At 66.1% G+C, this 51,679-nt stretch carries 64 protein-coding genes and 3 tRNA genes (2 of these 67 running past the window's edge); 29 read left to right on the plus strand and 38 right to left on the minus strand.

The features are described 5' to 3' along the window. A protein-coding gene (locus tag GQ674_RS12320) for a Cache 3/Cache 2 fusion domain-containing protein (RefSeq protein ID WP_159497313.1) crosses the window boundary here: on the minus strand, nt 1-1,268 show its beginning. 1,282 nt of this gene lie to the left of the window's left edge; only the first 1,268 of its 2,550 coding nucleotides appear in the window; its start codon is at nt 1,266-1,268; the stop codon falls past the left edge of the window. A gap of 371 nt (nt 1,269-1,639) precedes the next feature. On the opposite strand from GQ674_RS12320, the gene GQ674_RS12325 reads away from it, so the two are divergent. Together GQ674_RS12325 and GQ674_RS12330 are read left to right on the plus strand one after the other, a co-directional pair. Continuing rightward, nucleotides 1,640-1,715, plus strand: a tRNA-Ala gene (locus tag GQ674_RS12325). Nucleotides 1,716-1,871: 156 nt separating this feature from the next. After that, the gene (locus tag GQ674_RS12330; protein WP_159497314.1) at nt 1,872-3,068 is read left to right on the plus strand and encodes an integrase arm-type DNA-binding domain-containing protein; all 1,197 of its coding nucleotides are present in this window, start codon (nt 1,872-1,874) and stop codon (nt 3,066-3,068) included. Here the strand turns inward: GQ674_RS12330 and GQ674_RS12335 are convergent. From GQ674_RS12335 to GQ674_RS12345, 3 genes are read right to left on the minus strand one after another with little or no spacing between them, the layout of a single operon-like run. Continuing rightward, on the minus strand, nt 3,005-3,280 hold the full coding sequence (locus tag GQ674_RS12335) for a phage tail protein (protein WP_159497315.1): 276 nt from the start codon (nt 3,278-3,280) through the stop codon (nt 3,005-3,007). The two genes, GQ674_RS12330 and GQ674_RS12335, sit on opposite strands and share 64 nt — an antisense overlap. Further along, nucleotides 3,277-3,504 (minus strand): hypothetical protein, encoded by a 228-nt coding sequence (locus GQ674_RS12340; protein WP_159497316.1) that lies wholly within the window; start codon nt 3,502-3,504, stop codon nt 3,277-3,279. The genes GQ674_RS12335 and GQ674_RS12340 overlap by 4 nt, the downstream gene beginning before the upstream one ends. Before the next feature lie 28 nt (nt 3,505-3,532). Further along, on the minus strand, nt 3,533-3,925 hold the full coding sequence (locus GQ674_RS12345; protein ID WP_159497317.1) for a hypothetical protein: 393 nt from the start codon (nt 3,923-3,925) through the stop codon (nt 3,533-3,535). Between the two features lie 119 nt (nt 3,926-4,044). Here GQ674_RS12345 and GQ674_RS12350 point away from each other — a divergent pair, with 119 nt between their 5' ends. After that, entirely contained in the window at nt 4,045-4,275 is a 231-nt protein-coding gene (locus tag GQ674_RS12350) for a hypothetical protein (protein WP_159497318.1), read from the plus strand. Nucleotides 4,276-4,323: 48 nt separating this feature from the next. Here GQ674_RS12350 and GQ674_RS12355 read toward each other — a convergent pair whose 3' ends face one another. The 5 genes from GQ674_RS12355 to GQ674_RS21620 form a co-directional block, all read right to left on the minus strand. Next, complete coding sequence (locus GQ674_RS12355) at nt 4,324-4,794, minus strand: hypothetical protein (RefSeq protein ID WP_159497319.1); 471 nt, start codon at nt 4,792-4,794, stop codon at nt 4,324-4,326. 109 nt (nt 4,795-4,903) lie between these two features. Then, nucleotides 4,904-5,155: a hypothetical protein gene (locus GQ674_RS12360; RefSeq protein ID WP_159497320.1), complete on the minus strand. Its 252-nt coding sequence runs from the start codon at nt 5,153-5,155 to the stop codon at nt 4,904-4,906. A 33-nt stretch (nt 5,156-5,188) separates the two neighbouring features. Then, nucleotides 5,189-5,431, minus strand: coding sequence for a hypothetical protein (locus GQ674_RS12365; RefSeq protein ID WP_159497321.1), 243 nt, complete (start codon nt 5,429-5,431; stop codon nt 5,189-5,191). Beyond that, entirely contained in the window at nt 5,428-5,901 is a 474-nt protein-coding gene (locus tag GQ674_RS12370; protein ID WP_159497322.1) for a hypothetical protein, read from the minus strand. The genes GQ674_RS12365 and GQ674_RS12370 overlap by 4 nt, the downstream gene beginning before the upstream one ends. Before the next feature lie 43 nt (nt 5,902-5,944). After that, complete coding sequence (locus tag GQ674_RS21620; RefSeq protein WP_236546071.1) at nt 5,945-6,568, minus strand: phage tail terminator-like protein; 624 nt, start codon at nt 6,566-6,568, stop codon at nt 5,945-5,947. 77 nt (nt 6,569-6,645) lie between these two features. On the opposite strand from GQ674_RS21620, the gene GQ674_RS12380 reads away from it, so the two are divergent. Next, complete coding sequence (locus tag GQ674_RS12380; protein WP_159497323.1) at nt 6,646-7,176, plus strand: hypothetical protein; 531 nt, start codon at nt 6,646-6,648, stop codon at nt 7,174-7,176. A gap of 8 nt (nt 7,177-7,184) precedes the next feature. Here the strand turns inward: GQ674_RS12380 and GQ674_RS12385 are convergent, their stop codons facing one another. Both GQ674_RS12385 and GQ674_RS12390 read right to left on the minus strand, forming a co-directional pair. Beyond that, nucleotides 7,185-7,739: a hypothetical protein gene (locus GQ674_RS12385; protein ID WP_159497324.1), complete on the minus strand. Its 555-nt coding sequence runs from the start codon at nt 7,737-7,739 to the stop codon at nt 7,185-7,187. After that, the gene (locus GQ674_RS12390) at nt 7,736-7,915 is read right to left on the minus strand and encodes a hypothetical protein (RefSeq protein ID WP_159497325.1); all 180 of its coding nucleotides are present in this window, start codon (nt 7,913-7,915) and stop codon (nt 7,736-7,738) included. The genes GQ674_RS12385 and GQ674_RS12390 overlap by 4 nt, the downstream gene beginning before the upstream one ends. 63 nt (nt 7,916-7,978) lie before the next feature. On the opposite strand from GQ674_RS12390, the gene GQ674_RS12395 reads away from it, so the two are divergent. Then, complete coding sequence (locus tag GQ674_RS12395; RefSeq protein WP_236546072.1) at nt 7,979-8,575, plus strand: DNA cytosine methyltransferase; 597 nt, start codon at nt 7,979-7,981, stop codon at nt 8,573-8,575. An 11-nt stretch (nt 8,576-8,586) separates the two neighbouring features. Here the strand turns inward: GQ674_RS12395 and GQ674_RS12400 are convergent, their stop codons facing one another. Next, a complete protein-coding gene (locus tag GQ674_RS12400; RefSeq protein WP_159497326.1) occupies nt 8,587-9,282 on the minus strand; it encodes a hypothetical protein in 696 nt (231 codons plus the stop codon). Nucleotides 9,283-9,311: 29 nt separating this feature from the next. Here GQ674_RS12400 and GQ674_RS12405 point away from each other — a divergent pair, with 29 nt between their 5' ends. The 3 genes from GQ674_RS12405 to GQ674_RS21625 all read left to right on the plus strand — a co-directional run bounded on the left by GQ674_RS12405 (nt 9,312) and on the right by GQ674_RS21625 (nt 10,411). Next, the gene (locus GQ674_RS12405; RefSeq protein WP_159497327.1) at nt 9,312-9,512 is read left to right on the plus strand and encodes a hypothetical protein; all 201 of its coding nucleotides are present in this window, start codon (nt 9,312-9,314) and stop codon (nt 9,510-9,512) included. Beyond that, nucleotides 9,509-10,177, plus strand: coding sequence for a hypothetical protein (locus GQ674_RS12410; RefSeq protein ID WP_159497328.1), 669 nt, complete (start codon nt 9,509-9,511; stop codon nt 10,175-10,177). The genes GQ674_RS12405 and GQ674_RS12410 overlap by 4 nt, the downstream gene beginning before the upstream one ends. A 93-nt stretch (nt 10,178-10,270) precedes the next feature. Beyond that, nucleotides 10,271-10,411 carry an AlpA family phage regulatory protein gene (locus tag GQ674_RS21625; protein WP_236546073.1) on the plus strand — a complete coding sequence of 47 codons (141 nt, stop codon included), beginning with the start codon at nt 10,271-10,273 and terminating at the stop codon, nt 10,409-10,411. A 100-nt stretch (nt 10,412-10,511) separates the two neighbouring features. Here the strand turns inward: GQ674_RS21625 and GQ674_RS12420 are convergent, their stop codons facing one another. Further along, entirely contained in the window at nt 10,512-11,279 is a 768-nt protein-coding gene (locus GQ674_RS12420; protein ID WP_159497329.1) for a hypothetical protein, read from the minus strand. A 49-nt stretch (nt 11,280-11,328) separates the two neighbouring features. On the opposite strand from GQ674_RS12420, the gene GQ674_RS12425 reads away from it, so the two are divergent. The 3 genes from GQ674_RS12425 to GQ674_RS12435 are packed head-to-tail and all read left to right on the plus strand — an operon-like array spanning nt 11,329 to nt 13,650. Beyond that, the gene (locus GQ674_RS12425) at nt 11,329-11,610 is read left to right on the plus strand and encodes a hypothetical protein (RefSeq protein WP_159497330.1); all 282 of its coding nucleotides are present in this window, start codon (nt 11,329-11,331) and stop codon (nt 11,608-11,610) included. Nucleotides 11,611-11,614: 4 nt separating this feature from the next. After that, the gene (locus GQ674_RS12430) at nt 11,615-12,889 is read left to right on the plus strand and encodes an N-acetylmuramoyl-L-alanine amidase (RefSeq protein ID WP_159497331.1); all 1,275 of its coding nucleotides are present in this window, start codon (nt 11,615-11,617) and stop codon (nt 12,887-12,889) included. 14 nt (nt 12,890-12,903) lie between these two features. Further along, nucleotides 12,904-13,650: a hypothetical protein gene (locus tag GQ674_RS12435; RefSeq protein WP_159497332.1), complete on the plus strand. Its 747-nt coding sequence runs from the start codon at nt 12,904-12,906 to the stop codon at nt 13,648-13,650. A 48-nt stretch (nt 13,651-13,698) separates the two neighbouring features. Here GQ674_RS12435 and GQ674_RS21505 read toward each other — a convergent pair whose 3' ends face one another. Together GQ674_RS21505 and GQ674_RS12440 are read right to left on the minus strand one after the other, a co-directional pair. Next, a complete protein-coding gene (locus tag GQ674_RS21505; protein WP_181393970.1) occupies nt 13,699-13,863 on the minus strand; it encodes a hypothetical protein in 165 nt (54 codons plus the stop codon). 136 nt (nt 13,864-13,999) lie between these two features. Continuing rightward, a complete protein-coding gene (locus GQ674_RS12440) occupies nt 14,000-15,022 on the minus strand; it encodes an NADP-dependent oxidoreductase (RefSeq protein WP_159497333.1) in 1,023 nt (340 codons plus the stop codon). 218 nt (nt 15,023-15,240) lie between these two features. Between GQ674_RS12440 and GQ674_RS12445 the strand changes: the two genes are divergently transcribed. Continuing rightward, nucleotides 15,241-15,636, plus strand: a complete 396-nt coding sequence (locus GQ674_RS12445; RefSeq protein WP_159497334.1) for a hypothetical protein — start codon at nt 15,241-15,243, stop codon at nt 15,634-15,636. A 25-nt stretch (nt 15,637-15,661) separates the two neighbouring features. Here GQ674_RS12445 and GQ674_RS12450 read toward each other — a convergent pair whose 3' ends face one another. Both GQ674_RS12450 and GQ674_RS12455 read right to left on the minus strand, forming a co-directional pair. After that, nucleotides 15,662-16,393, minus strand: a complete 732-nt coding sequence (locus GQ674_RS12450; RefSeq protein ID WP_159497335.1) for a hypothetical protein — start codon at nt 16,391-16,393, stop codon at nt 15,662-15,664. Between the two features lie 45 nt (nt 16,394-16,438). Then, nucleotides 16,439-17,251 carry a helix-turn-helix transcriptional regulator gene (locus tag GQ674_RS12455; RefSeq protein ID WP_159497336.1) on the minus strand — a complete coding sequence of 271 codons (813 nt, stop codon included), beginning with the start codon at nt 17,249-17,251 and terminating at the stop codon, nt 16,439-16,441. A 73-nt stretch (nt 17,252-17,324) separates the two neighbouring features. On the opposite strand from GQ674_RS12455, the gene GQ674_RS12460 reads away from it, so the two are divergent. From GQ674_RS12460 to GQ674_RS12475, 4 genes are all read left to right on the plus strand, one after another. Beyond that, complete coding sequence (locus tag GQ674_RS12460) at nt 17,325-18,500, plus strand: YbfB/YjiJ family MFS transporter (RefSeq protein ID WP_159497337.1); 1,176 nt, start codon at nt 17,325-17,327, stop codon at nt 18,498-18,500. 200 nt (nt 18,501-18,700) lie between these two features. Next, nucleotides 18,701-18,776 (plus strand) — tRNA-Phe (locus GQ674_RS12465). A gap of 90 nt (nt 18,777-18,866) precedes the next feature. After that, complete coding sequence (locus tag GQ674_RS12470; protein WP_159497338.1) at nt 18,867-19,166, plus strand: hypothetical protein; 300 nt, start codon at nt 18,867-18,869, stop codon at nt 19,164-19,166. Nucleotides 19,167-19,285: 119 nt separating this feature from the next. Then, a complete protein-coding gene (locus tag GQ674_RS12475; RefSeq protein WP_159497339.1) occupies nt 19,286-19,825 on the plus strand; it encodes a lipocalin family protein in 540 nt (179 codons plus the stop codon). Between the two features lie 16 nt (nt 19,826-19,841). Here the strand turns inward: GQ674_RS12475 and GQ674_RS12480 are convergent, their stop codons facing one another. From GQ674_RS12480 to GQ674_RS12500, 5 genes are all read right to left on the minus strand, one after another. Beyond that, entirely contained in the window at nt 19,842-21,314 is a 1,473-nt protein-coding gene (locus tag GQ674_RS12480; protein WP_201290156.1) for an amidohydrolase, read from the minus strand. Further along, on the minus strand, nt 21,298-23,106 hold the full coding sequence (locus tag GQ674_RS12485) for an amidohydrolase family protein (protein WP_159497340.1): 1,809 nt from the start codon (nt 23,104-23,106) through the stop codon (nt 21,298-21,300). The genes GQ674_RS12480 and GQ674_RS12485 overlap by 17 nt, the downstream gene beginning before the upstream one ends. Before the next feature lie 14 nt (nt 23,107-23,120). Further along, nucleotides 23,121-24,122 carry a FecR domain-containing protein gene (locus tag GQ674_RS12490; protein WP_159497341.1) on the minus strand — a complete coding sequence of 334 codons (1,002 nt, stop codon included), beginning with the start codon at nt 24,120-24,122 and terminating at the stop codon, nt 23,121-23,123. Next, nucleotides 24,106-24,690, minus strand: a complete 585-nt coding sequence (locus tag GQ674_RS12495) for an RNA polymerase sigma factor (RefSeq protein WP_159497342.1) — start codon at nt 24,688-24,690, stop codon at nt 24,106-24,108. The genes GQ674_RS12490 and GQ674_RS12495 overlap by 17 nt, the downstream gene beginning before the upstream one ends. Nucleotides 24,691-24,751: 61 nt before the next feature. Next, entirely contained in the window at nt 24,752-28,105 is a 3,354-nt protein-coding gene (locus tag GQ674_RS12500; protein WP_201290157.1) for a TonB-dependent receptor, read from the minus strand. 957 nt (nt 28,106-29,062) lie between these two features. Here GQ674_RS12500 and GQ674_RS12505 point away from each other — a divergent pair. The 4 genes from GQ674_RS12505 (at nt 29,063) to dxs (ending at nt 34,338) form a co-directional block, all read left to right on the plus strand. Further along, the gene (locus GQ674_RS12505; protein WP_159497343.1) at nt 29,063-29,551 is read left to right on the plus strand and encodes an LEA type 2 family protein; all 489 of its coding nucleotides are present in this window, start codon (nt 29,063-29,065) and stop codon (nt 29,549-29,551) included. A 45-nt stretch (nt 29,552-29,596) separates the two neighbouring features. Then, nucleotides 29,597-31,390, plus strand: coding sequence for an acyl-CoA dehydrogenase C-terminal domain-containing protein (locus GQ674_RS12510; RefSeq protein ID WP_159497344.1), 1,794 nt, complete (start codon nt 29,597-29,599; stop codon nt 31,388-31,390). A gap of 265 nt (nt 31,391-31,655) precedes the next feature. Beyond that, on the plus strand, nt 31,656-32,315 hold the full coding sequence (locus GQ674_RS12515) for an HNH endonuclease (protein WP_038687333.1): 660 nt from the start codon (nt 31,656-31,658) through the stop codon (nt 32,313-32,315). Between the two features lie 112 nt (nt 32,316-32,427). Beyond that, on the plus strand, nt 32,428-34,338 hold the full coding sequence (dxs, locus tag GQ674_RS12520) for a 1-deoxy-D-xylulose-5-phosphate synthase (RefSeq protein ID WP_159497345.1): 1,911 nt from the start codon (nt 32,428-32,430) through the stop codon (nt 34,336-34,338). Between the two features lie 297 nt (nt 34,339-34,635). On the opposite strand, the gene GQ674_RS12525 is transcribed toward dxs, so the two are convergent. The 3 genes from GQ674_RS12525 to GQ674_RS12535 all read right to left on the minus strand — a co-directional run bounded on the left by GQ674_RS12525 (nt 34,636) and on the right by GQ674_RS12535 (nt 36,784). After that, on the minus strand, nt 34,636-34,839 hold the full coding sequence (locus GQ674_RS12525; RefSeq protein ID WP_038687329.1) for a hypothetical protein: 204 nt from the start codon (nt 34,837-34,839) through the stop codon (nt 34,636-34,638). 168 nt (nt 34,840-35,007) lie between these two features. Further along, nucleotides 35,008-35,541: a DUF3011 domain-containing protein gene (locus tag GQ674_RS12530; RefSeq protein WP_236546074.1), complete on the minus strand. Its 534-nt coding sequence runs from the start codon at nt 35,539-35,541 to the stop codon at nt 35,008-35,010. A gap of 151 nt (nt 35,542-35,692) precedes the next feature. Then, a complete protein-coding gene (locus GQ674_RS12535; protein ID WP_159497346.1) occupies nt 35,693-36,784 on the minus strand; it encodes an NAD(P)/FAD-dependent oxidoreductase in 1,092 nt (363 codons plus the stop codon). An 80-nt stretch (nt 36,785-36,864) separates the two neighbouring features. Between GQ674_RS12535 and GQ674_RS12540 the strand changes: the two genes are divergently transcribed. Next, entirely contained in the window at nt 36,865-37,308 is a 444-nt protein-coding gene (locus tag GQ674_RS12540; protein ID WP_159497347.1) for a MarR family transcriptional regulator, read from the plus strand. Nucleotides 37,309-37,331: 23 nt separating this feature from the next. Here GQ674_RS12540 and GQ674_RS12545 read toward each other — a convergent pair whose 3' ends face one another. The 4 genes from GQ674_RS12545 to GQ674_RS12560 all read right to left on the minus strand — a co-directional run bounded on the left by GQ674_RS12545 (nt 37,332) and on the right by GQ674_RS12560 (nt 40,996). Beyond that, the gene (locus GQ674_RS12545) at nt 37,332-37,535 is read right to left on the minus strand and encodes a hypothetical protein (protein WP_038687322.1); all 204 of its coding nucleotides are present in this window, start codon (nt 37,533-37,535) and stop codon (nt 37,332-37,334) included. Nucleotides 37,536-37,802: 267 nt separating this feature from the next. Then, the gene (locus GQ674_RS12550) at nt 37,803-38,855 is read right to left on the minus strand and encodes a linear amide C-N hydrolase (protein ID WP_159497348.1); all 1,053 of its coding nucleotides are present in this window, start codon (nt 38,853-38,855) and stop codon (nt 37,803-37,805) included. A gap of 114 nt (nt 38,856-38,969) precedes the next feature. Next, nucleotides 38,970-40,325 carry a HAMP domain-containing sensor histidine kinase gene (locus GQ674_RS12555; RefSeq protein WP_159497349.1) on the minus strand — a complete coding sequence of 452 codons (1,356 nt, stop codon included), beginning with the start codon at nt 40,323-40,325 and terminating at the stop codon, nt 38,970-38,972. Further along, the gene (locus tag GQ674_RS12560) at nt 40,322-40,996 is read right to left on the minus strand and encodes a response regulator transcription factor (RefSeq protein WP_159497350.1); all 675 of its coding nucleotides are present in this window, start codon (nt 40,994-40,996) and stop codon (nt 40,322-40,324) included. Before GQ674_RS12560 ends, GQ674_RS12555 begins: the two co-directional genes overlap by 4 nt. Before the next feature lie 112 nt (nt 40,997-41,108). Here GQ674_RS12560 and GQ674_RS12565 point away from each other — a divergent pair, with 112 nt between their 5' ends. From GQ674_RS12565 to GQ674_RS12580, 4 genes are all read left to right on the plus strand, one after another. After that, nucleotides 41,109-41,951: a MipA/OmpV family protein gene (locus GQ674_RS12565; protein ID WP_159497351.1), complete on the plus strand. Its 843-nt coding sequence runs from the start codon at nt 41,109-41,111 to the stop codon at nt 41,949-41,951. Nucleotides 41,952-41,953: 2 nt separating this feature from the next. Next, on the plus strand, nt 41,954-42,187 hold the full coding sequence (locus GQ674_RS12570; protein ID WP_159497352.1) for an antitoxin Xre/MbcA/ParS toxin-binding domain-containing protein: 234 nt from the start codon (nt 41,954-41,956) through the stop codon (nt 42,185-42,187). Between the two features lie 43 nt (nt 42,188-42,230). Continuing rightward, complete coding sequence (locus GQ674_RS12575; RefSeq protein WP_159497353.1) at nt 42,231-42,656, plus strand: hypothetical protein; 426 nt, start codon at nt 42,231-42,233, stop codon at nt 42,654-42,656. 79 nt (nt 42,657-42,735) lie between these two features. Beyond that, nucleotides 42,736-43,503, plus strand: coding sequence for a transporter (locus tag GQ674_RS12580; RefSeq protein WP_159497354.1), 768 nt, complete (start codon nt 42,736-42,738; stop codon nt 43,501-43,503). 240 nt (nt 43,504-43,743) lie between these two features. Here the strand turns inward: GQ674_RS12580 and GQ674_RS12585 are convergent, their stop codons facing one another. Together GQ674_RS12585 and GQ674_RS12590 are read right to left on the minus strand one after the other, a co-directional pair. Then, nucleotides 43,744-43,917 (minus strand): DUF1328 domain-containing protein, encoded by a 174-nt coding sequence (locus GQ674_RS12585; protein WP_038687308.1) that lies wholly within the window; start codon nt 43,915-43,917, stop codon nt 43,744-43,746. A gap of 112 nt (nt 43,918-44,029) precedes the next feature. Then, nucleotides 44,030-44,503: a GNAT family N-acetyltransferase gene (locus tag GQ674_RS12590; protein WP_201290158.1), complete on the minus strand. Its 474-nt coding sequence runs from the start codon at nt 44,501-44,503 to the stop codon at nt 44,030-44,032. Between the two features lie 124 nt (nt 44,504-44,627). On the opposite strand from GQ674_RS12590, the gene GQ674_RS12595 reads away from it, so the two are divergent. Next, the gene (locus GQ674_RS12595) at nt 44,628-45,098 is read left to right on the plus strand and encodes a hypothetical protein (RefSeq protein WP_159497355.1); all 471 of its coding nucleotides are present in this window, start codon (nt 44,628-44,630) and stop codon (nt 45,096-45,098) included. Nucleotides 45,099-45,457: 359 nt separating this feature from the next. Here the strand turns inward: GQ674_RS12595 and panB are convergent, their stop codons facing one another. Both panB and GQ674_RS12615 read right to left on the minus strand, forming a co-directional pair. Continuing rightward, nucleotides 45,458-46,309 carry a 3-methyl-2-oxobutanoate hydroxymethyltransferase gene (gene panB, locus GQ674_RS12600; protein ID WP_159497356.1) on the minus strand — a complete coding sequence of 284 codons (852 nt, stop codon included), beginning with the start codon at nt 46,307-46,309 and terminating at the stop codon, nt 45,458-45,460. 301 nt (nt 46,310-46,610) lie between these two features. Further along, a complete protein-coding gene (locus GQ674_RS12615) occupies nt 46,611-46,922 on the minus strand; it encodes a hypothetical protein (protein ID WP_159497357.1) in 312 nt (103 codons plus the stop codon). Between the two features lie 153 nt (nt 46,923-47,075). Between GQ674_RS12615 and GQ674_RS12620 the strand changes: the two genes are divergently transcribed. Both GQ674_RS12620 and GQ674_RS12625 read left to right on the plus strand, forming a co-directional pair. Next, nucleotides 47,076-47,420, plus strand: a complete 345-nt coding sequence (locus GQ674_RS12620) for a multidrug efflux SMR transporter (protein ID WP_159497358.1) — start codon at nt 47,076-47,078, stop codon at nt 47,418-47,420. Next, nucleotides 47,420-47,998 carry a TetR family transcriptional regulator gene (locus GQ674_RS12625; RefSeq protein ID WP_159497359.1) on the plus strand — a complete coding sequence of 193 codons (579 nt, stop codon included), beginning with the start codon at nt 47,420-47,422 and terminating at the stop codon, nt 47,996-47,998. Before GQ674_RS12620 ends, GQ674_RS12625 begins: the two co-directional genes overlap by 1 nt. Nucleotides 47,999-48,261: 263 nt before the next feature. Here the strand turns inward: GQ674_RS12625 and GQ674_RS12630 are convergent. Then, nucleotides 48,262-48,332: transfer RNA gene (locus tag GQ674_RS12630), tRNA-Pro, on the minus strand. Nucleotides 48,333-48,453: 121 nt separating this feature from the next. Then, nucleotides 48,454-48,804, minus strand: a complete 351-nt coding sequence (locus GQ674_RS12635; protein ID WP_159497360.1) for a hypothetical protein — start codon at nt 48,802-48,804, stop codon at nt 48,454-48,456. Between the two features lie 269 nt (nt 48,805-49,073). Here GQ674_RS12635 and GQ674_RS12640 point away from each other — a divergent pair, with 269 nt between their 5' ends. Continuing rightward, entirely contained in the window at nt 49,074-49,739 is a 666-nt protein-coding gene (locus GQ674_RS12640) for an SOS response-associated peptidase (protein WP_159497361.1), read from the plus strand. Between the two features lie 64 nt (nt 49,740-49,803). Here GQ674_RS12640 and GQ674_RS12645 read toward each other — a convergent pair whose 3' ends face one another. The 3 genes from GQ674_RS12645 to GQ674_RS21630 all read right to left on the minus strand — a co-directional run. Then, nucleotides 49,804-50,895: a DUF2806 domain-containing protein gene (locus GQ674_RS12645; RefSeq protein WP_159497362.1), complete on the minus strand. Its 1,092-nt coding sequence runs from the start codon at nt 50,893-50,895 to the stop codon at nt 49,804-49,806. Between the two features lie 81 nt (nt 50,896-50,976). Next, on the minus strand, nt 50,977-51,210 hold the full coding sequence (locus tag GQ674_RS12650; protein WP_159497363.1) for a hypothetical protein: 234 nt from the start codon (nt 51,208-51,210) through the stop codon (nt 50,977-50,979). Next, nucleotides 51,200-51,679: the 3' portion of a hypothetical protein gene (locus GQ674_RS21630; RefSeq protein WP_236546075.1), read on the minus strand. It continues 546 nt past the right edge of the window; the window shows 480 of its 1,026 coding nt (coding positions 547-1,026); its start codon lies off the right edge, out of view; the stop codon is at nt 51,200-51,202. The genes GQ674_RS12650 and GQ674_RS21630 overlap by 11 nt, the downstream gene beginning before the upstream one ends.

Genomic DNA, 51,679 nt, shown 5'->3' on the forward strand with positions numbered 1-51,679 from the left:
CGGTGGCTGATCGCACCGTCGGCATGGCGCTGGCTCATGTCGTTCTGCGCATCGATGATCTCGCGCAGCTTGCCTTGCATCTGCGCCAGCGCGCCCATCAGCTGCCCCACCTCGTCCTGGCGCTGGACCACGATCTGCCGGTCCAGGCGACCGGCAGCCACATCACGCGCCACCTGCCCGGCCTGCGCCAGCGGCACGCTCAGCATGCGCCGCACCACCACCAGCAGCGCCACGATCACCACCAGCAGGCCGAACCCAGACACCAGCGCGATGTGCAGCATCAGCGTATGCAGCACGCTCTGCAGCACCGACACCGGCTCCAGGCCCAGTACCGCCCACTTCCAGGGGCCATACGCCTGGGCCGACACGAAGTAGGCCTGCGCCGGGCCATCGGCCGCAGTGCGCAGGTGCAACGTAGCCTGCTCGGCCTGACCCGCCAGCAGCGCCTCCAGCGCGGGCAGGTCCGTCGCGTCCACCTGCGTGGCCAATAGCTCGCCCTCGGCCGACGGTGCGGCGATCAGGCTGCCGAAGCGCTCGCCGGGCCGGGTATCCACGGCCAGGAAATGACCCTGCTTGCCCAGCTGCGCGGTACGCAGGCGCGCCTTCAATGCGGCCAGACCGTCGGAGTAGTTCTGTCCCACGAACGCGATCCCCACCACCTCACCGCCCGCGTTGGTGATCGGCGTGTAGTGGGTCATGTAGTCCACCCCGAACAGCCGCGCCGGGCCGGTATAACGCCCGCCCTTCAGCAGCGAGGCGTAGGCCGGGTTGGCGTGGTCCAGCGCGGTGCCCAGCGCGCGGGCGCCCTCGGCGTTGCGCAGCGAGGTGGACACGCGTACGAAGTCGTCGCCTTCGCGCACGAACACGGTGGCCACGCCCCCGGTGGCGGCAGCGAAGCGGTCCACCGCCGATTCCTGCAGGTTGATCGCCTGCGTGCCCAGTCGCAGCGTCGGCACCTGGCGTTCGCCAACGGTAACCGGGGCGGCCGCATCCAGGCTGGCCTCGCCGTCGGGCAACAGCGCGCGGAAGGTGCCGGCCATGCGTTCAGTGCTGTCGCTGAGGCTGCGGTCGTACAGCTCGACCGAATCCCGCATCAACGCGGTGGACGACTGCAGGCCGGCCTGCACGCGCTGTTCGTAGCTGTGCGCAACCTGGCGGTAGATCAGCGCCGCCAGCAGGACGAAGGCAACGGCAGTGATCAGACCCATCAGCAGCGCGAGGCGCGCGCCGATGGAGGAAGAGAAAACGGTGGCGGCACGGGTCGTCATCGTTGGTACTCGGAAGGGAAAAAGTGTGGGATGTTCGTCACACTTCTTATCGGCACCCTTTTTGGTCCTCTTTACCTTTTCCGGGCTAGTCCTTTCGTACTAGGGCAAAACGCCAAGTCATTGTTTTTACTTGTATTGGATCGTGACAAGTCTTCACAAACCCCGAACTGCGTTCAGAAACGGGAGCGGCGGCCGAGAACGGAGCGCCGCGCGCGGACTGAAGGTCCCGCAGGCCAAGACCGCCTTGCCTCCGTCCTCCGCCCGCGTTGCGTTGTACACCTGCCAGCGCCGCCGCCCCTTGGCAGCGGCCCATTCACGGCGCTAGACTAGGTGCATCGCGAGGCAACGCCCACGCGGTCTGCACCATCCGTGGGGCCATAGCTCAGCTGGGAGAGCGCGTCGTTCGCATCGACGAGGTCAGGAGTTCGATCCTCCTTGGCTCCACCAATATTCAGCCCGATCGGGCACTCGAAAGGCCGGAACACCTGCAAGAACGGGGCTTCCGGCCTTTTTCGTTGTACCGCCGAGGACGAGCCGGCACGTTGCAGCTGGTGAGACCGTGGGGGCATATTTTGGGGCACCTGCTCTCTGCCCCCAAAACCGATGCCCCCACTCTCCGATCTCGCGATTCGGCGCGCCAAGCCGACCGGTAAAACCCAGAAGCTGTTCGACGGCGGCGGCCTCTACCTAGAGATCTCGCCCGCCGGCGGCCGCTGGTGGCGGATGAAATACCGCTTCGGCGGCAAGGAGAAGCGCCTGGCGCTGGGGGTGTATCCCGAGGTCACGCTGGCCTTGGCGCGAAACCGCAGAGAAGATGCCCGGCGACTGCTTGCGCAAGGGACGGACCCCGGCCAGCAGAAGAAGGACGCGGCAGCGGCAAAGGCCGGGCTGAACGCCTTGACGTTTGAGTCCATCGGCCGGGAATGGATGAAGGGCCGGATCTGGGCGCCGTCGTACCGGATCAAGGTTGAGGCTTGGATGGAGAACGACGTGTTCCCGTGGATCGGTTCGCGCCAGGCCGCTGAGCTCGAGGCTCCGGACTTCCTGTCGATCGCACGGCGGATGGAGCGCCGCGGCGCCATCGAGTCTGGGCACCGAGTCATCCAGAACTGCGGCCAGATCATGCGCTATGCCATCGCCTCGGGCATCGCCAAACGCAACCCAGTCGCCGACCTGCGCGGCGCACTGCAGCCCAAGCCGAAACGCCATTACGCGGCTTTGGCCGAGCCGAAGGAACTGGCACCCCTGCTGCGGGCCATCTACGCCTACCAGGGCCGACCGGTGACGCGCTGGGCACTGGCACTGGCCCCGCTCGTGTTCGTGAGGCCGGGGGAGTTGCGGCAGGCGGAATGGTCCGAGTTCGATCTGGACGCGGGCGTGTGGGTGATCCCTGCCGGCCGGATGAAGATGCGCGCCGAGCACATGGTTCCCCTGTCGCGGCAAGCGCTGGCGATCCTACGGGAGATCCGGCCGCTTACCTACCGGGAGCCTGCGGCGGGATCCATGGCGACGGCTGCTGGCCGATACGTCTTCTCCGGTCGCAACAGCGCCCACCGCCCGCTGAGCGAAAACACAGTGAACACGGCGCTTCGCCGAATGGGCTTCGAGAGTGACCAGATGACCGGGCACGGGTTCCGCGCCATCGCCCGTACCATCCTGGACGAGGTGCTGGGCTTCCGGCCGGACATCATCGAACACCAGCTGGCGCATGCCGTGCGAGATCCCAATGGCCGGGCCTACAATCGAACCACGCACCTGGGGCATTCGAAGAGCAGCAGGCCGCGAGGGCCCTGCCAGTAGAAGGACCGGCCGACGTGCGCATCGAGGAAGTCGATGATCTCGTTGATGCGCGCCTGCGAGCCGGTGAAGGTGAGCTGGTAACTGCGGGTGCGCGGGTTGAGTCCATCGGGCGCCACCTGCCGGTAGCCATCCCCGAATTGCACCCGGCGCACGGCAGCGTTGGCCGTGCCGCCGCCGGTGCTGGTCGGCTTCCAGATGAAGGTGTCGGTCATCGGCGGGCTCCCATCGCGTGGAGCGTGCCGCCAGGGCGCATGTCCTTCATCTGCAGCTCTCGGTACTTGCCCTCCACGAAACGACCCAGCTCCTGACCGAACTGCTGCATCAGCGAGGTATCTCCGTCGACGTCGGTAATCGCGTCCGGGACCTCTAGCTCTGGGGACTTGGCATCGAAGCGCGCGTTGCGCTGGCGCCGGGTTTCCCCGTTCTCATCGGCCATGTCGTAGCGGACCGCGATGTAGGTGGCGTCAGCCGCCCTCTTCGTCAGGCCCGCGAAAGAACGCGGCCCGGTCACTCAGGGCGATGTCGGCCTGTTCCGCTACCCAGGGCAGCTCCTTGAGCAGGGCGGTCAGGGTGTGCTGGTCAAACGCGGGCTTCTCGCCGTGGAAGGTCAGCTCCCCCTTCCACTCCCAGCCGCTGATGGATGCAGTGAGCATGCCCATGCGGGCGGCTTCCAGCTGCTCTGCCGTCACCTTGCCGCGGTAGGCCATGCGCTCGTTGGCCGACTTGCGAGCCGCTGCGCGCACCTGCGGGTGGCTGTCGGGCAGCAGGAGCAGCACCAGCCCCACCTCCTCCTCGTTGCCCGGGTGCAGGATTTCCAGGCGGCGCTCTGCCGCCACGATATTGGTCAGTTCCGTCATTGCGTTTGGTCTCACGGGTTGATGGCCTTGGAACATCGACCGACCGCCCCCATTTGCATGGGCGTCGGCATGGATGCCCCTGGAGGTCAGGCGGCAGCCGACCTATCAGGGGAAAAAAAGTGACTCAAGAAAAAAATGTTGCCCAAGTGGTGAAGTACGCGAGCAACCAGTTCTCGCTGCGCTTCAGGACGAGCGAGGACTACGACCACGCCGTGCATATCAACAACGAGAACTACCACCTGCCGGTAGCAACGGAGAACGTGTCGCCGCTCGAAATTGTTTTCGATACGAGCGTTGATTTGGAGACTTTGGTCCGCCACTTCGAGCTTAGCTTCAAGCTGGAGATCTGACCCTGCAGAGCTCGGCCGGGCTTCATCAGTACGGCCGAGCTCTGTAAATCACGGGGCGACGGGGGCCGGCACCACGATCGGCACCTGGTTCAGGCCCAGCACGTAGGTGTTGAGCACGAAGTCCTCGTTGCGGCCGCCGGGGGTGTTCGGGCCGGCCACCAGGCCACGCAGATACTCGACGGAGCCGTCGGCGCGCTCCACCTTGAAGGCGTAGGCGTCCGCGACATTCGGGGCACCAGCAGCACGCATCGCCACCTGGCCGGGGTCGGTCAGGTCTTCGGCCACTTCCACCGGCGGGTCGCCGGCGTTGGTGATGCCCTTGCCCTTCAGGGCGACCAAGGTGTCCCAGGTGTCATAGGTGACGATGTTGGTGTTGATGCCCCGCTCGCCGACGCTGCCAACCTTCTTGACCTGCACGTACTGCAAGGCCTTGAACTGGGTCTCCGTCAGCTCTTCGTTCTTTGGGGTAACGCAGATGTAGAGTTTGGAACCTGCGTTGGTTTTCGCTTCAGCGGCCATAGCCGTATCTCCTCGCGATGGGCGTAAAAAACCCGCCACGGGGCGGGGTCTTGGGGAACAAAAAAGGCCCGCTGCTGGGCGGGCCTGCTTTTCTCAATCTGATCAGCGATTACTCGGAGCCATCGCCGATATAGGTGCCGTCTGGGCAAATCAGGGGCTTGCCACCTACGAAGGTTCCGTCCGGCGCTATCGTAGGGCGACCGGCAACGTAAGTGCCATCCGGGGCAATCCGAGGCTGGCCAGCGACGTAGGTGCCATCTGGCGCGATCTGAATTCGTCCTTCCCCCACATAAGTTCCGTCCGGAGCAATCTGGGGTTGTCCGAAGACATACGTTCCATCAGGGGCAATGCGAACGCTCATGGTTTCTTCCTTTCTTCCTTGGGGATGGGATATCTACTTCGCGCCAGGACTGAGCTTTGCCGCGACCAACTGCATGGCCTGAGGCCGAGTGAATCCTACCTCCACATAGGCCAAATACTCGGCCCGGACGAAGCGCGCTTGCTCGGCGCAGAACTCGTCCAGTAGCTGCCGGTTTCGCTTCATGCGGGTGATCGCGTCACGCATGGCCTGCAGCTCACCCTCGTTGGGTGTCTCGCTGCTGCTGACCAAGTGCAGGTTGGGCGGCTTGGGGCTCATCGCGGCGAGAAGCGTTTGCGTGGACCGTCGGGACCAGCATCAGGCCGCGGAATGCTCCCAACTTGCTGCCTCAGCCCATCGACCATGTCATCAATGATCTTCTTTTGTTCACCCAGTTGCCGATCGAACTCTTCTGCCTGCTCCCTGAGATCCTTGATGCGTGCTTCGACCCGTTTGCGTTCGTCAATAGAGAGATTCTCGCGGAGCTTCTCCTCTAGGTCGTCAATCTCCTCGAGAGTTTTCTCTAGCTCGCGTTTCATTTCCTCCCGCTTCCGAGCTTCAGAAATCGCAGCAACAAGCCACCTGATGGCCTCCGCTATTGCGTTCGCAACGTCGGCAGGCATCTCCTTGCCTTCATAAGCATCGATCAAATCCTTAATTGCCCGCCATACATCTAAAAGGCCTGATCGGTCCTCTTTCAGCACCCCGGTGGGCCACGCCTTGTCGAGATCTTTTTGCAATGTGCTCATCGTCCAATCCATTGACTTAGATGAGCCTGAGCCTAGCACTTTCCTAAGAGCAAAATCCCCTCCATGGGATCGTGACCGGGTGCATGACCCGCTCCGGATCCTGGATGATCCTGGAGGTCCAGGGCTTCCGCTCCACCCTCATGCCGGCAAAGGTGGTGCCCTTGGCGAAGGCGGCGATGATCTGGTCCGTGATCGCGGTTCCCACCATGATCCCCTGCCCCGGCCGATAGCAGGCCGACAGCTGGCCGAACCCCTGCATCAGGAACGGGCCATCGTCCTCGATGCCGTAGTTCTCGGTCCGATTCGGGAACCACTGCAGCTCCAGCCAGCGGGCACCGTTGCCGGTGGGCGGCGTGAATCCCTGCCCCGGGTAGGAGCAGGCCTGGAAGCTGGGCCCGAACAGGGCGTACATGGCGCGCTCGTTCTTGCCGGGTAGCGGGATTCCCTGGTGGTGCCAGTCGCCCATGGCGACCACGGCGTGCTGGCCGATCTGCTTCTGGCCATGCAGGTCGCCGACGTTCCGGTGGTGGATCCGGACCCGGCCGCAGCCGATGCCACGCTGAAGCCCGGCGGCGAACCGCCAGCGGCAGACCACGCAACCGAGCGCGCGAGCAGCGTCCTGGTAGGCCTGTTCGGACCTGGTAGCGGCCTTTATCGCGCGGCGCATCAGCCGTTCCCCCTGCCTGAGCATTGCAAGCGGGGGCGGGCACGGTACATGCTCCGCCAAAGCCGCCCGAGAGAGCCATGAACAGGACGATCATCATCGAAGCCGCTGCCAAGGCAGCCGATGGGTTGGATACCATCCAACTCATATCCACCATCGTGATCGGGGTCGCTGCCATCGGCGTCCCCGCTGCCTTTGCCGTTATGGACAGAAGGTCCAAGGCCGCAGACGTGAAGCTGCGGGCGCGTAGCTTTGCACTGGCGTGGTATGACGAGGTCACCCACCTGAGGGACTACCTGGCCAAGAACGTAAGGGAGAACCCGAAGGGCCTGCAGGTCCAGTCGCACGCGGCGATTCAAGAGGCGTTGCTGGGAGCTAAGGAGTCGAGGATTCCTGTAGCTGACCTCTACCTTCTTGGGGAAGCCGCGGAGCCGTTGCAGCGCGCGTTCTCGTTGATCAGAATGGCTCAGTTTTACGACCTGCGGAGGGCGACCTTTGCCCAGCAGGGAAAGAACATCGACGAGCTCGACTCCGCGCAATCCCAACAGTTGGCGTTCGCCAGTGACGAGATCGGTCGCGCTTTGGAGAAGATCCATGCTCTTCTCAAATAGATGCCAAGTCATGGGGACACCTGCGGCTTCTGGATGATCAACTCGACCGCCTCGCGGCTCTCTGCGGCCAGGCCGCCGAACACTTCACGGCGCAGCCAGCCGATCCAACCGCCATCGCCGGTACCGCCGTCCCACAGCTCGTTCCAGCGGCCCTCGTCCATGTCAGCGAAGTTCAGCGATTCCGCCTCGGTGCGGGTGAGCTTGCCGATGCCCGGCAGGTCGTATTCGACGGCCTTGCAGCCGATGCCGGACTCTTCCTGCAGCTTCTTCAGCGCGTCGTGTTGGGACAGGCCGGTGAACGCCTCAACGTTGTCGGCCAGCCAGCCGGCCAAGACGTGGGCCTTGCGGTAGAACTTCGGGTTCCGGTCCTGGCGCAGCGTCGCGCGCAGCAGTCGGCCCGTGCCGAACTTGCGCTCGCGCAAGGACCGCTGGTCCACCGGATGTGCCGGCACCAGCGCGCCGATCATCTCGCCGGTATCGGGGTCCACCAGCTTGCGCACCTCCAAGTTCACGTCCCGGGTGCGCAGCTTCTTCTTGGCCTTGGCCAGGGCAGTCGTGTTCATTCGTCGTCTCCTACGGCCATGTCACGGCTGCTACGGCGCCGCCCGCGCGGCCTCGGCAGGTCGAAGTCGTCCTGTCCGCCGGCGGATGCCGCGGCGGCCTTGACGGTGTAGTTCGGACGCGGCCCGGTGTAATCATCGAAGGAGCTGCACTGCACCGGCATCGACAAGAAGGGCATCAGCCGCCGGCAGGTGGTCGAGGGTGGCGCAGAGCGGCGCAAGGCAGCAAAGGCGGGCAAGCCATGAGCACCCTACGCAACAACATGGCGGGCGCCGATCCCCAACAGCCCCTGTCCACTATCGCGGCGCAGGGTGAGCACCACGCTCTGGCCACGGCCTTCCTTGAGCAGGCCAACGGCGGCTTCTACGAGGGCGGCGGGCGCGATGCGCGCGTTCCGGTCAGCACTATCACCGCCACCGGCAGCCAGCAGCAGTTGGTAACCGCAGACCTGGCCCAGCTGTCACCGGAGCATCAGGAAGGCGCGCTGCGAGTTGCCGCGTTCCTGGTGAAGTACTACGGCAGCGGCATCGCGGTGGACCCACGTGACCCGCTGGACACGGTCACCACCAAGGACCGGCTGGCGCTGGTCACGGTGGTGATCAAGGGAGCGCCCTACGTCATCGTGGATATCGGCCTGCGCATGCTCAAGCCGCACGAGCTGTACCGGGCCCAAGGTTTCCCTGTCGGCTACATCATCGACCGCACCGCCAACGGCATGCCGCTCACCACCAGCGCCGCGGTGCGCATGGTCGGCAACAGCGTCAGTCCGCCGCCGCTGCGTGCCCTGGCCAAGGCAAACCTAGATCCGGTGACCGTGCCGATGGGGGTGGCGGCGTGATCGTTTACTACTCACTGAGATTCAAGCACGAACTTACTGTAATCCCACTCGGCTTCGCCCGTGAACTTACGCAGTGCATTTGCCGTGGGTATCGCCCATTTAGACATCTCAACCAAGTACTTCTGTTGCGCCCAGATCTCGGAAGGATTCCCAGTGAATCGCCTGAGCTCCCCATGACCCATCCCGATCTGTATGGCTTGAATTTGCTCCGCCAACCGGTATGCCATGTCGTTGAGAGTGCGATTAAAGCCAACAAGCGTAGCGAGAGAGCCCCCGAGTTCTTCAGGAAGCTTATGAATTCTGTCCTCCACGCGCTCAACGCCAGGAAGCATCGACTTCACCCCATCTTTAAGCGCGGAATCCAACCCGCTCCACACCTCGTGTGTCGACCCTGGATCAAGCCAGCCTCTCGGCATTTCGAGCTCGTGGTACATGATGAAAATGTTCTGGGGCAGCTCGGAAACCTCATGAACCAAGAGCCGACCAAGAATACGAGCGTCAGCGACTCGCGTTGCCACCGCGTCTTTATGCTGCCGCTCAGCGATCTTCTTTGCCTGCTCCGCGATCTTCGTTGCTCGAGCAGAAGTCCTCTGTGCAAGGCATGCGACGAACACTGTTGCGACCGCCGCTGCAACGCCTACGACGACCGACACCCAATCGGCCAAGTTTCCAATGTCGTCCGCAAGCGGACAGAACTCGATTGCCATAACCCCTCCCTGTTGGAGCCGATTCTGCCATGACTCAGCGACACATCAGCCACCCCGAGGGGCTGCCGGCCTGCGCCGCCGGACACAACGCACGCCAATTCCGCAACCAGCTGCACGTCATGGCCACCACCGTGGTACCGAACTTCTGCGACCTGGCCGCTGGCCTGCAGGCCGACGTGCAGGCGCTCATCGATGATCATAGCGGCACTTATCCGGAAGAGAGATTGTGAATACAGGTGCAGTGCTTAGCTCAACCGGCTCGGGGTGCCCAGAGCGCTGCAAGCTGAAGAACGAACGACCCAAAAAGCAGCCCGAGAGCCAGTTTGCTCATGACCAAGTACCGGAACTTGAACCACAGAACCGCGCGTCGCCGCTTGGGATGATCGAGCGGGACACTGACCCCGGGGCTACTGACGTACCCTTCCTTGGTGATTTGCCAGCCTGCGCTGCCCCAGAAGAAAAGCAGCACGGCGCTCACCAGACCTGCAACCTGCCCGGCGATGGTGAGCTGCCTGGCGTCGAGCCCAATTTGAGCGATGAGCGGAGCGATCTGCATGCGAGCGGTTCTAAGGTGACGGGTTGTCCGGATGCTGCATCCGGATCCACCAAGATTCAAGCTTCGCGCAACCACGTCGCGTCTGGTCTCGTGATCGACTTCGGCGACGCCGTCCAGCGCACCGGCCACAACCTGGCCAGCATGAGCGGGGTCGACCTGCAGTCGGCCGGCCCCGCCACCGTCCGCGCATGGGAGGCGCGGGGCTTGGCGCTGCACCAACTCGCCGCCGGCAACATGGCCGAGGCGCTGAAGGTCATGGAGGCTGCCCGACCGGCCGACCGCCGTTCCTCTACCCCTGCAACGAATCAGCCGCGCACCGCGGCGAAGGAGACAAGATGAGCAGTACCACCGAGCGCCGTACGCCCAACCTGCTCCGCCTGAAGGAGGTCACCGCCCGCACCGGGCTTTCCAAAAAACACCATCTACGACCGGATGCGGAAAAAAGAGTTTCCTGCGCAAATCGACCTCGGCGGCAACTGCGTGGCCTGGTCCGAGGACGAAATCGACCGGTGGATTCAAGCCAAGATGGACGCCCGGCAGGTCAATGAGGAGGGATTGCCGAAGGCAGCGTGAGGTGGGGGCATATGTGGGGGCACCGGCGGGGCGAGATGCAGCGAAACCCCACTGCCGCAAGGAATTCCGGTCCAATCGGGATTCCCCTTGGCTCCACCACTTATTCAGCCCGACAGGGCTTCGAAGGCCGGAATACCTGCAAAAACAGGGCTTCCGGCCTTTTTCGTTGGACCAGCCCCTCACCGGCAGACTCCAGTTCACCCCCGAGTGAGACCCGCAGCCCCATCCCGTCCGGTGCCGTCCAGAACCTGCCGATACCGGTGCGCTTGTCGAGAAACATGACGTCGAAGGAGCAGGTCACGCGATCATCCATCGCGCTTTGACACTCGAAGAAGCGGCGCAGAAGGTCAAGATGGTGCGTATCGAACGCGCGGGTGTTGCTGAAGAACAGGGCCGGTCTCAAGCAGCCGTTGAACGCGTTGCATGCGGTCCGGTCCGGTGATCGCTGTTCCTGCATCGAGAAGCACGTACTGATCGGGTCTACGGTTTCCAACCGGATCCTGTGCTCGCCGATGTACACGCCATGCATCTGGAACCCATCAGATGCGGGCAATGTAAAGAAGATGTTCCCTACACACTCACCAGGCGGACTACCTGCGCGAATACGCGCGGCCTTTGCCTCCCTGGCGATCTGCAGCACATCCACACGCGCATTCTGGCGCTCATGGAGCAGAAACAGGCGCAGGAAAACCACCATCAGCAGGACGTCGCCGGAGCCCGCAATAGCACCGTGCTTCCAGGAATAGATTTTCTGATAATTGCGAATAATCACCTGTTCTGTCGCATTTGACCCCCGTGACAGCACGGCGCAATGATCCCCGGCAAGGATCAGATGGTCTTGCACATCGGCCGCAATAATCAGCGTCATGGCAGACAAGACTCCACGCACAGCGCATCGCAAGTAAAGGAACTACGTCATGCCGGGAAACTTCATCATCAAGGCCAGCCAGCATCCGTTTCTGGCCGGCGAACGGCTGCCCGCGCAGCTTGCATCGCTGCCGGACAACCGGGCAGCTCTGTTCGATGAAGCCTTCGTTCTGAAGGACAAGACAACCGGCGAGCCGTTACCCAATATTGCCTATCGCATCCTGCTTGAAGATGGAAACGTTCTATCTGGCGTTACCGATAGGCTCGGCCTCACGCATGTCGTGAACTCCGCCGCCGCCCAAGCGCTATCGCTGCAATTGCAGGAGAGCTGACGTCATGGTCATCACTGCCGCACGCATCCTGTATCGCACTATCGCCAGTTCTTCGACGTCACCGGTCTCCAACAAGGTGCGCAAGGAGGTGCGGATCGACAGGCCGCGCGACGTCCTCCACATGGATCCTGTCGCGCTGGCGCCGCAGATCCTGGATGAAGATGAGCAGATCGTCGAAGGCTCAACCGAGCCCCAGACCCTCCCACACAAACACCCGATGGTGAAGGTGGACCCGCTGACCAACCGCATTGCGCATCGCGAGCTGAAGATTCGTGTGTGGAGCGAGGGTCGGCCGGACAATCACCATCAAGGCAAGACGGTGACATGGTCCATGGCCCCGCTGTTCGTTCCGCCGGGCGACGAAGGTCAGCCGGCCCTGGATCCCGTATTCCGGGGCAGTTGGGTGCATGCCGTTGCAGAACAGCGTGACCGCTTCACTGCGCCGGATGAACTGACCGCGGTGGGGTTCACCCGACTCAGTCAGGAGCAAGCGACGACAACCGTGGACGCAACCGGGCATACCGCCATCCGTATCAACCTGCCGCCCGTCGCATTCAATGCCGCCCGCATAAATGTGAAGCTGGAAGGGGCGGCAGCTGCGGTGGATGTGATTGATGTTGAGGTGCCGGGGATCATTGTGATTGACCCGGGGCATGGGGGTACAGCAAATGAAGACGGATCTTCCGCCAACAACGCAACATCACACACGAGCGGCGTTCTTGAGAAGCAGCTGACACTGGAGTTCGGATTGCGCACATCTCGCGCACTTCGCACACTAAGCACCAATGAAAACAGGAATTTGCGAATTCATCTCACGAGGCCTGACGATGAAAACAAGCCCGGAACAGACCGCGCGAATGTAGCCCGCGATAACGGCGCCGACATACTACTCAGCATCCACTTCAACGGAGCCAATGGGATCGCCAGAGGCACGGAGACATTGGTCCGCCCGCGCAGAGACAATGTCAACTTCGCCGAAGACACGGCACTCGCGGAAAGAGTCAACGATGCGACTTACGGTGCCATCCTCACCCATGATGCTGGCGCCAGAAATCGCGGTGTAAAGTCCGAAAGGCAGCTTGCGGTCTTGAGTGACCCTCAACTTGGAAACACTGCTTTGTACCACCCGCTTCGCGCTGCGCTGCTGGAGGTCGAATTCATCGACCACGAGGATGTAGACAAGCTCCTGAGCATCACAGATGGATACGAGCAGGTCCGACAGGATATATGCGACGCCATCGCAGCTGCATTACTCGAAGATCTGAGGCGCAACCAATGAAGGAAATTTGAGGCATGCATCTCCATTTGCCGTCCCCACTCCGCCTGGCACTGCCGTACCCCAGCCTGATCTATGCAGTTCTTATAGCCTGCACCTTGCCCTCGCTTGCGGTAGCAGCCGCCGTAGAAGAGCCCACCGACATGGCGCCGTCTTCCGAAGCGCGCTCGAAGCAGCTTGCTGTCAGCTACACACTGCAGCCTGAGAAGCTCCGTGAGACCTCGCGGCCCGTCCAGAAGTCGAAACTATTCAGACTTCTCGCGACCGGCTCTGCACAAGCACGAATCGTCAACGTAGATGGTGAGGTAGTCAGGTCATCCGCGCCAAGAGCAAGCATCCAGACCTTGGAGATCAGTCCTGATGAACGCTGGTTTCTTGTAAAGGTGGGTAACGCCGGATATTCGATTGTTTCTGCAAGATCGCTGATGGATATGGCGAAGCCTCCGATGCATCCGGAGGGCCCAGAGGACGCCAACAACATCAGCTGGAGGATTTTCGACAACAACCACCTCATCGGGCAGGCCGACCTCCCTTCGCTGGACACCGAAGGCCTGACGGCAGCCGAGGTGGAGTCGATTCCTCCCCGGGACACACTGATTTACCTGTACACCATCTCCAGCAACACCATGACCCCCATCCAAGTCGACGACACACTCTCTCGTCCATTCCATATCACAGGCGTCACCGACGGCCAGGTCGAGCTGCTGCACTACGTCACTTCGGAGATATTTGGCGCGAGGATTGTGCCGGTTCCCGCCCAGTGACCTCAGCAGCCGCGGGTCACTGGGCGTTCCAGCCCGTCTGCAAACCCGTCAATCGTCTCCCTGATCCTTGCGCTCCGGGCGCCGGGTCTCCGCGTCGTGGATGGCCTGGTCGGTCTGGCCGGGGCGCTGTTTGGCCACTTCGTCCTGCTTGCGGTCCTGCTGGGCTTCCTTGGTGCCTTCCTGCTGGCCCTGCTGCTTGTCGTTGCTGGTCATGCTGGGTACTCGCTGTGGCCGTGTCACGGGGATGACGATCAGCCTAGCCAGCGCGGGGTGATGTGCCGGTAACGGTTTCGTGCGGGCCATGGCAACGCCGTTGGGCTCGAACGCACCCGCCGGAGTACCCCACCGCTCAGTCCAGCTTGACCACCAGCTTGCCGAAGTTGCGTCCCTTGAGCAGGCCGAAGAACGCCTCCGGTGCCTGCGCCAGGCCCTCGACGATGTCTTCGCGGTACTGCACCTTGCCTTCCTGCAGCCACCGCGCCATGTCCGTCAGGAACGCCGGGAACAGCGCGTGGAAATCGGACTGGATGAAGCCGCGCACGGTGAGCCGCTGGCGCAGCACCTGGCTCATGAAGCCCGGCAGCCGGTCCGGCCCGGGCAGCACCGCGCCGCGTGCGTTGTAGGTGGCGATGGTGCCGCACACCGGGATGCGCGCGAAGTCGTTGAGCAGCGGCACCACCGCCTCGAAGACGTGGCCGCCGACATTCTCGAAGTAAACATCGATGCCGTTGGGTACCGCTGCGCGCAGGCGGGCGGTGAAGTCGTCGGCACGATGGTCCAGGGCCACGTCGAACCCCAGCGTTTCCAGGTAGCGGCGCTTCTGCTCGCCACCGGCAATGCCCACCGTGCGCGCGCCCTGCAGCTTGGCGATCTGTCCTACCGTGGCCCCGACCGGGCCGCTGGCGGCCGCCACCACCAGTGTCTCCCCGGGCTGCAGCCTGCCGATTTCCTGCAGGCCGGCATACGCGGTAAAACCGGGCATGCCATACACACCCAGCGCGGTACTGACGGGCAACCCGGTGTCGCCCAGTGTGCGGGTGATGCTGTCACCGTCCACCACCGCGTGGGTCTGCCAGTTGCCCGTGGCCACGACCTGCGCGCCGACGGCAATGCCGGGATGGTTGGAGGCAATCACCTCCGACACCGTGCGCCCTTCCATCACCGCGTCCACGGCCACCGGCGCAGCATACGAGGGGCCCTCTTCCATGCGACCGCGCATGTACGGATCCAGCGACAGCCAGCGGTTGCGCAGCAGCACCTGACCCGGGCCCGGCGTCGGCACGGCGACCTGCTCCAGGCGGAAGTTGGCGGCAACCGGTTCGCCCTGCGGCCGCGAGGCCAGGACGACGCGGGTGTTGGTGAGGTCGTTCATCGATGGGCAACTCCATGACAGTGTGTACCCACGGTAGTCGCTGGCGAGGTGCCGGGGGTGGGGGCAAAAACAGCGTTCCATCCGTGCGCTGGCCGCGCGGTACCGCCAGCCCCTGCCCCGCCGGCATCGGCAGTACCGATGCGACAACAGCATTCCACTGGCCGCCGCGTGCCAGCCTGCCATGGCCACCGGGAGGCCGCGTGGCGCATCATGGCGCGATGATCGCCCTCGCCCACCACGTTCGCGCCCATGCCGCGCGCTATCTGCTGCTGTTGATGTCGGCGACCACCGCCCTTGGTCTGGGCCTGTGGGTGGTGCTGGCCACCGAGCCGGGCTGCCTGGCCGCGCAGGGTCATTGGTCGGGCCGCGGCCTGTGCCATACGCGGCTGTGCCTGCTGCAGGGTGACTGCGGGGAGATGGCCACGCCGGTGATCGGTTGCGCACATGTTCGGCCCGGCGACTCCCGCAGCAAGGTCTACTTCCACCTGGGCAACCCGCTGCCCGGCGCACCGGCACTGGCGCCCTGGCAGGCGTTCAAGGAAGGCGACGGCATCATCGAAGCGCGCTTCGACGGTGATCGGCTTGTGAGCCTGGCCTGCCCGCTGGCGAAGTAGCCGACGCGCGAACCCGACACCGGGCTCAACCGTTCAAGCGCACCGCCTCACGCAGCTCGAACGGTGCCTCGCATTGTGTACAGCGTGAGCTGCCGAACAGCAACCGCAGCGTGTCGGCGAATCCGTCGCGGTGCGCGCGTGCCATCTCCAGCAGCCAGCGCTCCGACTCGGCGGCCGGATCACCGGCCCCCGCTTCGATCACCGCCGTGCGCACCGCCGCGCCCCCGATCCATTCCTCGTGCGTGACGAAGGCCTGCGGCGGGTCGATGACGATATACAGATCGGTTTGGCAGGCCGGGCACACGCCCGACAGTTCGCCTTCCAGCACCCCGGCCAGCGCGCGCGACCAGACCCCTTCACCACCGAAGGCCAGGCCGGCCTGCAGCAGGTGCAGGAACGACGCCTCGGGCAGGTCATCCCGGGCAACCTCGTGCAGGGTCTGCGCGGTGCAGTCCTGCAGCAGCGGCAGCAGCTCCGGATGGCCCGGCACCTGCACCGGCGCGCTGTCGGCAAGGCTCACGATGGCACCGGCCAGCACCAACGGCTCGATCCGCTGCGCCGGCACCGCCTTCAGCGCGGCACGCAGCAGATAGTGGAGCGCCTGCAGGCTCGCCGAATACACCGTGGATTGGTGGCACAGGTGTGACCACAGCGCATCCCAGTCCACCTCGCCGGTGCCCGCATCCAGTTCCTCGAGCATCGCGCCCACGGTAGCGGCGCTGCCGTAGGCATCATCGAGTGCGTTCCAGTCGGGCATTGCCGTGCTCCAGCGTGTGCAGGTGTAGCAGGCAGTGTGCGACGGTCAGCGTGTTCGCCGCCACTGCAACGGGCTGATCCCCATTTCCACCCGGAACATGTAGTTGAACGCGGACGCCGATGCATAGCCCAGCTCGTGCGCGATCAGGGTGGGCGAACGCCCCTGCGCCAGCCATTCGATCGCACGCAGCAGGCGCAGCCGCGTACGCCACGCGCGCAGGGTCATGCCGGTCTCGCGCTCGAAGTGCCGCGCCAGCGTACGCGTCGATGCACCCAGCCGGGTGGCCCAGTACGCCATGTCGCGCTCGTCGCCGGGGTGATCGTGCAGGGTCTGGCACCAGCGCTGCAGGCGTGCATCCTGCGGCCACGGCAGGTGCAGCGTGTGGCGCGGCTGGCGGCGCAACTGGGTGCTGATCAGGCGGCACAGCGTGAGGTAGTAGTCCGGATCGTGGTCGGCCGTGGTGCGGTCCAGTTCCACGATCAGTTCGCGCAGCAATGCCGACACCTCCAGCACCACGCAATGGTCGGGCATGCCCAGCGCCGCGTCGTCGGCCACGTAGAGGTTGCGGAAGGCCGCCGCGCCGAGTGCGCCGGTGTGGTGCAGCGTGGCGGTGGGCACCCACAGCGCCTGCTGCGGGGTGATCACATGCCGCGCGTGCGCAGCACTGACCTGCAACACACCCTCGGTGGCGAACACCAGCTGGTTCCAGGGATGTGCGTGCGGTGGGAAACGCTCACCGGCGGCCAGCTGCTGGCTGCGCGCCACCACCGGCCACGGCAGCCGCCGCAGCGCCGGCACCGGCACTTCGCGCCACGGCGCCACCCGCGTGGGGGCCCGGGATTGTCGCTTGGTCGACATGATGGGTCATTCTATCGAAAGACAGTCAGCGCCCGTGCACGGAGGATGGGCCAACCCCCTTTTGCCTGCCGCCATGACTGTCCCCGCCCCTGCTGCGCCCGCACGTCGTCCCTGGCAGGTCATCGGTGCCGGCATCTGCGCGCTGGTGCTTACCGTCGGTCTGGCCCGTTTCGCCTACACCCCGCTGCTGCCGCTGATGCGGGTGGACGCCGGATTGAGCGCCGCACAGGGCGGCTGGCTGGCCACGTTCAACTACCTGGGCTACCTGCTGGGCACGCTGCTGGTGGCGCGGGTGGGCGACATGCGGCGGAAGTTCCACTTCTACCGGGTGGGCCTGGTGCTGGCCGTGCTGGCCACCGGGCTGATGGGGCTCACCACTACGCCCTGGCTTTGGAGCCTGCTGCGCTTCGTCGCGGGCCTGTCCAGCACGGCCGGGCTGCTGCTGGCCTCGGGCCTGGTGCTGAACTGGTTGCTGGCACAGGGCCTGCGCCCGCGGCTGGGCCTGCATTTTGCCGGTCTGGGGCTGGGCATCGCGGTGTCCGGGCTGGCCACCGCCGCGCTGGCCGGGCATGCCAGTTCCAGCGGCCAATGGATCTGGCTGGCCGCCTTGGGGTTGCTGTTCCTGGTGCCGGCCTGGGCGTGGATGCCTGCGCCGGCGGCGGCATCTGCCCAGACCACGGGCACCGCGCCCACCCCGCCCGCCCGGCGCTGGCGCCACCTGCTGGTCGCCGCCTACTTCTGCGCCGGCTTCGGCTTCGTGGTAAGCGCCACCTTCATCGTGGCCATCCTGGAACAGACCGCCGTGTTTGACGGCCATGGCAGCGCGGTCTGGGTGCTGGTCGGCCTGGCCGCCGTGCCCTCCACGTTCGTCTGGGACAGGCTGGCGGCGCGGCTGGGGCTGATCCGCGCGCTGATGCTGGCCTTCGCGCTGCAGGCCGCCTCCTTCGTGCTGCCACTACTGGATGACGGGCTGCTGGCCGGGCTGGGCAGCGCCGTGCTGTTCGGCATTACCTTTGCCGGCATCGTCAGCCTCACCCTTACCGTGGTCGGCCGCCATTACCCACGCAACCCCGCCAAGGCGATGGCCAACCTGACCCTGAGCTACGGCGTGGCGCAGATCCTGGCCCCGGCGCTGGCCGGCACCCTCGCCCGCGACACTGGCTCCTACCAGGCCTCTCTGCTGCTGGCCGCGGTGATCATGGCCATCGGCATCGTGCTGCTGTGGTGCATGCCCGACGACACGCACTGACGGCGCGCAGCGCGCGAGGTGCGGACTGAACCGATGTTCATGCGCACGGCAGACGCGCACGGGCACGCCAGATCAAGCACTTGCAGGCCTTTGCGCGAGGCCTGGCAACAAATGTGAAATTTTTTTCGCGAAACGCTTGCCGAACCCTGCATACCTCCGTATTATTCGCGTCCTCGCCAGCGGCAACGCAGCGATGAAGTGGCCGAGTAGCTCAGTTGGTAGAGCAGGGGATTGAAAATCCCCGTGTCGGCGGTTCGATTCCGTCCTCGGCCACCATGATTCAAGAAGAGCTCGCAGAAATGCGGGCTCTTTTTCTTTGTGCGGTTGTACGGAATCTGCACGGATCCCTTTCCTGCGAGGACGCAGATGCACGCGCGCGACGGGATGATCGAACTGAGGACGCACCTGCACGATGCCGGCTGGACTGTAAGCAACCCGGCCGAGCTGCTCGAGATCGTCCGCAAGGAAATCGAGTGGGATCTTGTGCATGAGTGGTCGGCGAAAACGGACACGCTGGTGTTCTGGCTGCCGTCGCACCCGGGCGAGGTGAATACAGTGGCAGATCTTCACTACGTCACCCGCGCGAGCGACGGCACGCGCCTGGACTTCAGATCGGATGACGTGCGCTGGCAGGCAGCCATGAGAGCCTTCGTCCGCAGCCTTTAGACCGAACTGCGCGGGACTCGAACGCAACGTGTCCGAAGCAATGCCCGCAAATGACAGAAACTTCACACCTCGCTCCTGCCCTGCCCCTAAGCTCGGTCGACCGTTCCGGAGTGCCGTCGATGCGCCTGCTCAGCCCGTGGCTTGCCCTGCTTCTCCTGTCTGCAGCCACCTCACTGTGGGCGGCCGAGCCCGTGCGCTCGGTGCCCGCCCTGGACATGGGCCGCTACGCCGGGCAGTGGCATGAGATTGCCCACCTGCCGGTGTCGTTCCAGAAGAAATGTGTGGGCGACATCACCGCCACCTACGCGCTGCGCGGTGACGGCCGCATCAGTGTGCACAACGCGTGCCGCATCGCCGATGGCGAGCGGATCGCGGCCGAAGGCGTGGCACGCCCGGTCGAGGGTGCGCCGGGCCAGCTGCAGGTGCGCTTCGTGCCCGACTGGCTGGCTTGGGTACCGCTGGTGTGGGCCGACTACTGGGTGATCGCGCTGGACCCGGACTACCAGTGGGCACTGGTGGGCGACCCGGCCCGCAAGTACCTGTGGATCCTGTCGCGCTCGCCGCGCATGGACGCCACGCAGTTCGACAGCATCAAGGCCAAGGCCGAAGCCATGGGCTACGACCTGGCCCCGTTGAAAGTGATGGCGCCGCTGGATTGAGCGGCGCCGTACGTGCCTAGTCCTTCGCGCGCACGCGGTAGTCCAGCGGCGGTGCGGTGCGATCCAGCAGCGGCACATAGCGGAACTGCGCGCCGCGCCGTTGCGCCAATTCGTTCTTCGCTGCCGTCACGGTCTGTGGCGACTGCAACAACGCCACCGTGGTCAGTGCCAGCACCTTCGCCGCGGTAAGCGCGCCCTTGGTGCCGATCGGCGCTCCCGAGGCCGCCACCGCCTGCCAGCTGTGTGCCGGGGTGCCGGGCACCCAGGTGGCGGTACTGAGGCCCACGGTGGGTACGTTCCAGCTCACGTCGCCCACATCGGTGGAGGCGCCACCGGCCTGATCGTCGCGGTACGGCTCCAGCGTGGCCGCGGTGGCCAAGGCAGGACGTTGCTGCAGGGTCTGCTGCAACCGGGTGGCAAACGCGGTGTCGGCCGCGTCATACACCACGCCGCCCACCTGCTGCAGCGAGGCGTGCATGACGCGGCCCAGCGCATCGTTGGGCAGCAGCGAATACACCCCGCCGGTGGGTTCGAACACCACCTCGGTGCCGGTGCCCATCGCCGCACCGCGTGCGGCCAGCTGCAGGCGCGCGATCACATCGCGCACCACCACCGGGTCGACGTGGCGGACGTAGTAATACGCTTCGGCGGCATCGGGCACCACGTTCGGCGCGGCGCCGCCGTTGCTGATCACGTAATGGATGCGGGTGCCGTCGGGCACGTGCTCGCGCATCATGTTGGCCATGTGGTTGAGCGCTTCCACGCCATCCAGCGCCGAGCGCCCGCGATCCGGTGCGAGCGCGGCGTGCGCGGCGACGCCCTGGAAGCGGAATTTGCCGCTGATGTTGGCCAGGCTGGTGCCCTGCGCGGCGGAGTTGGCCGCAGCCGGGTGCCAATGCAGCGCCACGTCGACGTCATTGAACAGGCCGGCGCGGGTCATGTAGACCTTGCCGCTGCCGCCCTCCTCGGCCGGCGTGCCATACACGCGCACTTCGCCGTCGTGGCCACTCGCCGCGAGCCACTGCGCCACGGCCTGCGCGGCGCCCACCACCGCGGCACCGAACAGGTTGTGACCACAGGCCTGGCCGGCGTCCTGGCCGGCAATGGGGCTGCGCGTGGGCAACGCCGCCTGCGACATGCCGGGCAAGGCATCCATCTCGGCCAGCAGCGCGATCACCGGTCCGTTGCCGCGCTTGCCGTAGCGGGCCACGAACGCGGTGGGCATGCCTGCAACACCAGCCTCGATGCGGAAACCGGCCTTGCGCAGCTCGTCCTGCAGCAGTGCCGATGACCGGGTTTCCAGATAGCCCAGTTCCGGGTGTGCCCACAGCTGCTGGCCCACCTCGGCCTGCCGCGCGGCGTAGGCATCCACCGCCGCCAGCACGTCATGGGAGGCATCGGCGGCGAGTGCAGGCCCGCCCACGATGCAGGCCAACATCGCCAGTACACCCCGCGCATGACGGCGCACCACGTCAGTAGAACCGGACATTGTCGATCTCGAACCAGATCTTCGTGCCGGCGGCGCCGGTACCGGTGAACACCAGCTGCTGCACGTCATCGCCGCGCCAGGCGGGCAACGGCCCCTTGGCGCGGTAAGGCGGCTGGCCCTGCAACGCGTGGAAGGGAATCTCCACGGTCTGCCACGTGCCGCTGGCCGCTACCGGCGCGGCCCAGCGGCGGCCCTGCAGACCGCGCGCTTCCAGGCGCACGGTGGCATCGCCGCGCACATCCACGCGCACGCCTTTCCAGCGGCGCACATCGGCCGGGGCCACCGAACCGCGCGTCAGCGGCAGGATCACGCCTGCGTAGGCGTCGTCCTTGCTCGACAGCCGGGCCTGCATCGACAGCGCCTTGCCACCGCCATCGCGATCGATCACGTCGGTGACCTGCACGGTACGGTCGTTGCCACCGTCGGCATCGTCATTGCGCAGCGTGTCCAGCGCGGTGCGCTGGTCGGCGCGCTCGAAATCATCCACCAGCGCGTCGATGCGCAGCGGTGGCAGCAATGTGGCGCGATTGCCTTCGGGCAGTTGCACGCCCTTGCCCACCACCTGCCGCCCGGCCACGTAGACCTGCCAAGTGTTGCGGATGTCGCCAATGCGTTCCCACGGCTTGCCCGTGACCAGCAGCAGGTCGGCGCGCTTGCCCACCTCGATGCTGCCACGGTCGTCCAGGGCCAGTGCCTCGGCACTGGCGCGGGTGCCGGCCACCAGGGCCTCGGTCGGGGTCAGCCCGGCCTGCACGAACAGCTCCAGCTCGCGCAGGGTGGACGTGCCGTGTGGCGTGCCGGTCATGCCGGCATCGGTCCCCAGCACAATCGGAATGCCGGCATCGTGCAGGGTTTTGACGTTGCGCAGGGCATTGGCGAAGTTCGCCTCGCGCTGGCGGTAGGCCTCGGTGCCGGCGCGGGCCTTGCCGCTGCCATCCACGCGCTCGGGCAGGTACACCGCCAGCGACGGCGAGTAACGGGTGCCGTGCTGCTTCATCAGCGCAATCAGCTCGGCGTCGGCCGGGCCGTCCTGCACGCTGTGCGCCAGTGCGTCCACCCCGGCACGCGCGGCGGTCTTGCCGCGCTTGACCATCACCGTGTGGGTGAACACGCGCAGATGCTGGCGATGCGCTTCTTCCACGAGGGCAGTCAGGGTTTCTTCGTCCATGCTGCTGTTGTCAGCTGCGTTGGAGTAACGCCAGCCGTCAGTGAACGCCTTGATGAAGTCCGGCCTGTAGGCCGCCACCTGCTTCACCGCCGCGGTGGCCGCGTCCGGCGAGTTGACCCAGCGGGTGGTGTTCTCGTCGCCCCAGTCGGCGCCGTGGCCGAGCGGCGTGCTCATGCGCGCGGCAAACTTCACGTCCGGCGCGGCGATGCGCTGCAGCCAGGCGCGGCGCGGCGCATAGGCCTCCGGTGGCTGGTGGAAGTCGCTCACGGTAGTGACGCCAGCGTCCAGATAGCGGGTGGCGATCTGCGGCAGCGTCGACGGCTCGGCGTTGGGGGTCCAGTGGGTGTGCAGGTCGAACAGACCCGGCAGCAGTGCCTGGCCCTTGGCATCCACCTGGCGGGTATGCGCCGGCGCCTTGAGACCAGTGCCGATGGCGGCGATGCGCCCGTCCTGCACCAGGACACTGGCCGCATAGGGCGCACGCCCGGTGGCATCGAAGACCAGGGCGTTGCGGATCAGCACGTCGTTGTCGGCGGCACTGGCAACCACGCAGGCCTGGCCACTGGCCAGCAACAGGGCAGTCAGCAGCGCCAGCGGGCGCGCACGCGAAACAGTGACAGTCATTCGGGCATCCCGGTTCATTGCAGTGAGCGCGGCGCGCTGTGGAAGGCGTTGTGCGGCGTGCGCAGCCAGACGTCGTTGCCCTGCTGGTCCACCTCCAGGCCGAGGCTCAGCGCGACGCTGCGCGCGAAGCCGAGCGGATCATTGGCCGAGTACAGCCCGACAATGCGACGGCTGCCTACCAGCGGGTCGTCGATCATGATGCGCACATCGCTGTAGCGCAGGAACTGTGCGGCGGCCACCGACAGCGTGTCGCCGTTGAATGACAGCATGCCCTCGCGCCACGCCAGCTGCTGGTCGAGGTCATCGTGGCCAACGGTTTCGATGCGGATGCCGTGGCTGCGGTTGGCCAGGGCGCGGTGGTTGGCCAGCAGCCTTGTCGGGGCGACCGCGCCGCTGGCCGTGGCGACATCGACGATGCCCTCGCGCACCAGCACTTCCACCCCGTGCGTGCGTTGTTCGTTGAGGCTCACCGAGAAACTGGTGCCCACTGCGGTCACCGCGGTGTCGCGCGCGGTCACCACGAAGGGGCGGGCCCGGTTCTTGGCCACGTCGAACAATGCCTCGCCGCGCAGCAAGGTGATCTCGCGGCGCGCGTCGGTGTAGTGCACGCGCACCGCCGCGCCCGAATCCAGGGTCACCGCCGATCCATCGGCAAGCGGTACGCGCAGGATCTCGCCCTTGTGGGTGACGTGGTAGTCCCCTGCATCGCTGTGTTCGTGCACGCCCAGGGCGAGCAGGCACAGCGTGGCTGCCAGTCCCATGGCCCATTGCAGCCGCGGCCGTGGGCCCTGCACGCGGGTGTGTGGCACGCGGTCGGCACTGCCCAGCGCGCGCGCACGCCCGGTGCGCGCGTACACCGCGTGGGCGCGTGCGTAGGCGCCGAAATGGCGGCGGTCGGCCGCCAGCCAGCGGTCACGCTCGGCCACCTCGTCCGGCGCCAGCGCGCCGCGGTCCTCGCGCGCCACCCACTGCGCGGCCTGGTCGTCGATCGGGTTGGTGTCAACGGTGCCGTGCATGAACTGCCCCCGTACTGTCCGGTTTCCCTGTGGACCCTGCATCACCCGCATCCTGTTTCATCGATTCCATCAACAACCGAATACCCTTGCACACGTGCTTTTCCACCGTGTTTTCGCTGATCTGCATGCGCTCGGCGATCTCGCGCTGCGAGAACCCCTCGACCCGTCGCAGGATGAAGGCCTGGCGGCATTTGTCCGGCAACTGCGCGATCAGCGCGGTGACTTTGTTGAGTTCCTGGCGCGAAGACGCCAGCCGTTCCGGTGAGGCGTCCTCACCGGTGATCGGCAGCCGGTCGAATTCGGCCACCATTTCAATCGATACCACCTGGGCGCGGCGCAACTGCTGCAGCACCACCGATTGCGCCACCTGGTAGACGTAGGCGCGCGGTTGCCGCACGTGCGATACGTCGGCCATCGCCGCCAGGATCGCGTAGGTTTCCTGCACCACATCGTCCACGTCCTGCGCCTGCGCCATGCGCCGCCGCAGCCAGTCGCGCAGGCCCCGCTCGCACGGCAGGACATGCTCGGCCAACCACAACGCACGCTCTGCTGCCACTGTTGCGCCCATTTGAACTCCTGCTGCGCTGCCCGGCAGTGGCCGGGCAGCGATGTAAGGAACCACCTGCGGATCAGAACGCCTTGGTCACGCTGGCATACCAGTAGCGCGGGTACGCCTGGTAAACCGCCGAGGAGTAACCATAACTGTCATCGGAGACCGGCGGCCGCTTGTCGGCGATGTTGTTGGCCCCCAGCTTGACCGATACCCCGTTGAACAGACCCTCGCGGTTGAAGTCGTACTTGACGTAGGCGTTGGCCAGCGTCTGCGACTTCACCGTCCACGGCGTGCCATCGGCCAGGGTCAGGCTGGTTTCGTGATAGCTGCTGGCGTAGCGCGCGCTCGCCCCGATGCTGAGGTTCTGGTAGCGCCAGGTGAGCGTGCCACTCCATTTCCACTGCGGGTTGCCGCCGTCGCCGATCAGGTCGCCGCCGCCGGTGATGGCGATCGACGGATCGACCAGGCCGGTGGCCTTGGCGTCTTCCAAGGCCTGCAGCGCCGGCGAGCGGTCGCGGTAGAACTCGATCAGGCGGGTGCCGTTGATGCCCACGTCAAACCGGCCGATGCGGGTGTCCGGCGAGCTCCAGGCAACGCTGTAGTCCACGCCGCGCACGGTCTGCGGCTGCATGTTGACGTACTGGTCGGTGACATACAGCACCTTGCCGGCGGCATCCAGGCCGGTACCGGCGAAGCGCGCGATGTCATCGGCGGTGGGGGCGGCGCGGACCACGTTCGGATTGCTGCTGCCCTGCTGGCGCAGCAGGTAGTCCAGGATCAGCCCGTTACCCTCGCCGAACAGGCCGATGATGCCTTCCTGTTCGTACTTGTAGTAGTCCACCGCGAAGGTGAAACGACCGAAGTCCTCGGGGATGAACTGTGGCTGGAACACGATGCCGGCGCTGGTGTTGGTCGAGGTTTCCGGCTTGAGATCCGGGTTACCCGAGCGCCGCGCGGTGGTGGAGGATCGGTAGGTGCTGCCACAGGCATTGATCGAGGCCAGTGCACCCGAGCGCACGTCGGCTTCGCACTGGATGTAGTCGGTGCGGGTGTTGGACCGGCTGACCACGGTGGCGTTGACCTGCTCCAGGTTCGGCGCTCGGAAGCCCTTGGCCCAGGACGCGCGCACGGTAAGCCCGTCGATCACGGTCCAGCCCAGGGCCAGCTTGGGCTTGGTGACGCTGCCGAAATCGCTGTAATGCTCGGCACGCCCGGCCACCTGCAGGTCCAGCGCGCGTACCAGCGGAATGGACATCTCACGCGAGACCAGCGGCACCGAGAACTCGGCGAACAGGCCGGCCACGGTGCGCGACCCTTCGGTGTCCGGCGTCGGACTCACCCCGTACATGTCGCTGGGGTAGCTGACGCCGGTGATGCTGTCGGTATAGGTGATGCTGCCGTCCACGCGCGCATCGCGGTCGTCGCGCTGGGTCTCGCGGCGCACTTCCAGGCCGGTGGCCATGCCCACGTCGCCGGCCCAGGTGCGGAACAGGTCCGGGCGCGAGGCCTTCAGGTCCCACAGGTACAGCTCGGTCTCGCTGCTGCGGGTGGCCTTGTAGAAGAACCGGTCCAGCTTGCCGTAGTCGTTGCAGCCGCCGCAGAACGGGTTGTAGGCAGCCGAAGTGGCATCGGTCAGCGCCTGCTGGAACAGGGTCATGCTGACCGCGTCCTGGGTATCGACCACCTTGGCCTTGGAATACAGCGCCGCGGTTTCCCAGTCGAAGCCGAAGTGGAAGCCGCGGAGGCCGCCCAGCGCGCGCACCTGGGTGTTCTTGACGTCGATCTGGGTGGGCCGCTCGAAGCGGTAGCTGCTGATGCTGACCGGAATGCCGCCCGCGGCCACGTTGAGGTTGGCCAGCCGGTTGGGGTTGGCGCTGCCGTCGGGCAGCGTGGTGGCGCCAAACGGGTTCCAGTAGTTGCTGGCGGCCACGGTCATCGGCAGTGCGGCAATGGTGTTGACGCCGGACTGCAGGCTGCGGGCCTTGGACTGATACCAGCCGGCTTCGCCAAAGGCGGTGATGCCGTTGTCGAAGTCATGCTTGCCGGTCAGGAACAGGTTGACGCGGTGCACGTCGGGGGTTATCGACAGCGGGAACTGGGCCTGCTGGTTGTCCAGCAGGTTGCGGTCGGCACCGGCGGTGGCCTTGCTGCCGGACTGCACGCACACGCCCTCCCCCACCGTGGCGTTGCAGCCCTCGTTGGTGAGCGGCTGCACGTGGAACGCGCCCGCGGCGGTGGTGAGGAAGGTGCTGCCCTGGCGCACACGGGGGCCGATCGCGGTGAAGTTGCCCCACGGGCTGTTGCTGTTGCGGTTGTCGGTGCCGCTCAGCCCTTCGAACGCGGTACCGACGAAGTCCGGCGCGCGGTCGGAACTGCGGGTCCAGTCCTGGTCGAGCGAGTTCAAGCCGGTGGTGGCGTAGTAGTTGAAGGCCAGGGTGACGTTGCTGCGCAGGTCCTGCGAGTTCTTGCCGACCAGGCCGTTGATGCCGATGTCACGCAGGTTGGTGCCTTCGCCGATGCCACGCTGGACGCTGATGGTGCCGCCGTCGACATCGTCGCGCAGGACGTTGTTGACCACGCCGGCGACGGCGTCGGTGCCGTAGATGGCGGCCGCGCCGTCAAGCAGCACTTCGACCCGACGCAGGTTGGCCACCGGAACGGTGTTGGCGTTGTAGGTCAGCACGGGGACGAGGTTGCCGTCGGCCTGGCTGGTGGGATGCACGACGGTACGGCGACCGTTTATCAGCAGCAGGGTGTTGCCGACGCCGAGCCCGCGCAGGTTGACCGAGGCGATGTCGCCACGCGCGTAGTTGGAGCTGTTGCCGCCGTTGGTGCCGCTGAAGGAGACGTCGCCCATCTGCGGGATCGAGCGGTACAGCTCATCGCCGGAGACCGCGCCGGTGGCTTCGATCTGTTCGGCCTGCAGGGTGGCCACGGGCAGCAGGGCGGCGCTTTTGGCACCCTTGATCTGGGTGCCGACGACGGTGACGGAGTCGAGCGTGACCGGGGCGCTGCGCGCGGCATCCTGCGGCGCTGGCTCGGGGGCGACGGTGGTGGCCGCGGACTGGGCGGCGAGCAGTGCGCTGCCGCCCAGCGAGGCGAGCAGCGGGCGATCGGCGCGCAGTGTAATGGTACGGCCATCATCGGAGGCGACACTGAGCCCGGTCCCGGCGAGCAGTTGCGCCAGGGCCTGGCGGGCATCCATCTGGCCTTTGAGGGCGGATACGGCGATGCCGCCTTCGCCTGCGGCGGGGCTGATGATCTGGATGCCGGCCTGGCGCGCAAACTCGGGCAGTGCTTCTTCGATACGCCCCCCGGCGATATCGAAACTGGCCTGCTGGGCCAGGACGGGCGTGACCATGCCCAGCACCGACACCATCAGGCCTCCGCGGATGGCGCGGGCCAACGGCTGCAACTTGTACGAACGCATGGATACTTCCCCGTGAAAGTGAACATGAGCGGCGATGTTTCGTACCCCCCTGAACAATCCAGATGCACCGGCGTGCGTGTTCCGCCACTGCGCCCGGTGATTGGCCGCGCTTTTGTTCCGGTCTGACTTTACGGGGTTGGGGTGGGTTTGTTTTTTTAGAAGCTTTTAAGAGCTCTTAAGAGCCACAGCCACAGCCACAGCCACAGCCAGAGCCAGAGCCAGAGCCGGAGCTTTGGTGTGCGTGTTGCGCTGACTGGGCCGGGGCGTGTGGGTGTGCGGGACACGCTGCAAGTCCCGCTCCGCGGCCCGGCCCAGCCGCTGGCGGCTGTGCGTTCAGTCGCATGCGAGGCAGTGCCTCGCAAGCAATGCGCCTTCACCCATGTAAGCTCCTCCACCGCATCCATGCGGTGGAGGGTCCCGCACACCCACACGCCCCGCCCCCCGATAGTGAACAGGTGCGCAGGGGAAAAGCGCTGGCCTTTTTCAGGCTGTGTGCTGACGGTGGAAGGGGCCGAGGGAGGTATCGAGGTGAGATCTGGGATCTCGGTTGGGGTTGGGGTTGGGGTTGGGGTTTGGGTCGGGGTTTGGGTTGACGTAGGTGCCGAGCAACGCTCGGCACTACCCATCCCCCTCCTCCCCCGACCCACTGCTCTTGCTCTCACCTACGCGCCGACCATGGCTGGAGGGGTGGGCGTGGGTGGGTTGGCGGGACCGTAGAGCGCCATGGATGGCGCGAACGAGCCTACACGGACGTACTTGCGGCGTGTCCCGCCAACCCACCCACGCCCGCCCTCCCCACCAAGCCGACGCACCAGCTCTGGCTCTGGCCTTGGCTCCAGGCTTCAGCTTCGAAACAAAAACCCCCTACCCTGCACCCACCAAAACCCAAAGCCAGCACAACCACCATACGCCGTAGTATGCTTTGGCCCACGCGGCACCTGCTCGAGGATTGCGCCCATGTACCACCGCTTCCGTACCGCCCTGCTTGTCGCCCTTGTCGCCGGCAGCACCCTGGCCCTTGCCGCCTGCAACAGTGGCGTGGTCAAGCGCGTCTCGCCCCCCGGTGCCAGCGTCCAGCAGCTCACCGTCCGCGCCGACGGCGGGTGGGACGTTGCCCTGCGCCTCCAGAATTTCAGCTCCATGCCCATGGTCTTCAATGACGTCAGCCTGGCGCTCAAGGTCGGCGATGAAGACGCCGGCACCCTCACCGCCAAACCGGCGGTGTCCATCGGCGGCGTCTCCGCCGAAGTCATCACCCTCCAGCTCCAGCCTGCCTCCGGCGCCCGCCTGGTCGTCGCCGACGCCCTTGCCGGCAACCGCACCCTCGCCTACTCGCTCAAGGGCACGGTCAGCGCCACCCCGCAGGAAAAGAAACAGCGCAGCTTCGATGTCGACAGCCGCAGCACCCTCAACCAGGCCCCCGGCCTGCCCGGCGTGCTGCGCTGACCCGCGCACCGCCCGCCTCCCTTTGCACCTGATCGAGACCTGACGATGAGCAGCTACACCGCACCGCTTTCCGATATCCGTTTCGCCCTGCATGACGTGCTCAAGGTCGAACCCCTGTTCGCCCGCCTCGGCTTCACCGACGCCACCACCGACGTGGTCGACGCCGTCCTCGAGGAAGCCGGCCGCTTCAGCACCACCGTGCTGGCACCGCTCAACAGCGTGGGTGACGAAATCGGCTGCGTGCTCGACCAGGCCAGCGGCGAGGTCACCACCCCGCCCGGCTTCAAGCAGGCCTATGCGCAGTTCGTCGACGGCGGCTGGACCGGCCTCACCGCCGCGCCGGAACTGGGCGGCCAAGGCCTGCCGCACACCCTCGGCGTGCCGCTCAATGAAATGATCAACGCCGCCAACCTGGCCTGGGGCAACTTCCCCCTGCTCTCGCACGGCGCCATCGAAGCGCTCAAGCAGCACGGCGAAGCATGGCAGCAGGAGGCCTTCCTGAAACCGCTGATCGACGGCCGCTGGACCGGCACCATGTGCCTGACCGAACCGCATTGCGGCACCGACCTGGGCCTGCTCAAGACCAAGGCCGAACCCAATGCCGATGGCAGCTATGCCATCACCGGCACCAAGATCTTCATCACCGCCGGCGAGCACGACCTCACCGATAACATCGTGCACCTGGTGCTGGCCAAGCTGCCCGACGCCCCGGCCGGTGCCAAGGGCATCTCGCTGTTCGTCACCCCCAAGTTCAAGGTGGACCGCGAGGGCAAGGTCGGCGAGCGCAACGCGCTGCGCTGCGGCTCGATCGAACACAAGATGGGCATCAAGGGCTCGGTCACCTGCGTGATGAACTTCGACGGCGCCGAAGGCTATCTGGTCGGCCAGCCGCACAAGGGCCTGCAGGCAATGTTCACCATGATGAACACCGCGCGCCTGGGCGTTGGCCTGCAGGGCATCGGTCTGTCCGAACGCGCCTACCAGAACGCACTGAAGTACGCCCGCGAACGCCTGCAGTCGCGCTCGCTGAGTGGCCCGAAGCACCCCGAAAAGCCGGCCGACCCGATCATGGTGCACCCGGACGTGCGCCGCATGCTACTGACCATCAAGTCTCTGGTCGAAGGCAGCCGCCTGCTGGCCCTGCACGCGGCCACCCTGGTTGACGTGGCCCACCACGCCGACGATGCCGGCGAGCGCGAGCGCGCCGACACCCTGGTGAGCTTCCTGACCCCGATCTCCAAGGCCTGCCAGACCGAATGGGGCATCGAGAACACCTACAACGCGCTGCAGTGCTTCGGTGGCCACGGCTACATCCGCGAGCACGGCATGGAACAGCTGGCTCGCGATGCGCGCATCACCACGCTGTATGAAGGCACCACCGGAATCCAGGCGCTGGACCTGATCGGGCGCAAGACCGCCTCCAGCCAGGGCGCCGGGCTGAAGCTGATGCTGGCCGAGATCGAGGCGTTCGCGCAGGCCAATGAAGGCAACGAAGCGCTGGCCGAGTTCATTGGCCCGCTGCGCGAAAAGGCCGCCGAATGGGGCAAGCTCACGATGGCCACCCTGCAGCGCGCGGCCGGCAATCCCGAGGAACTGGGCGCGGCCAGCTTCGACTACCTGTTCTACTCGGGCTACGTGGTGCTGGCCTACTGGTGGGCGCGCAGCGTCGCCGCCGCCGATGCGTCCGCGCAGAGCGAGGCGTTCAAGCAGGCCAAGCGCGAAACCGCCCGCTTCTACTTTGCCCGCGTCCTGCCGCGCACGCTCAGCCACGCCGCCGCGATCCAGGCCGGCGCCGAGCCGCTGATGGCGATGGCGGATGCGCATTTCGGGGAAGGTTGATCGTTGTCCGGCCCACCGACCAACGGTCGGTGGCTACCGGGGATGTGGATCAATCGAGCGTGGATGGTGCCCGGGGGATCGGCATGCAGTGGCCGCGGATGAAAGGCCTGCCCGGGTAGGTGCCGACCGTTGGTCGGCACATCGGCGGCCGCGGCGATGCGACGTCCGGAAGCCAACCGACCAACGGTCGGTTGCTACCCGGAACGAACCTTTGGTTCGTTCCTATACACAAAACGTCAACATTCGGGTATAAGCTGTTTTCCCGATGGAGACAGACACTACACGCCTAGGTCTGATCGATACCGGAGCCTCGTCCGCCCCGGTCGACGAAGTGTCGCCTATCGCCACCCTGCACCGGCCCGGCAGCGTCCGCCTGCTCTCGCTGGATGCACACGGGCGGGTACTGGACTGGATCAACTGGCAGGATGCGGCCTGCCTCTATGCCCGTGATGCCGTCGCCTGGACCCTGGGTGACCCCTGCCTGCACATCCATGGCGGCACCAGTCGCCTGACCGGCATACAGAGCGGCATGGACCTGCACCCCATCATCGCCGCACGTGGCCACGCCCGTTCGCGTGCGCTGGACCCCACCCCGAACCTGTCCAACCAGGCGCTGTTCGCCCGCGACGCGCACCTGTGCCTGTATTGCGGCCAGCAGTTCAACCGCCCGCAACTGACCCGCGACCACGTCATGCCGATCTCCAAGGGCGGCCTGGACGTGTGGGAAAACGTGGTCAGCGCCTGTTTCCACTGCAACTCGCGCAAAAGCGACCGCACTCCGCAGCAGGCCGGCATGCCGCTGCTGGCCGTGCCGTACCGGCCCAGCTGGATCGAACACATGATCCTGTCCAACCGCAACATCCTGGCCGACCAGATGGCATTCCTGAAGGCGCAGCTGCCCAAACGCTCCAAACTGGCGGCCTGACCTGCGACCAACTGACGCAGGCACCGTCACCCTTTGGTCACCCCGAAGGCGGTTTGCTTGCCCCACCCCGGTTTGGGGGGGAAAATAGGCGCTCAGAAGAAGCGCGATAAACATGATCGATTCCGCCCGCTATCCCCGCCTGTCGCGCATCCAGTCTCCGGATGACCTGCGCAGGTTCGATGAATCCGAACTGCCCGCCATCGCCGACGAACTGCGTGCCTACCTGATCGAATCGGTCGGCAAGAGCGGCGGCCATTTCGGTGCAGGGCTGGGCGTGATCGAACTGACCGTGGCCCTGCATTACCTGTACCAGACCCCGGTCGACCAACTGGTCTGGGACGTGGGCCATCAGACCTACCCGCACAAGATCCTCACCGGTCGCCGCGACGCGATCCACACCGTCAAGCAGAAGGATGGCGTGGCGCCGTTCCCCAAGCGCGAAGAAAGCGAGTTCGACACCTTCGGTGTGGGCCACTCCTCGACTTCGATCTCGGCCGCGCTCGGCATGGCCATCGCGCGCCAGCTGGAAGGCGACGAGCGCAAGGTGGTGGCCGTGATCGGCGACGGCGCGATGACCGCCGGCATGGCCTACGAGGCGCTCAATCACGCCGGCGGCATGGACAGCGAACCGAACCTGCTGGTGATCCTCAACGACAACAACATGTCGATCTCCGAGGCCGTCGGCGGGCTGACCAAGATGCTCGGCCGCGCCACCGGCAGCCGCACGCTCAACGCGCTGCGCGAAGGCGGCAAGAAGATTCTGGGCGACAAGAAGAACAATCCCACCGCGCGCTTCGTCAAGCGCTGGGAAGAGCATTGGAAGGGCATGTTCGTGCCCTCCACGTTCTTCGAAGAGATGGGCTTCCATTACACCGGCCCGATCGATGGCCACGACCTGCCGGCACTGGTCGCCACGCTGAAGACGCTCAGGGGCCTCAAGGGTCTGAAGCTGCTCCACGTGATGACCACCAAGGGCAAGGGCTACGAGCGTGCCGAAGGCGACCAGATCGGCTATCACGCCGTTGGCCCGTTTGATCCGGACAAGGGCCTGGTGTCCAAGGGCACCGCCAAGAAGCCGACCTACACCGATGTGTTCAGCGACTGGCTGTGCGATGCCGCGGCGGCCGAACCCAAGCTGGTGGGCATCACCCCGGCAATGCGCGAAGGCTCGGGCCTGGTCCGTTTCAGCAAGGAATACCCGGAGCGCTACTTCGACGTGGCCATCGCCGAACAGCATGCGGTGACGCTGGCGGCGGGCATGGCCACGCAGGGTGCCAAGCCGGTGGTGGCGATCTACTCCACCTTCCTGCAGCGCGCGTACGACCAGCTGGTGCACGACGTAGCCGTGCAGGAGCTGGACGTGCTGTTTGCGATCGACCGCGCCGGCGTCGTCGGCCCCGACGGCGCCACCCATGCCGGCAACCTGGACCTGAGCTTCCTGCGCTGCGTCCCGCACATGGTGGTGATGGCACCGGCCGACGAAGCCGAATGCCGGCAGATGCTGACCACCGGTCTGCGCCATTCCGGCCCGGCCGCGGTGCGTTACCCGCGCGGCAGTGGCACCGGCGTGGCCGCCGGCAACGATCTGTCCACGCTGGAGATCGGCAAGGCCGACCTGCGTGTCCAGGGCAGCCGCGTGGCTCTGCTGGCGTTCGGCAGCACCGTGCCGGCCGCCGAAGCGGTGGGCCGTGAGCTGGGGTTGAGCGTGATCAACATGCGCTTCATCAAGCCGCTCGACCGCGACCTGCTGCTCGAGCTGGCGCGTACCCACGACGGCTTCGTCACCATCGAAGACAACGTGGTGGCAGGTGGCGCCGGCTCGGGCGTGGCCGAACTGTTCAACGCCGAGGACGTGCTCAAGTCGATCCTGCATCTGGGCCTGCCCGACAGCTTCCAGCACCACGCCAGCCGCGAAGACCTGCTGGCCGAAGCCGGCATCGATGCCGCCGGTATCCGGGCGGCGGTGCTCAAGCGCTGGCCGCAACTGGCCAGCGATGGGCAGCCGCTCAGCGCAGCGGGTTGAGGTTGGGTTTCGTAGAGCCGGGCTCTGCCCGGCTGTTTCCCGACGTCACGGAGATGGTTTTACGCGCAAGGCAGCCGACCGACGGTCGGCTCTACCGGCCAAATCGGGGATGGTTTTACGCGTAAAGCAGCCGACCAACGGTCGGCTCTACCGGCCAAATCGGGGATGGTTTTACGCGCAAGGCAGCCGACCAACGGTCGGCTCTACCGGCAAGGTGCCGACGGCCGGAATATAAACGGGCCGCGTCATGTCGACGCGGCCCGTTTGTTTTTCGGTTATCGGTGTGCCCTGCCGGCGTCAGCCGTAGCGCACGGCCTCCACGTAGGCCCCGCTCGCTTCCACCCGTACCGAACTGCGTCGGCCGGTCTCGGCATGGTGCAGGCGGGCCAGTGCATCGGCGAAATCAAACGCCTTGGCGCTGTCGTGGAAACGGAACGATTCCAGCTTGTCCGGGTGCAGCACGCGCCACAGGCGGTGCTCCAGTTGCAGGCGGATCAACATGCGGTGCTCTCTCCATGAGTCGGCATATCGGTCAGACCGCACCGCACGGTCGTGCGGTGGAGCCTGGGGTCGGATGAAGCCGGGGCTTCCCGCCCCGGACAGTAACCAATCGGAACTGTGATCTGTATCAGATTTTTCTGATTCATCAGTCCAATCAGGGTTGCGACCTCAATTCACCTGGAATTCGCCGCGGCAACCGCCATCCACCCATACGCCGGTGCGGTCCCAGCCCCAGGTGCGCCCTTCCACGCAGGCCGTGCGCGAGGTCTGCCGCACCAGCCGCGCCTCCCGGCGCACATTGGCCACACAGCGCTGGCGGCGATGGTCATTGGAGTCGCAGGTCAGGATCTGGCCGCGCCCACCACTGTTGTGGCCCCAGCCGCCGCCGCCATTCCAGCGACCGCCGCGGCCGGCTTCGGCGATGAACTCGGCGCGGCAGCCCTGGGTAACCCACACCCCGTCCCGGGCCTGGCCCCAGGTCTGACCTTCCACGCACGGCGAACCCGAAATCTGCCGGACCAGGCGTGCGCGCCCCTGCAACGGACACTGCTGGGTGCGGCCCTTGATCGATTCGCAACGCACCGGGCCGCTGTTGTAGCCCTCGTCCCGGTAGCGGTCGTAGTTCTGCGCCTGGGCCGTGGCGCCCAGCGCCACCATCGCGGGCAGCAGCGCCCACAGCCACGCCTGCTTTCCGTGCTTCATCCCATTGCTCCTCATGCCTGCCTCGAAACTGTGTGTGGTGGTGGCGCACAGGATGTGGCAAAGCCACCACCCGCGACATAGGCCGGAAGTCTCCGATTTCATGCCCTATTTAGGTACCCGACGGCCGGCTGACCAGGCCGCGTCAGCGCGGTCACATTGCATCGAACATCTGCAGCACGCGCTCGGCCGAGTCCATGGCCAGCATCGCGTGCGCGCCAGCGGCGGACACCGCGGCACGCGCGAACATCACCTGCTCGTGCGCCGTGACAGCGGCCTGCCAGTCAGCGGCGCACAGCGCGTCGGCGAGGTCGGCGGCATCGCGCAGGGCCAGATTGGCCCCCTCGCCCGCCGGCGGCATCAGGTGCGCCGCGTCGCCGATCAGGGTGACCGCATCGCAATGCGCCCACCGATGGTCCACCGGCAATGCATGGATCGGCCACGGCCGCACGGTGTCCAGCGCGTCGGCGATCAGCCGGCGCAGGTCCGGGTGCCAGTCCTGGAACTGCAGCAGCAGACTGGCGCGGGTGTGCACGGGCGCCGCCTCAACGTCGCCCAGCGCCTGCGGCAGCGAGGCGTACACGCGCACGTGGGCGTGCGCATTGCGCTGAGCGAACAAGGTGCAGCCGTTGCCCTTGGCAATCAATGTGCCGCGCCCAACCAGTGCGGCCAGCGCCGGGTGCGCGGTGTCCACCTCCGGCAGCGACAGCTCGTACAGGGTGATGCCGGCGTGCTGCGGGCGCACGTCGGTCAACAGCGGGCGCACCTTCGACCACGCGCCGTCGGCGCCCACCACCAGGTCGGCGCGCTCCACCGCGCCGTTGCCGAACTGCAGCTCGACGCCGTCCGCCACCCGCCGCGCCTGCGTCAGCACATGGCCCCAGCGCACGCAGCCCTCGGCCAGCGGCGCCAGCAGCAGCGCGCGCAGCTGGCCGCGGTCGATCTCCGGGCGGTCGCCGCCCACGCCATCGTCGGCCAGCAGCAGCCGGCCCTGCGCGTCGAACAGGCGCATGCCCTGGTCCTCGTAGCGTGCCAGCTGCTGGAAGGCGGCGAACAACCCGGCGCTGCGCAGCGCGGCCTGCCCGGTTTGCGCATGCAGGTCGAGCATGCCGCCCTGGGCGCGGGCGTCTGGCGCGGCGTCGGCTTCATACACCTGCACGGCACGACCTGCCTGCTGCAGCCGGCAGGCCAGCAGCAGCCCCGCGGGGCCGCCACCAACGATGGCAATACGGGGAACATGGGACATGCGGCGCCTCCAACGGCTTTAACATAGGACCCTATGATTTGTATCATAGGCGCCTATGTCAAGGCTTCACAGGTGCACGCATGACCCGGTCAGCGCCCGATCCCAGCAACGTTCCGTCGTTCCTGATCAAGCAGGTATCCCGCGAACTCAGCCGCCTGGCCGAAACCCAGCTGCGTCCGCTGGGGCTGGGGATGGCCAGCCTGCCGGTGCTGGAAGCCGTACGCCAGGGCAAGGCAACCACCCAGGCAGAACTGGCCCGCCTGCTGCGGGTGGAGCAGCCCTCGATGGCACAGACCCTGGCGCGGCTGGAGCGCGACCAGCTGATCCGGCGGTCGCCGGATCCACAACACCCGCGCGCCCAGCGCATCGAACTCACCTTACTGGCGCTGCAGCGCTTGCCGCAGGCCCGCGAGATCCTCAACGAGGGCAATACGCGCATGCTGGCCGACTTCAGCGTGGATGAAACCATGCGCCTGACCAGCTTTCTGCAACGGCTCAGCGCCAACCTCGACCGCACCGGCTGAACGCCTGCGGCACGAGTGGAGCCTCAGCCGTAGCGCACCGCGTCGACGAAGGCATCCATCGCCACCACCCGCACCGCGCAGGCCTGGCCGGTCTCGGCATGGCGTGCACGCGCCAGGGTGTCGGCGAAGTCGAAGGCCACCGCACCGTCATCGAAGCTGACCGGGTCCGGACGGGTCGGGTGGATCACGTGCCAGCGGTGGTCCTGGCATTGCACCTTGATCATCATGCTGATCGCTCCTGCGGGGGCATCCATGCGGAGTGGCAGTACGGTGCGCCGCATGGGGGCGCTGGCCGCGTGGGGACAGGCAGGTGAGGCATCCCTCCCTCAAGCAGCACGATACGTCTCCTGCCCCCGGCCGGGATATCGGATTAGTCTGATTTTGCGCAGTCACCGATCGTACGCTGCGCACTTCCCTGATGGCAGGGTGGGCCGACGCCATCTGCCAGCAGGGTGCGGCGGCAGGCGGCCCGCCTTGGCGGCCCGCGCCCCGGATCAGTCGCCCGTGCCCAGGAACGCGAACGGCGCCGACGGCTGGAACTGCCCCAGCGCATCGCCGGCGAATACGTTGCGCTGGTCGCGGCCGAGGTCAAGTTTGAGCACCTGCGCGCCCACGGCGAAATCGACCTTGCTGAGGTCAACCCAGAACGTGTTGGGGGTCAGGGCCGACTCGAAGAAATACAGCCGGCGCTTGTGGTCGGCCACGGTGCGCCACCGCGTCGAGGAAATATTGGGCTGGCCCGGGGTCGTGATGCCGTACGGCACCGACACGTTACGGATCACGCTGAACACACTGGCCAGCGCAACCACCGGATCTTCGCTCTTGGGAATGGCGTTGATGTAGAACGAGGCCCGCGCGAAACGGTCGGCCGAGCGATTGGTACCGGGCAGCATCACGGTACCGCCGATCTGCTGCCAATAGGTGTTGAGCGCCAACTGCTGGTCGAACACAGGCGAGTTGGTCATGACCTGATAGGCGCGATCATGGTGGATCACCTGCTTGCCGCCGATGTATTCCACGATCGCGCTATCACCGCTGGCATCGGACAAGGCAAGGTGCAGGGTAGCCTGCCGCGATTCGCCAGGCAGGTTGTCGGTGACCAGCGCGTAGGGCTCGCGCTCCAGCGCGGCCACCGCTTCGGCCACCGTGGCGAAGTTGTCGAGGACGTACTGCGCCCACAGCGAGATCGCCAGGCCGGGTTTGTGCCCACGTTGTGCCGGGTACTCCGATTCCACCAGCCACAGCAGGTTGGCCGACAGTCCCGCTTCGTTGAGCCCATCGGTGGTGGAGATGTCGAACCCACTGGCTACCACGCTGCCATACCTGGCCTTCCAGTGGATCGAATCCTTGCCGGCCTGGCCGTTGCGCGCGATGCCACGTGGCAACACCCACAGATTGGTGGCGATATCGCTCTGCCAATCCATCGAACGGGCGGTGATGACGTCCTGGTTTTCGCCCAGATAGACCACCCGGGTGCAGGCGCTGGCCGGGCCAACCGCACCGCCGACTGCTGTCGCAAGCAACACCGCGCACGCAAACGCCTTCATGGCATCTCTCCCTGCAGGATGATGGGCAGCCACACCGGTTGCATGCCGACGCGGAACGGCCCGATCACACCGGACCCCGGGTGATGGAGGAGTGAACCGCCCGGGTGCGCGCCCTCAGCCCTGGACGATGCCCGGCCGATTCACCGCCAATGCCACCACGAACCGCGCTCCACCGCCGGCGGCGCTCTCCGCGGCGATGCTGCCCCCATGGCGCAGCATGATTTCGCGCGCCAGGTACAGGCCAAGCCCGCTGCCGCTGCCGCTGGGACGCAGCCGGTGGAACGGCTCGAAGATCGCCTGGCGCTCCTGCTCCGGCACGCCGGAGCCTTCATCGCTCACCGCCAGCACGCCATCGGGCTGCAGGGCCACGGCAATCAGGCCGTGGTCGCCGCCATGGGCGATCGCGTTCTGCAACAGGCTGGCCACCACCCGGTGCAGCGCATCCGGATCGCCACGTACCCAGACCGGCGCATCCGGTGCATCCACGGCGAAGGTGTAGCCGGCATCCAGCACCAGCGGCGCCACGTCGCCGGCCACCTCACGAGTCAGCGCGGCCAGGTCCACGCGCTGCGACTGGCTGCGGTGATGGTCCAGCCGCTGCAGGTCGAGCAGCTGCTCGGCGATGTTGCTCAGCCGGCCCAGGTCGCGCTGCAGGCGTGAGCGCGCCGGGCCGGACGGCAGGTCGGCGATGCGCGTGGCCAGGATCGCGATCGGCATGCGCAGCTCGTGCGCCGCACCCACCAGGAACCGGTCCTGCGCGTCGTAGCTTTCGCCGATGCGGCGCACCGCCGCGTTGAATGCATCCACCAGCGGGAAGATCTCGGCCGGCACCGCGTGCGTGTCCAGGCCGCCGCCGCGTTCGTTGATCTGAATCGCCGCGGCCTGCGCGGCGACCCGGTTCACCCCGCGCAGCGAACGGTGGATCGCCCACGGTGCCACGACCAGGGTGATCACGATCAACGGCACGGTGATCCAGCCCCCCAGGTAGCCGATCACCACCAGCATCTGCCGCCACAGCCCGCGATGCGGCATGCCGCCGATCATCACGTGCACGCGTCCTTCCGGCGTGTCGTTCACCCAGATGCGCATCGCCAGCTCGGCCGCGCGCGTACGGGTACGGATGTCGGTCGGCTCCAGGTAGCGCAGCTGGGCCACCAGCGGGCGGTACATCTCCGGCACGGTGCCGTGGGTGAGCTGGCGGCCGTCTTCATCGGTGGCGGCGAACCAGAACGTGGACGGGCGATCCTGCGCGGCGTGGTCCAGGGCGCGCCAGTCCACGTGCAGTGCATCGCCCTGGACGCGGATCGACTTGGCGATCGACTCGCTCATCTTCCAGTCGATGTACCCGGCGCCGCTGTCGCCATACATCAGCACCATGCCGACCAGCCCCATCGCGACCATGGTCACCTGGATCAGGATGATCTTCCAGGCAAGGCTGAAGGACAGCGAGCCGGGTTTGAGGAATTTCATGCGACGTCCTTCAACAGATAACCGATACCGCGCATCACGTGGATCTCGACCCGTGCATCGGCCTCGGCCAAGGCCTTGCGCAGCTTGGACACGTGCGCGTCCAGTGCATTGGACTGGATCGCATCGTCGAAGCCATACACCGCCTCCAGCAATGCCGCGCGCGCCACGGTACGCCCCTGGCGCACCGCCAGCGCTTCCAGCACCAGCAACTGCCGGCGCGGCAGCGCCAGCAGCACGCCGTCGACGCTGGCCTCGCGCGCAACGAAATCAAACTGCAGCCGCCCCAGCAACAGCACCGGCAAGGCGATCTGCGACGGGCGCCGCGAGATCGCGCGAATGCGGGCCAGCAGTTCCTCCACCGCGAACGGCTTGGTCAGGTAATCGTCGGCGCCGACGTCCAGGCCGATCACCCGGTCGGCCACCGAATCGCGCGCGGTAAGCATGATTACCGGCAGGTTGGGCACCAGGCTGCGCGCCACCCGCACGAAGTTGGCCCCGTCGCCGTCGGGCAGCTGCCGATCCAGCAGCAGGATCTGGTGCACGCCGGCTTTGAGTGCCTCGCCGGCCTGGGCCATGCTGGCCACCACGTCCACCACCATGCCGTGCCGACCCAGGCTGGCCTGGATGGCATTGGCCAGTTCCGGATCATCTTCGAGCAGCAGGATGCGCATGGGGGTGGGCACAGGGGCGACGGCTGCCGATGGTAACGCGCGGCCCGGCGCAACGTTCCGACAATGTAGGCACGGCACCATGGCCGCTTGGCATTCCCAGTGTGGCAGGTACATGCGCGAGCGTTGCAAGGAAGATTCTCCCCCGGCCGGCAACGGCGGTGTTGTTGGTCATGAAACCACCCGGCAGTCGCTGTGCCCGGGCATCGCCGCCGTCCTGCTGGCGACCGCGGCATGGCTGGTGGCCGGCAGCGCGTTTGCCCAGGCACCGGGCGCCAAGCCGCGCAGCAGCCTTGGCGTGGCCGTGGTTGCGCTGAAGTCGCCCTACACCGGCTACAAGACCGACACCGTGGGCGCGCCGATCATCAGCTACGAAGGCAGGAAGTTCCACTTCCGCGGCGGCAGCTTCGGCTACAAGCTGCTTGACAGCGAAAGTACCGAAGTGTCCCTGATGGCCTCGCCGTACATGATGCGTTTCAAGCGCAAGGACAGCCACGACCCGCAGCTGCGCCAACTGTCCAACCGCAGCTTCTCGGCGATGGCCGGGGTGGCGGTGCGGCATACCGCGCCGTGGGGCCTGCTGCAGGGCAACGTGCAGGCTGAAGTCAGCGGCCACGGTGGCGGCATCGCCGCCGATGCCAAGTACGCCTACCCGCTGCCGGTCGGCCGGGTCACGCTGGTGCCTGGCGTTGGCCTGAACTACGCCGGCAAGGGACTCAACGATTACTACTTCGGTGTCAGCGACGACGAGGCGCGCCGCAGTGGCCTGGCGCGCTACCGCGCCGGCAGCGGGGTGTCGCCCTACGCCGACCTGACCGCGGTGTTGCCGCTCGGCCCGCACTGGACCGCCACGGCGTCGCTGCGCCGCACGCGGCTGTCCGATGCAGTCAAGGACAGCCCGATGACCACCGGCGACCATATGGACTCGGCCGCACTTTCGCTCAGCTACGGATTCTGATCATGCGCCAGGGAATCGTCCGTCGTGTTGCCGATGTGGCCCTGCGTATCGAACCGGATCGCAGCGCGGTGCTGGAGTGGATCCTGCATACGCCGCTGCCCTCGCTTGGCGGGCAGACCCCCTTCGAACTGGCCTGCGATGGCCAGGGCGAGCGGGTCATCGCGCTGTTGAACGCCCTGCTGCTGCAACCCGGCACGGCCGCACCGCGCCTGCCGCAGGCGCGGGTACCGCACTGAGCCGGATCCTCCCCGCCTTTCCGACCCTGCTCCCGGAGCCCGCATGAGCCGCCCCTTTCCGATGTTGAGCGCCCACGACGGTGGCGAAGACCCGTTGCTGGCCCAGGCCCTGGTCGATTTCGACCGTGCCGTGCAGGGCCTGATCGCCGACGACCCGGTGGCGCATGGGCGCTTCTCGCGCGCGTATGTCACCGCGATCTTCCGTGCCTGCCTGGCCCCCAGCGACCCCGGCCCCGGCGCGCCGCGCGGCCGCCCCGATCCGGAAATCGCCCAGGCACTCAAGCGCTGGATACAGGGCCAGCTGCTGCTGCATCCCGGCGAAGGCAGCGACCACCGGCTCACCGCGGCGCGGCGTGCGGCGCACGGTTTCTGGTTGCAGTCGCTGGCCAACCCGATCGATGCCGACGGCCGCCCCCGCGCCGACCGCCTGCTTGAGGGCCTGCTGGCGCTGACCCGCGCGGACGGCTGATCGGTTTGCGGGGACTGCCCCATCACGGAGGCTTGCGGCACACTCTGCCGATGCTGCACCGCAGCCCGGAGATTGCACGATGCGCCTGCCTGTTGCCCTTGCCCTGTTGTTGATCGCCTCCCCTGCCCTGGCCCAGGACGACGATGACACCCCAGCCTTTGATCGCCCCGGTATCGGCTTCTCGCCGAGCACCTTGCCGCGCGGCAGCGTCGCGCTGGAGTGGGGCCTGCCGAGTCTGGAGCGCGATCGCGATGGCGACGGTACCCGCTCCACCGAATACAGCAGCGATCTCAACCTGCGTATCGGTCTGACCGAGCACGTGGAACTGCAGGCCTTCAGCACGCCGTTCAACCACCTGCAGGTGAAGCCGCGGAACAGCTCGGCAAGCAGCAGCAACGGCGGCGGCGACAGCGGCGTTGCCGTCAAGATCGCCCTGCCCAGCGCCTCGGACAACCATGCGTGGGCGCTGCTGGCCAGCACCACCTTCGCCACCGGCGCCCGCGATTTCAGCGAAGGCGGCACCCAGTACGCGCTCGGCGCCAGCTACGAATACACCCTCAATGATCGGTGGAGCGCGGCGTTGTATGGCAACGCCATCCGCGGTGCCGGCGCGGACGCATTCACCTGGTCACCGAGCGTCAGCGTGGCGTTGACCGACACCGTCAGCAGCTACCTGGAAGCCGGTTTCACCCACACCGAGGGCGAAGCCTCCACCGCCATCGCCGGGGCCGGCGTCACCTGGATGGTGGCCCGCACCGTACAACTGGATGCCTCGTTCGACGTCGGCCTGGACAGCCGAAGCCCGGACCTCCAGGCCGGCCTGGGCGTGTCGTTCTTTTTCCAGTAGTGACCGCGCCATTGCCACCTTCTCGCTCAGTACACAGTGGGGGAGAGCCACTACGCGGGTGGCTGCGCGCGATCCGTGCCGACGCACACAGAAAGTCACCGCATGTGGCCACCCATGCAATCGAACGCACCCTTGTGAAACCCCGACGGCCCATCGAATGCCGGCGGTGCACCGCCCAAACAAAAACGCCTGCGCATCACTGCGCAGGCGTTGGTATCTGGATTTGATGCTGACCTGCGGTCAGGTGACCTTCTTGGCGATGGTCATGCCGAGCACGAACAGCACTACGGCGATGATGATGCCGGCCCAGAACAGGAATTTCGCCACGCCGATCGCAGCGCCGCCGATCCCGGCGAAGCCGAGTGCACCGGCAATGAGGCCGATGACGGCGAAGATGATGGCCCACTTGATCATGATGATCCTTACCCGCAAACCGGGATGAATGACAGGCCTTCAACGTAGCGATGCGGCTGTCCGCCCTTCGTGAACGACACGCGCGAACGGCGTGAAGTCTGGGCTGTGCAGATCAGCGTTCCTCTGTGGCTTCCTCGATCGCGCGGGGCATGGTGCGCACCATCGGCTGGTACACCAGCCCGGCCGACTCCCCCACCTCGCCGCTGCATGCAAAGCCATGGCGTTGGTAGAACGCCACCGAGGGCAGCGACGCGCTCACCGTGACCTCATCGGCGTGCGCCTGCGCGATCAATGCCGCCAGCAGTGCCTCGCCCACGCCTTGCCGCTGACAGGCCGGGTCGACGAACAGCATCGCCACATGGCGACGCTGCTTCAGTTCGCCCACACCCTTGATCACGCCCACATCGTCGTACACCAGCTGCAGGCTGTCCGGCCCGGTCCGCTGCGCGAAACCGTCCGCTGCGGCAATCGTGCGGAAGTTGTCCACCCCGATCGATGACAGCGACGATGCCACCGTGCTCAGAAACGCGCGCATGCAGACGGCACTGGCGGCGTGCAGATCGATGTCCTGCAGGGGTCTGATCATCGTGTCTTCTTCCTGAGTGTGTACATCGCTTCACTCTAAGCCTCCCGCGCGGACACGTCGCAGCCAAACGCGACAAATCCACTGAATTCTGCTGAGATTGCCCGCCGTATCCTGCAGCCCATCCATGCCGCCTTCTCCTGCCGCGCCCACATCCAACGTTGCACGCGTGGCATTGCAGGCGTGTCTGGACCTTGTGGTGCTGTCGGCTACTTCGATCACCTTTGCGTGCGTGCTTACCGCCCAGCTGCAAACAGAGCGGTTCGGCTGGGTCTGGCCGTCGATTCCTTACGATTACACGCGGGGCGACGTCTGGATCCATGCGCTGCTGGCCAGCCTGGTGGTGATCCCTGTTCTGATGCTCTGCAGGCGCCAGGGCGCGCGCCGGTCGCCGCGCTGGCAGGACCTGGCCTTCGCGATGTCCACGCTGCTGGTCATCCGGCTGGGGCCACCGGACGCCCAGGTGTTCGGCACCACCTGGACCACGTGGGAGATCACGGCCGGGCTGTTCCTGCTGCAATGGCCGATCGTGGTGCCGTTGACCGTGGTGGCGGTGGTGTTCCGCCGCCTGCTCGGTTGGCGAAGGGGCCGGCGTTAAGCGCTTTTGAAGCCGTCGTGGGTGCCTGGGAGCCCGCGGGCGACCCGATGGAGGTCTCTGGAGGTGGCGCGACCTAGCGCCAATTACCCTTAACAATCAATTATTTAGAGTTAACTTCAAGGGGCGTTATCAGCTTCCCTCATCTAGCTAAGCGAATTTAATTTGTGATGATTGCCACAAATTCACACCTCCGTCACAATCAGGCCATCCACCCAGCCCAGTCACGCACATGCGCGCACTCCTCACCAAGCAACATCCGGCCCTGCTGAAGTTCTACTTCGTGGCCTGTTATGTGGTTCTGATCGAAGAAGTGCTGCGCGCCCTGAGCTGATACGGGCGCGCCCCCCTTCCCTGGCCGGTTACGACTGGAACGCGTGTTCCGGCCCCGGGAAGACCCCTGCTTCCACATCCGCGGCGAACTCGCTGGCCGCCTTGTGCAGCAGGCCATGCATGTCGGCGTACTGCTTGACGAAGCGCGGCAGCTGCCCGGTGCGCAGCCCGGCCATGTCCTGCCAGACCAGCACCTGCGCATCGCAGTCGCTGCCTGCGCCGATCCCCACCGTGGGCACCGAAACCGCCGCGGTGATCCGCGCGGCCACATCGGCCGGCACCATCTCGATCAACACCGCGAACGCACCGGCTGCTTCCAGCGCGCGCGCCGCTTCCACCAGTACCGGGCCATTGTCGCCACGGCCCTGGACGCGGAAGCCGCCCAGCTGATGCTCCGACTGCGGCGTGAATCCGATATGCGCCATCACCGGAATGCCCGAGCTGACCAGCTTGCGCACCTGCGGCACCATCTCGATGCCGCCCTCCAGCTTGACCGCGTGCGCGCCACCTTCCTTCATGAAGCGCACCGCCGTGTGGAAGCACTGTTCCGGTGACGCCTGGTACGAGCCGAACGGCAGGTCGGCGATCACCAGGGGGCGTCGCGTGCAGCGGCTCACCGCGCGCACCAGCGGCATCAGTTCGTCCACGGTGATCGGCAGCAGGCTGTCATTGCCGAGCACGTTGTTGGACGCCGAATCGCCGATCAGCAGCACCGGAATGCCGGCGTCTTCGAAGATCGCCGCGGTGTACATGTCGTAGGCGGTGAGCATGGCCCACTTCTCGCCGCGTGCCTTCATCTCCTGCAGGTGCGGAATGCGCACGCGCTTTGCCTGCGCCAATGGGCTGGGGGAGGTCGCGTACGGATGAAGCTGTTCGGTCATGGCATGTCCTTGTTTCATGAGGGGGATCAGATCGTAGTGGTTCGGCGCAGCAACAGCACGGCGATGATCACCATGGCCGCACCGGACATGCGGCCGACCATGCGCGCCGCACGCGGCCGGGTGCGCAGCAGCGCGCCGGCACCGAAGCGCGTCCGTCGTCCGCCTGCTCTACGACCAGCACTTGTCCGCCCTACCCGGCATGCAGCGGCTGACCGCGACGCTGGTGATGAAAGGGGTGGTGGTGGACCGACCGCTACCGCTGCTGGCGCGCTGACGCCGGCACCGGGCCGTACCGCCGCTGTCACGGCGGGCTGCACAGTTCCTGCGCGATGTCCTTGATCAACCCGGCAATCTCATTGGCCAGGCGTCGGCTGTCGGCCACGGACCCGTAGAAGCGGATGGTGCGGCCGTCCATCTGCACGCCCGCCAGCCCCAGTTCGCCCTTCAAGGCATCGACGCGGCGATGGAAGACCTGCAGCCAGCGGGCCGAGGGGGCCACGTCGAGCATGGCGACGATCGCCTCGTCTTCAGCGTGGTCGACCGTAGCCTGCAGGCCAGGCACGTCAAAACCGAGCAGCCGTGGGGCGCTCGGGTTACCGGGGGTGGGGTTCATGCGCCATGGTAGCCGCAAAGGCACTCCGTGCCGCGCTGCGGCAGCGCGGTGTGGCTCGCGCCCCGGCGTGGATTTGGCGGATGTCAGTCAGATTCCATTCACGGCTCCGCCAAGTAACATACCGTCCGGTCGGTATCCAATATGGAAGAAGCCATGTCTCCCCTGCTCACCGCGTATCTGTTCCTGTCCGGCGCGATCATCGCCGAAGTCACCGGCACCCTGCTGCTGCAGAAAACCGCCCAGTTCACCAAACTGGGCCCCACCCTGACCATGGCGCTGTGCTACGTGGTGTCCTTCTACCTGCTCAGCCATGCGCTGAAGGCGCTGCCGCTGGGTATCGCCTATGCGATCTGGGGCGGCGTGGGCATCGTGCTCACCCTGATCATCAGCGTGACGGTGTTCAAGCAGAGCCTGGATTGGCAGGCCATCACCGGGGTCGCGATGATCGTCGGGGGCGTGGTCATGATCAACGCGTTCTCAAAAGCGGCGGCACATTGATGGACGCCACCCGACGACGCCGGCAGCCGGCGCTGGTGCGCGCCGCCCTGCTTGATGCGGCGGTGCAGGAAGCCATGGTGCACGGGGTGGGCAATGTCACGGTTCTCTCGGTGGCCGCACGCGCCGGGGTCAGCAAGGGCGCGCTGTTCCACCACTTCGCCACCCGCCAGGACCTGCTCGAAGCGGCGTACGCCGAGTGCCTGGCACGCTTCGGGGATGCGCTGGATGTGCTTGTCGCGACGGACCCGGTGCCGCACGGTCGCTTCACCCGCGCCTACGTCCGGGCCACCTTCGAGGCCATGCACGCCGAAGACGCCAACTGGGCGCGTTTCTCGTTGAGTGCGCTGGTGGAACCGGCGTTTGCCGCGCTGTGGCGCCACTGGCTGGATGAGCGCCTGGCCCAGGTGCCGGCCGAACGTGGTGCACCCCGGTTGCGTGTGGCGCGGCTGGCGGCCGACGGATACTGGCTGCAGGCGCTGGGCGGTGGTTTGGTTGAGAGCGGCCCGGCGGAAATCGATGCCCTGCGCGAATGCGTGGTGAGCTTTACCTATGACGATGCGCAGCCGGCTACCGGCTGACCGCTGACGTAGCGCCGGGCTCTGCCCGGCTGGTGTTGAATTACGTGCGGAGCGCAGCGGGGCAGAGCCCCGCTCTACGGGGCGTTGGCAGCATCGTCGCGCCCGCGCGAGGCGTGGGCCGCGGGCAGCATCGTAGCGCCGGGCTCTGCCCGGCTGGTGTTGAATTACGTGCGGAGCGCAGCGGGGCAGAGCCCCGCTCTACGGGCGGGCGGACACAAAAAAGCCCACGCAGTGCTGCGCAGGCTTCTTCGATTTACCAACAATGGTCGGGACGGCCGGATTTGAACCGACGACCCTCTGCCCCCCAGGCAGCGGGCCTGCTGCGCGCATCCCGTTGTTTCTCTTGAACATTCCGGCGCGGCAACCACCACCAAACACACCATTTCATGCCCATATGTATCAATCGCTTACAGGACAATAGGGTGCAGCGGGCTGAAGCGGACAGGCCGGGCGCTCTACCTCTCGCCCGGTAGTTTCAGCGCTTCGCTCAGCCGTCGCTCCTGCTGCAACTGGGTGGCCGAGCGCTTCGGCGGTGGGGGCTCGTCATCCTTCGCCGTCAGCTGCTGCACCGCCTGTCGCAGCGGCACCCCCTCCAGAATCCGGGCCGCACACCACCGCTCGGCGTAGCGCTTGCCTTGGTTCACACTCGCCGCGCTGACCCGCTTCTCCTGCCACAGCTTCCGACAGGCGAGGATCACTGTGATGCCGTCGGCACCTGGCTGGACGTTGGCGATCTGCCGGCCGTTCCACCACAGGCACCAAGACTCGCCGAACTGCACCCAGCCTTGTGGACGAGGGGCGGTCATGAATCCGGTTTGGTCGCAGGGCGGGCGCATGCCGAGCAGGATACGCCCGGGCGTCTCACGCATTGCGACGAGGTGTCGGCGGGGCGCGGCTCAGGCGCGCCCGGGCTGAGCGGCCAATGGCCCCGGGTCCGACAGGGATAGGTTGCACCACGGCGGCCGGCGCGCCCACCGGGGAACGCAGCGCTCCGTCGTAGGCCTCGGCCTGCCCAGTTCGTCAGGGTGCACGCCGCGCGAAGATCAGGGCCTGCAGCGGGGAGTATGGTTCGGCCATGTGCGGCCGATTCGTCCAAACCCCGATCCGGGACGCTGCCAGCCTGGGCTTCCACCAGCTGGTTGGCGACCTGCTGTCCATGCCGGCTAGCTACAACCTAGCGCCGACCCAGCGTGCGGCGGTGGTGCTGGACCGCGGCAACGGCCTCGTCCTGCAGAGGCTCGCCTGGGGCCTGCTGCCCTTCTGGGCGAGAGATAAGACGCGGCAGGGTTCTACCATCAATGCCCGCATCGAGACGGTGGACACCAAGCCGGCGTACCGCTCAGCCTTCAAAAAGCGCAGGTGCCTGATTCCCATGACCGGGTACTACGAATGGTCAGTGAGCCGTGAAGACGGGAAGAAGGATCCGTGGTTCATCCACGCGGTCAGGCCGCTCTGGGCGGCCGGCCTGTGGGAAGACACCAGCCCCCTGCTTGACCCGGGCAACCTGGGCACCTTCACCGTGATCACCGGCGACAGCAGCGGGGTGTCGGCCGACATCCACGATCGCATGCCGGTGTGGCTGGCACCCGGCCAGGCTGAGGAATGGATCGCCGCATCGCCCGACGACGCCATGGCGATGCTGATGGCCAGCGATCCGCCGGAGCTGGAGGCCTACCGCGTCAGGCGCGCGGTGAATAGCACGCGCAACAACCGCGAGGATCTGCTTGATGCCGTGGCCTAATGCTATGGCTCCGTTTAGCGAGCGATAGGATCACTCGCGCAGCCCCAGCATTGTCAAGGTGCTTTCAGGCATTTCCCGACGCAGGAAAGCTCTTGATCGTTGTGTATTGGACCATCCCCGATTCAATACCGGTAACCTGGCCCAGCTCCACGTTGTAGCCGAACTCTTGAATCAAAACGCATAGCCACTCAGTGTATTCATCATTCTCAGCGTCAGCGCATAGAGACATTACCTGCCGACCAAGCGAGGTCATACTGAAGCCGGACAAGGTAAATCTCCTTGCCGCATCGTTGTGTTTAACGACGATGACTTTACCGCCCAGTCGCATCATCGCAACAAACGTATCTTTCGCCACGGAGCCAACGCTAACCTCATGGCCCGTGAGCTCTGCTCCTACGACAAGCCCCAGTGCTTCCAGCTCTAAAAGGTCCGGATAGCTTACCCAACGAAACTGCACTAGATCAGCGCCCATCTTGTGATTCGCGCAATGCGCACGATCCAACATGAAGGGCGCAACCTTCTCGATCAGGGCCGCGTCCGCCGCTGAGATTGACCGAAGAAACTCCAACGTGCGGAGACTGTACGTGCCCGGTGAGACTGCCTCCCCCGCAAGCACCCTCCCCCAAAGCTCCTGAACCTGTTCCTTAGAGACTTGGCCGGCAAGCTCACGCCACCTAAACAGCCAATCCTCGTCAAACCCGGCTACCTTGGCATCCGGATCAGCATTGTCTCGCAAGAGGTCCTCAGCCCTCAGGATGGCATGACTGACGTTAATCTCCCTCCTGATGACGTCCGCAGCCTCGTCTCTTAATGCTGAAGCGACTGACGGTTGAATCAAAACCGCGCCCGCGTTCTCATCCACCTGCTCCTGGCATACCAAGTTTGATGAGTCAGCATCAGGTCGGTTCATTCCCAAGCCCAAGGCGGGGGCATTGGTTGCGACCAGCACTCCATCGAGAGAGAACTGGGCTTCTCCGCGCCTAATCCGCGCCGCATCCTGTTCTGCCTGAGCAAGAAACAAGATCCCATCTCGCTGTGCCTGCCCTTCGGCCTTCGCGATGCGCTTTAGGTGCCAAGGCCTTAGCAAGTTGCCGACACCCTTTTCGGCCAAAGACTCCCACAAGCCAAGAATGAGCTTTTCCCCAGGCAGGTCCATATCTATTCCATAATTGATCTCCGCAATCTAAGTGTGCGCCAGCCGATTCGCAAGTGCGGCCACTGTGTTAATACGCTTCAACTAGACTGTCAGCTCCACTAGCGGCAGGTTCGGCGCTGCCTCTGTTACTCGGCCTCCCCTTACCCATACGTTGTATGGAATGGTGCCCCCCAGCACGCCAATGGCTCGCATCTGCGCCCCATCGTAGGTGGTCAGGCTGCTGGTGCCGTCCGCGTTATGGGCGGTGACCGTTGCCAGCAGCCGCGGGCTGGCGCTGACCAGCCCTGCAAATTCGTCCCACAGTTCAGTCCGCATCGGTGTAGTGCCTTTCCAGGGTGATGGTTTGCTCGATCACGGCTGCCTTGTCGCTGACCCGGGCCTCGGTCCTGACCGCGGTGCACAGGCCATGCCAGGTGCCGGCCTCGCCCACGACCTCGACGAGGTCCAGCGGCAGGACCCGCCCAACCTCGCCCGGCCGCAGGGGGCCGGCGAACAGGGGCAGCACCAGGTCGATAGCCGCCTGCTCGCCGCGATCGGCCAGGATGTTTCGGCCGCGCTCGGCCGCCACGGCGCTGGTGTTGATCAGCGGGCTGCTCACCTGCTGAGCGAACAGCTGGCCTGCCTCGCCGGCGCGGCGCACCTTGCAGGTCACGCCCTTCCCTGCCAGCTCACCGGTGACCACCACGGCGTCAAACAAGGGAGCGCTGCGGACCTGCAGGCTTTCGTTGGACACGATGTCCTCTTGCACCACGTGGTCAGGGGTCCGGTCGCGCCAGTCCCATGG

It is taken from the genome of Stenotrophomonas sp. 364, assembly GCF_009832905.1.
GTDB lineage: Bacteria > Pseudomonadota > Gammaproteobacteria > Xanthomonadales > Xanthomonadaceae > Stenotrophomonas > Stenotrophomonas maltophilia_AP.

Excerpts from the sequence above, each read along its gene's own strand:
- GQ674_RS12505 (WP_159497343.1), top strand. The coding sequence starts at position 29,063 with ATGTACCACCGCTTCCGTACCGCCCTGCTTGTCGCCCTTGTCGCCGGC.
- GQ674_RS12560 (WP_159497350.1), bottom strand. The coding sequence starts at position 40,996 with ATGCGCATCCTGCTGCTCGAAGATGATCCGGAACTGGCCAATGCCATC.
- GQ674_RS12460 (WP_159497337.1), top strand. The coding sequence starts at position 17,325 with ATGACTGTCCCCGCCCCTGCTGCGCCCGCACGTCGTCCCTGGCAGGTC.
- GQ674_RS12575 (WP_159497353.1), top strand. The coding sequence starts at position 42,231 with ATGAGCCGCCCCTTTCCGATGTTGAGCGCCCACGACGGTGGCGAAGAC.
- GQ674_RS12485 (WP_159497340.1), bottom strand. The coding sequence starts at position 23,106 with ATGACTGTCACTGTTTCGCGTGCGCGCCCGCTGGCGCTGCTGACTGCC.
- GQ674_RS12645 (WP_159497362.1), bottom strand. The coding sequence starts at position 50,895 with ATGGACCTGCCTGGGGAAAAGCTCATTCTTGGCTTGTGGGAGTCTTTG.
- GQ674_RS12515 (WP_038687333.1), top strand. The coding sequence starts at position 31,656 with ATGGAGACAGACACTACACGCCTAGGTCTGATCGATACCGGAGCCTCG.
- GQ674_RS12545 (WP_038687322.1), bottom strand. The coding sequence starts at position 37,535 with ATGATGATCAAGGTGCAATGCCAGGACCACCGCTGGCACGTGATCCAC.
- GQ674_RS21620 (WP_236546071.1), bottom strand. The coding sequence starts at position 6,568 with ATGCGCCGCGCGATAAAGGCCGCTACCAGGTCCGAACAGGCCTACCAG.
- GQ674_RS12620 (WP_159497358.1), top strand. The coding sequence starts at position 47,076 with ATGTCTCCCCTGCTCACCGCGTATCTGTTCCTGTCCGGCGCGATCATC.
- GQ674_RS12335 (WP_159497315.1), bottom strand. The coding sequence starts at position 3,280 with ATGACCGACACCTTCATCTGGAAGCCGACCAGCACCGGCGGCGGCACG.
- GQ674_RS12540 (WP_159497347.1), top strand. The coding sequence starts at position 36,865 with ATGACCCGGTCAGCGCCCGATCCCAGCAACGTTCCGTCGTTCCTGATC.
- GQ674_RS12355 (WP_159497319.1), bottom strand. The coding sequence starts at position 4,794 with ATGGCCGCTGAAGCGAAAACCAACGCAGGTTCCAAACTCTACATCTGC.
- GQ674_RS12595 (WP_159497355.1), top strand. The coding sequence starts at position 44,628 with ATGCCGCCTTCTCCTGCCGCGCCCACATCCAACGTTGCACGCGTGGCA.
- GQ674_RS12550 (WP_159497348.1), bottom strand. The coding sequence starts at position 38,855 with ATGAAGGCGTTTGCGTGCGCGGTGTTGCTTGCGACAGCAGTCGGCGGT.
- GQ674_RS12365 (WP_159497321.1), bottom strand. The coding sequence starts at position 5,431 with ATGAGCCCCAAGCCGCCCAACCTGCACTTGGTCAGCAGCAGCGAGACA.
- GQ674_RS12425 (WP_159497330.1), top strand. The coding sequence starts at position 11,329 with ATGCCGGGAAACTTCATCATCAAGGCCAGCCAGCATCCGTTTCTGGCC.
- GQ674_RS12555 (WP_159497349.1), bottom strand. The coding sequence starts at position 40,325 with ATGAAATTCCTCAAACCCGGCTCGCTGTCCTTCAGCCTTGCCTGGAAG.
- GQ674_RS12530 (WP_236546074.1), bottom strand. The coding sequence starts at position 35,541 with ATGAAGCACGGAAAGCAGGCGTGGCTGTGGGCGCTGCTGCCCGCGATG.
- GQ674_RS12525 (WP_038687329.1), bottom strand. The coding sequence starts at position 34,839 with ATGTTGATCCGCCTGCAACTGGAGCACCGCCTGTGGCGCGTGCTGCAC.
- GQ674_RS12395 (WP_236546072.1), top strand. The coding sequence starts at position 7,979 with ATGAGCACCCTACGCAACAACATGGCGGGCGCCGATCCCCAACAGCCC.
- GQ674_RS12635 (WP_159497360.1), bottom strand. The coding sequence starts at position 48,804 with ATGACCGCCCCTCGTCCACAAGGCTGGGTGCAGTTCGGCGAGTCTTGG.
- GQ674_RS21625 (WP_236546073.1), top strand. The coding sequence starts at position 10,271 with ATGCGGAAAAAAGAGTTTCCTGCGCAAATCGACCTCGGCGGCAACTGC.
- GQ674_RS12390 (WP_159497325.1), bottom strand. The coding sequence starts at position 7,915 with ATGCCCTTCTTGTCGATGCCGGTGCAGTGCAGCTCCTTCGATGATTAC.
- GQ674_RS12405 (WP_159497327.1), top strand. The coding sequence starts at position 9,312 with ATGACTCAGCGACACATCAGCCACCCCGAGGGGCTGCCGGCCTGCGCC.
- dxs (WP_159497345.1), top strand. The coding sequence starts at position 32,428 with ATGATCGATTCCGCCCGCTATCCCCGCCTGTCGCGCATCCAGTCTCCG.
- GQ674_RS12535 (WP_159497346.1), bottom strand. The coding sequence starts at position 36,784 with ATGTCCCATGTTCCCCGTATTGCCATCGTTGGTGGCGGCCCCGCGGGG.
- GQ674_RS12345 (WP_159497317.1), bottom strand. The coding sequence starts at position 3,925 with ATGACGGAACTGACCAATATCGTGGCGGCAGAGCGCCGCCTGGAAATC.
- GQ674_RS12495 (WP_159497342.1), bottom strand. The coding sequence starts at position 24,690 with ATGGGCGCAACAGTGGCAGCAGAGCGTGCGTTGTGGTTGGCCGAGCAT.
- GQ674_RS12480 (WP_201290156.1), bottom strand. The coding sequence starts at position 21,314 with ATGTCCGGTTCTACTGACGTGGTGCGCCGTCATGCGCGGGGTGTACTG.
- GQ674_RS12650 (WP_159497363.1), bottom strand. The coding sequence starts at position 51,210 with ATGCGGACTGAACTGTGGGACGAATTTGCAGGGCTGGTCAGCGCCAGC.
- GQ674_RS12330 (WP_159497314.1), top strand. The coding sequence starts at position 1,872 with ATGCCCCCACTCTCCGATCTCGCGATTCGGCGCGCCAAGCCGACCGGT.
- GQ674_RS12570 (WP_159497352.1), top strand. The coding sequence starts at position 41,954 with ATGCGCCAGGGAATCGTCCGTCGTGTTGCCGATGTGGCCCTGCGTATC.
- GQ674_RS12430 (WP_159497331.1), top strand. The coding sequence starts at position 11,615 with ATGGTCATCACTGCCGCACGCATCCTGTATCGCACTATCGCCAGTTCT.
- GQ674_RS12380 (WP_159497323.1), top strand. The coding sequence starts at position 6,646 with ATGAACAGGACGATCATCATCGAAGCCGCTGCCAAGGCAGCCGATGGG.
- panB (WP_159497356.1), bottom strand. The coding sequence starts at position 46,309 with ATGACCGAACAGCTTCATCCGTACGCGACCTCCCCCAGCCCATTGGCG.
- GQ674_RS12445 (WP_159497334.1), top strand. The coding sequence starts at position 15,241 with ATGATCGCCCTCGCCCACCACGTTCGCGCCCATGCCGCGCGCTATCTG.
- GQ674_RS12585 (WP_038687308.1), bottom strand. The coding sequence starts at position 43,917 with ATGATCAAGTGGGCCATCATCTTCGCCGTCATCGGCCTCATTGCCGGT.
- GQ674_RS12435 (WP_159497332.1), top strand. The coding sequence starts at position 12,904 with ATGCATCTCCATTTGCCGTCCCCACTCCGCCTGGCACTGCCGTACCCC.
- GQ674_RS12490 (WP_159497341.1), bottom strand. The coding sequence starts at position 24,122 with ATGCACGGCACCGTTGACACCAACCCGATCGACGACCAGGCCGCGCAG.
- GQ674_RS12370 (WP_159497322.1), bottom strand. The coding sequence starts at position 5,901 with ATGAGCACATTGCAAAAAGATCTCGACAAGGCGTGGCCCACCGGGGTG.
- GQ674_RS12500 (WP_201290157.1), bottom strand. The coding sequence starts at position 28,105 with ATGCGTTCGTACAAGTTGCAGCCGTTGGCCCGCGCCATCCGCGGAGGC.
- GQ674_RS12455 (WP_159497336.1), bottom strand. The coding sequence starts at position 17,251 with ATGTCGACCAAGCGACAATCCCGGGCCCCCACGCGGGTGGCGCCGTGG.
- GQ674_RS12470 (WP_159497338.1), top strand. The coding sequence starts at position 18,867 with ATGCACGCGCGCGACGGGATGATCGAACTGAGGACGCACCTGCACGAT.
- GQ674_RS21505 (WP_181393970.1), bottom strand. The coding sequence starts at position 13,863 with ATGACCAGCAACGACAAGCAGCAGGGCCAGCAGGAAGGCACCAAGGAA.
- GQ674_RS12385 (WP_159497324.1), bottom strand. The coding sequence starts at position 7,739 with ATGAACACGACTGCCCTGGCCAAGGCCAAGAAGAAGCTGCGCACCCGG.
- GQ674_RS12580 (WP_159497354.1), top strand. The coding sequence starts at position 42,736 with ATGCGCCTGCCTGTTGCCCTTGCCCTGTTGTTGATCGCCTCCCCTGCC.
- GQ674_RS12340 (WP_159497316.1), bottom strand. The coding sequence starts at position 3,504 with ATGGCCGATGAGAACGGGGAAACCCGGCGCCAGCGCAACGCGCGCTTC.
- GQ674_RS12440 (WP_159497333.1), bottom strand. The coding sequence starts at position 15,022 with ATGAACGACCTCACCAACACCCGCGTCGTCCTGGCCTCGCGGCCGCAG.
- GQ674_RS12615 (WP_159497357.1), bottom strand. The coding sequence starts at position 46,922 with ATGAACCCCACCCCCGGTAACCCGAGCGCCCCACGGCTGCTCGGTTTT.
- GQ674_RS12450 (WP_159497335.1), bottom strand. The coding sequence starts at position 16,393 with ATGCCCGACTGGAACGCACTCGATGATGCCTACGGCAGCGCCGCTACC.
- GQ674_RS12565 (WP_159497351.1), top strand. The coding sequence starts at position 41,109 with ATGCGCGAGCGTTGCAAGGAAGATTCTCCCCCGGCCGGCAACGGCGGT.
- GQ674_RS12640 (WP_159497361.1), top strand. The coding sequence starts at position 49,074 with ATGTGCGGCCGATTCGTCCAAACCCCGATCCGGGACGCTGCCAGCCTG.
- GQ674_RS12475 (WP_159497339.1), top strand. The coding sequence starts at position 19,286 with ATGCGCCTGCTCAGCCCGTGGCTTGCCCTGCTTCTCCTGTCTGCAGCC.
- GQ674_RS12420 (WP_159497329.1), bottom strand. The coding sequence starts at position 11,279 with ATGACGCTGATTATTGCGGCCGATGTGCAAGACCATCTGATCCTTGCC.
- GQ674_RS12625 (WP_159497359.1), top strand. The coding sequence starts at position 47,420 with ATGGACGCCACCCGACGACGCCGGCAGCCGGCGCTGGTGCGCGCCGCC.
- GQ674_RS12590 (WP_201290158.1), bottom strand. The coding sequence starts at position 44,503 with ATGATCAGACCCCTGCAGGACATCGATCTGCACGCCGCCAGTGCCGTC.
- GQ674_RS12360 (WP_159497320.1), bottom strand. The coding sequence starts at position 5,155 with ATGAGCGTTCGCATTGCCCCTGATGGAACGTATGTCTTCGGACAACCC.
- GQ674_RS12510 (WP_159497344.1), top strand. The coding sequence starts at position 29,597 with ATGAGCAGCTACACCGCACCGCTTTCCGATATCCGTTTCGCCCTGCAT.
- GQ674_RS12400 (WP_159497326.1), bottom strand. The coding sequence starts at position 9,282 with ATGGCAATCGAGTTCTGTCCGCTTGCGGACGACATTGGAAACTTGGCC.